The sequence below is a fragment of the Streptomyces anulatus genome (assembly GCF_014650675.1).
Classification (GTDB): domain Bacteria; phylum Actinomycetota; class Actinomycetes; order Streptomycetales; family Streptomycetaceae; genus Streptomyces; species Streptomyces anulatus.
In genome coordinates this window covers 115,344-171,882 of sequence record NZ_BMVK01000009.1, presented here as the reverse complement: position 1 = coordinate 171,882, position 56,539 = coordinate 115,344, and the positions used below count along the sequence as shown (strand labels likewise).

Here is a 56,539-nt window from a genome sequence, read left to right as displayed (position 1 = left end):
GCCGCCCGTACGACTGGGCGTACCCCAGGGCCGCCGAGGGGTCCGTCTCCGCCTCCGCGACCGCCATCGCATAGCTGGTGGCCTCGTACCGGTCCGCGGCGAGCGCACTGTACGAGAGTCCGGACGCGGTGCCGATCAGCACGGAGACGGGGAGCGGCCACCAGTGCGGCAGCCGGGCGATGGCGGTGCGCAGCCGACGGACGACGACATGTCGCTGCTGCTCGGGTGAGTCGGTCATGAATGGGCTCTCCGGTTCGGTGGGGCGGTGTCGAGGGCGTACGCGTACACGTCCATCAGGCGCTCACTGCTGCGCCTGATGTCGTAATGGCCGACGGCCCGGGGCGGCGGCCGCCGGTCCGCTCCGGCCTGTATCCGCTGCCGCAGCCGGGCCGTCAGCTCCTCGGGGCTTCCGGCGATCCGGGTGGCCGCGGGGGCGTGGGCGGCGGGCAGGTCGTCGATGGCCGGGCAGGCGTCGTGGAACACGGGCAGTCCGGCGGCGAGCGCCTCCACGGCGGCGAGACCGAAGGACTCCTCGCGGGACGTGGAGACAAAGGCGTCCACGGCGCTCAGCAGCGCCGGAACACCCGGGACCGGGCCGTCCCCGTGCTCGTCGCACTCCCCGAGGAACCGGATCCGGTCCACCGCCCCGAGGCGCAGGGCCAGCGCCCGCAGCGCCCCGGCCTCCGGGCCGTCCCCGGCCAGCAGCAGACGGGCCTCCGGAAGGGCGGCCACCGCGCGGATCAGCACGTCGAACCGCTTGCCCGGCACCAGCCGCCCGACCCCGCCGACGACGAACGCCGCGTCGGGGATGGCCAGTTCCGCCCGTACGGACGCCCGGCGCTCAGCGTCGAAGCGGAACCGGTCCGCGTCGATGCCGTTCGGCACCAGCCGGATCCGGTCGGCCGGCACCCCCCAGTCCCGCAGCCGGCCGGCCACGGTGGAGGAGACGGCGACGGTCGCCGCGCCCAGGCGTTCGGTGGTGAGGTAGAGGGCACGGATGCCCCGGGTGAGCGGGCGGCCCTCTATCTCGGCACGCCCCAGGGAGTGCTCGGTCGCGACGGTGGCCCGGGTCCCCGCGAGGCGGGCCGCGATCCTGCCGTACACACAGGCCCGGTACAGATGAGTGTGGACCACGTCGTAGCGGCCGTCCCGGATCAGCCGCGCCAGCTTTCCGACGGCCGACAGGTCACGGTTGCCGCGCATTCCGAGGTGGGTCACCCGGATCCCGTCGGACCGCAGCTCCTCGGCCACCGCCCCCGGGTTGGTGAGCGTCACGACATCGCACTCCACCGGCAGATGACGCAGCAGCAGCCGCAACTGCCGCTCGGCGCCGCCGACCCCGAGCCCGGTGATGACGTGCAGCGCCCTCACCGCGGGCCGCCCGTCCGCACCGGCCCGGCGGCCCGGGAGCCCGCACCGGGCACCGCCACCTGGCGCAGGCCGTGCCGCAGGTCCTTCGCCCACAGGCGGACCCCCCGGTCCGCCTGGCTGATGTGGGTGCGGGGCAGCGCGAACCGGCTGAGCAGCGGGCCGGGAGCCAGCGCGCACGCGTAGCCGTAGCCCGCCGAGCGAGCGGCCCGGGTGACCCGGCGGTCGAGGATGCCGTACGGGTAGCAGAAGCCCTCCGGGAGCGACCCGGTGAGGTCGCCGATCAGCTCCCGGCTGCGGGCGGTCTCCCGGCGCAGCTCCTCGTCCGGAAGAGCCGTCAGATCCCGGTGGTACAGACCGTGCGAACCGACCTCCATGCCCGCGGCGGCGACCTGCCGGACCTCGTCGTGGGTGAGCAGCGGCTTGCGCGGGCCGAGCGGATCCCACGCGTTGACGCCGCCCGGCCGGCCCGGCAGGACGAAGACCGTCGCCCGGAAGCCGTGCTTGCGCAGCACCGGCAGCGCCTCGTCGAGGAAGTCCGCGTACCCGTCGTCGAAGGTCAGCCCGACCAGCCCGCGCCGCCCCGCGTCTTCCGCGGCCAGCAGCTCGGACACTCCCACCCCGGTCAGCCGCCGGCTGCGCAGCCAGGACAGCTGCTCGTCGAGGCGCCCGGGCGAGACGGTGATGCCGTACGGATCGTCGCTCGGGTCCGTCACCGAGTGATACGTGAGGATCCACGGCTGACGGCGGGTGTGCGGGCGGAGCCGGGACGAGGGAGCGTCGGCGCAACGGGCCGAGGGATCAGCGGCCATCAAGGAACCTCCGTCGGGTGAGTGCCAGCAGGGATACGACCTCGGGCGAGCGCAGGGCGAGCCCGGTCAGGAAGAACGCGGAGGGGACGAGGAGACACCCGGCGGCCAGGCTCAGCACCGGATCGGGGACGAGGGGAGCGCACGCCCAGCCGGCCACGCCCGCCACCAGCGACGCCCCGGTGAGCCGGCCCAGCGAGAGCGCGACGGCCCGCGTCCGGATCGGCACCACCCGGGTGCCCAGGCCCATGAGGAGCAGCAACGCCGTCGTGCTGATCCCGATCGCGTTGGCGGTCGCGATGCCGTCCACGCCGAAGCGGTACGTCAGGGCGTACCCGGCCCCCATCGTGACCAGCAGCCCGGTGCCCATGGCGAACGCCGGGAACCAGGTCGGCCGCCCGGACGAGAAGAACGGCCGGCTCAGCGCGCCGACCAGACAGTGCCCGAGCAGCCCCAGCGCGTACACCCGCATGACCTGGGCGGTGGACGCGGTGTCGGCGGCGTCGAACGCGCCGCGCTGGAAGAGCACCTCGATGATCTGGGGCGCGTAGCCGAGGACGACCGCCGTACCGAGCAGCACCACCGTCCCGGCCAGCCCCAGGTCCCGTTCGACCCGCAGCCGGGCCTTCTCCCGGTCGCCCGCGGCCATGGCCTGCGCGACGACGGGGAAGGTCACCGTGCAGATCATCAGCGACAGCACCATCGGCATCTGCGCGACCTTCTGCGCGTAGTTCAGATGCGAGATCGCGCCCGCCGGCAGCGTGGAGGCCAGGAACCGCTCGACCAGCACCTGGGACTGACGGCTCACCACGAACAGGACCACCGGGGCCAGCACCGCGAAGCCCAGCGGCGGAGCGGTCCGCGCGGCCCGACGGCCCGGCCGCCCGAACCGCGGCAGCCGGGGCCGCGCGAGCGGCACCAGCCGCAGGAACACCGGCAGTTGGGTCAGGATCATCAGCACGCTGCCGACCGCGACCCCCACCGCCGCGGCCCGCACGCCCCACACCGCGTGCAGGGCCAGCGTCATCCCGATGATGCCGAGGTTGTACGCGACATAGACCCCGGCGGGCGGCAGGAAGCTGCGGTGCGCGCGCAGCGCGGCGCTGAAGTACCCGGTGATCCCGAAGGTGAGGACGGTGACCGAGGTCAGCCGGGTGCAGTCCACCGCGAGCCGCGGATCGGCGAGGCCCGGGGCCAGCACGCCCACGACCCACGGGGCCCCCGCGATCAGCAGCGCCGCGCCGCCGGCGAGCAGGAGGAACAGGCGGGGGAGCGTCGTCGCCACCAGATCCCGTACGGGGTCGGAACCGGGAGCTTCCCCGGCCGCCGCCCGTCGGGTCAGGGCGAGACTGAACGCGGGGACCAGGAGGAGCGCCATCCCGTCCTCGATCAGCAGCGTCGCCGCCATCTCGGGCACGGTCCAGGCGATCAGGAAGGCGTCGCTCGCGTCGCTCGCCCCGAAGTACCGGGCGATGGCCTGGTCCCGCACCAGACCGAGGACGGCGGCCACCACGGTCAGCACCGCCGTCCCCGCCGCCGCGCGGGCGAGGAAGGACCCGAGCCGGGGCGCCTCACCGCTCGACGTCCCCGGCGCGACACCGGGGGAGAGGAGACCTTCGGGCTCCGGCCCGGGGGCCGGGAGCAGCGGCGGGGCGGCTGCCACGCCCGCCGGGCGTGCCCCGGTCTCCGTCCCCGTACCGGTGTCGCTCATGCGGCGCTCACCCGGTCCGGCCCGGACAGCGCCCACCAGGCGGCCAGCCCCAGCACGACCCCGCTCAGCACCGTGGTGGGCCCGCCGATGTCCGCGTACAGGAAGTTGACGCTCTGCCAGGTCATCAGGGCCACCGCCGCCAGCCCGCAGTCCACGGCCACGTGTCCGCGCGAGCGGGCGACGCACAGTCGGCGGACCGCGCCCGCCAGGATCGCCGCCCAGCTGCCGAGGAGCGCGGTCAGACCGATGAGGCCCTGCTCGCTGAGGACGAGGAGATACATGTTGTGCGGGGAGAGGAGCGCCTGACGGCGGAACTCCTGGCCCGCCCCGGCCGTGTCGCTGCCGGAGGAGAGCCCGATGGAGGCGTGCCCGTCACGGTGTGCGGGGAAGCCCTTGAGGCCGACCCCGGCGGCCGGCCGCTCCCGCCACATCGCGCCCGCCGCGCTCCACATCGCGTAGCGGTCGCTGACTGACCGGTCGGGGGTGCTGGTCACCCGGGTCACGCTGGCGGCCCGGTCCGCGATCATCTCGGAGCCGATGCCGAACCCGCCGACCACAACCACCCCGGCCGCGCCCAGCACGGCCAGCGACGTCAGTGCCTGCCGCCGCCCGGTCAGCGCCAGGACGACGAGGACCGCGGCGGCCGTGGCGATCCACACGCCCCGGCTGAACGACAGCGTCAGGGGCACGATCAGCGCGACGGCCAGGACGGCGGCGCACGGCCGCAGCCAGGCCGGGGCGTTCCTCGGCGTACGCAGGGCGCAGGCCGCGGCGGCGAGCAGCCCGTAGGCGACGACGGTCGCCATCCCCATGATGTCGCTGGGCCCGAACGTGCCGACCGCCCGGATGTCCTCGCCCATGTAGGAGGCGCCGGTCCCGGTGACGTACTGGTGGACGCCCGTGACGCCCTGGACGACCGCCAGGACGACGAGCGAGCCGGCGACGATCCGGAACCCGTGGGCGTCCCGGAGCAGCAGACACACGGCGATCGGTACGAGGACGAAGACCTGGAGATAGCGGACGAGCCCCGGCAGGGCCGCCGCCGGGTCCGCCGCGGTGACCGTGGCCAGCGCGAAGCCCACGACCGGCAGGCCCAGGACCAGTGCGGCGGTGGCGCTCAGCGGACGCCGCCGCAGATACAGCAGCCGCCCCACGCACACCAGCACCGCGACGCCGGATGCCACGTCGGCCGGGCCGCCGCCCCCGCCCGAGGCCCCGTGGGGCAGGGCGGGCAGCAGAACGGTCGCGACGAGCGGCAGCAGCGGCCAACGGCTCCGCCAACCGCCCCACGGGGGACGGGAGACGGCGCGGGGCCCGGCCGACGTCGACGGCGCGGGCGGGGTCAGCACAGCGGCCATGATCAGCTGCCTCCGAGCCGGAACAGGGAACCCGCGGTCCGCGCGAGCACGCACGCGTCCTGCCACAGCGACCAGGTCTCGATGTAGCGGTTGTCGAAGCGGGCCCGCTCCTCGATCGAGGTGTCGCCGCGCAACCCGTTCACCTGGGCCAGACCCGTGATGCCCACGGGCAACCGGTGGCGGGCCTGATAGCCGGGATGGGCACGGCTGAACTGCGCCACGAAGAAGGGCCGTTCGGGGCGCGGGCCGACCATGCTCATATCGCCGCGCAGGACGTTCCACAGCTGCGGCAGCTCGTCGAGGGAGGTCCGGCGCAGCATGCGGCCGACCCGGCTCATCCGCCCGTCGGATGCGACGTTCCAGCGGGTGGCCGACTCCTGGACGTCGGCGGGCCGCAGCGTACGGAACTTCAGCAGCACGAAGGGGCGTCCGTGCCGGCCGACGCGTTCCTGGCGGAAGATCACGCCCGGCCCGTCGGAGAGCCGCACGGCCAGCGCGCAGGCCGCCATCACCGGGGCCGCCAGCAGCAGCCCGGCCGTGGCCAGGACGGCGTCCATCGCCCGCTTCACCCCCTGGCCGAAGGGACGGTTCGTCCCGTCGCGCAGCGGCTGGACGGTGAAGCCCCACAGATGATCGGGGCGGCCCTCCACCGGAAGCCCCGCGACGGCGCCGGGACCGGTGACCAGCCACACCCGGCAGCCGTGTCCGGCGAGCAGGGTGAAGAGGGCGGCGCCGTCCGGAGTGGCCTCGGGCGGGGCCGTGAACACCACGTGCCGCACGCTGTTCTGCACGACGGCCCGCCCCACCTCCTGGGGTGAGGCCAGGACCGGCAGCGGCACGCTGTCGGAACCCGTCGGCTGCTTCTCGTCCCCGGACGCCGGGGCGGCGACCAGACCGACCGGGCGCAGCCCGTAGGCGGGGTGGTCGTACAGGGCGGCCGTCACCTGGCGGGCCAGTGACCCCTGGCCCACGATCAGCGTGGACAGCGGGCGGCGGAGGGCGGCCCGCCGCCGCGCCCGGTACACGGCCGCGCGTCCCGCGCAGGTCAGCACGGTCTGCGTGGCGGCCCCGTACGCGAGCACCGACCAGCCGATCGCCTGCTGCGGGGCCCAGACGACGAGCACCTCCATGGTCACGTACCACTGGAGGAGGGTGAGGCCGAGGAGGGCGGGGAGTTCGGAGAGGACCGAGGGGGACAGGCGCATCCGGTGCAGGCCGCGCCGGGCGAAGAGCAGCACCTGAGCCACCGCCTGGACGGCCACCAGCAGCCAGGGCCACGGGACCGGGACGACCAGGGCGAACGTCACGGCCGGGGCCAGGGCGTCCACGCACAGGAGCGGCGCGAGACGGCCGTAGCGGACGGTCCGGCGCTCGCCGGGCTGCGCCCGCGCGCCGCCGCCGCTTCTTCGCGGCGGATGAACCGTGTGAGCCTGCACGGCTGTTGCCTGTCCAGCGCCGGGTACCGGTGCACTCTCCATCGTCATCGCTCGGTGCGCTTCCTCGTCGTGGGGCCGGACATGCCGACCAGTTCCTGGTAGAGACCGGCAACCGCCTCCGCGGTCCGTCGGACGTCGAAGGACGCGCGGGTGTGGCGCAGGGCCCGGAGGGACAGCGCCTCGCGCAGTTCCGGGTCGGTGAGCAGGGCGGTCAGCGCCGCGGCCAGGGCCGCCGGATCCTCCGGCGGCACCAGGCAGTGGTCCTCGTGGCCGGGCGGCAGGCTCTCCCGCGCCCCGTTCACGTCGGTCACCACGACGGGGCGCCCGCATGCCATCGCCTCCAGCGGGGCCAGCGCCATGCCCTCCCAGCGGGAGGGCAGCACGAGGACGTCCGCCGCGCGGATCCACGGCCGCACGTCCTCGCAGGATCCGGTGAACAGCACGCCCGGCGGGGCCGCTTCCTCCAGCCCGTCCCGGTCGGGCCCGTCGCCCACCAGGACCAGCCGGGCCCCGGCGTCCGGCATCCGGCGCCAGGCCCGCAGCAGTACGTCCTGTCCCTTCTGCCGGGTCAGCCGGCCGACGCAGACGACCAGCGGAGCATCCCGGCCGACGCCCTCCAGTAAGGGCAGCGAGGCGCGGGCCTCCGCCCGGTCCCCGCTGCCGCCGGGGCGGAAACGGTCGAGGTCGATGCCGTTGTGGATGACCGACCAGCGGGCGGCGATGCCCGCCTCCTGCCCGGTGCGGCGTTCGGACTCGCTGACGCACAGGATGTGATCGGCCCAGCGCGCGCCGAACCGCTCCCAACCGAGCGCGAGTTCCGCGGTGCGTCCGCCGACGGCCTCGAACGACCAGGCGTGCGGCTGGAACACGGTGGGCACCCGGCCGCGTACCGCGATCCGGCCGGCGAGCCCCGCCTTGGCGCTGTGGGCGTGCACCACGTGCGGGCGGCTCGCGCGGACGATCCGGCGCGCGGCGGCCACCTCACCGGCCAGCCGGGGCCCGGGGGCACGGGTGACGGACCAGTCGTGGACCTCCGCGCCCGCGGCCGCCGCCCCGAGGGCGAGCGGGCTGCCGGGCGGGCAGGCCACCACGGGCCGCAGCCCGGACCCGGCCTGGGCCCTGACGAGATCGGTGACGACCCGGGCCACTCCGCCGTCCACGGGCTGAACCAAATGAAGGACCGTCAATTGGCTTTCTTCAGTACGACGCATGTGCAGCACGCACGGCTCTCTTCGCTCAATCCGGTGAGTAAAGCCGAAGTGCACTTTGGCAGAGTTGTGGCGAAATCGTGCGCGTGACTCGCTCATACGACCACAGGGGGATGACGCGTGACGGAGGGCCGTTCGAGTGGCCGCGCGGCATATCGCCGCATGACCCGTCGGCCCTTGACGAGCAGCAGGTGAAAGGGCTTGCCGAGCGCCCCTGTACGGAAAGGCCGAGGTGTTCCGTGCCTGTCCCGGCCAATCCGGCCGCTTATATCGTCAGCCGTTTTCCGGCCTGACGTACTCGGCCGATCGCCGCACCGGATGGCGGCACCATCTATCGGCCGACTACGCCGTTCTCGTGGTGGCGGACGGAGTGGCGAAAGAGACGTTCCCGGCGCGCGCCACGATTTCCACCTCGTCTCCCAGAGCCCATTCCGCGACCCGTGACGCCATCGCCGCCGGCACCACGTCACTGATGTCCGGCGCGGCCGGAATGTCGTACGTGGCGTGGGCGTCGTGGGGCAGGACGACCCGGTAGTCCAGCTCCAGGGCCCGGCGGGCGGTGGCGAGCACGCACATCTCCGACATCACCCCGCACACGGCGAGCGCCCGGACGCCCGCCGCCGTCAGCTCGGCCTCCAGCGACGTCCCCTCGAAACCGTCGTCCTCGCTCTTGCGGATCACCGTCTCGGCCGGCCCGGTGCGCACGGGCAGGTGCAGCTCCCACCCGGGCGTCCCCGGCTCGTCGGGCTCGCCGGCCGGGCCGTCGTTCTGCAGGTGGACGACGAGCGCTCCGGCCTCCCTGGCCCGCCCGATCAGCTTCGTCACCCGGTCCAGCAGCCGCGTCGCGTCGGGAACGGCGGCCTCACCCGCGACGAAGGCTGACTGGACGTCGACGACGAGCAGTGCCGTGACCGGGGCGGGGAGGGTGGTCATGCCGGGGGAGTCCTCACGTCGTGGCGGCGGGTGCACGGCCGAACGCCCGGCCGGAGCCCATCGTGCCGTACCGAGGACCGTGGCCGCCCGCCGGTTTCCGGCGGGCGGCCACGGGTCAGCCGGTGCGGTCCACGAGGTACGGGATCAGCGTGAGCAGATCCCCGCGTGCGCCCTCCGCCAGCGGCACCCGGTCCAGGCAGTCGCGGGCCGCGTCCAGGTGTTCGTGCGCCTCGGCGACCGCGGCCCGCCGGCCGCCGGCCTCGTCGATCAGCTCGGCCGCGCGGCGCGCCGTCAGGTCGTCGAGCGGTCCGGCGGAGGTGAGCAGCGCTTCGAGGCGCCGGGCCGCCGGATGATCGGCGGACAGGGCCGCGAGCACCGGGTACGTCTTCTTGAGCCGCCGCAGATCGCTGTGCACCGGCTTGCCGGTCACCTGCGGATCACCCCAGATCCCGAGCAGGTCGTCCACCGCCTGGAACGCCACCCCCACATGCCGCCCCGCCAGGTCCAGCGCCTCGACGGTGCTCGCCGGGGCACCCGCCAGCACCGCGCCCAGGGCGGCGGCGCAACCGAGCAGGGAGCCCGTCTTGTGGGTGGCCATCGACCGGTACTCGTGCGGCAGGACCGCCCCGGGCCCGGTCCACGGCCGGGACTCGAAGAGCAGGTCCTGCGCCTGACCGTTCACCAGATCGCCCAGCGCGCCAGCCAGTTGCCGGACCGCCGCCGCGCCGCCCGGCCCCGGAGCCTCCGCCAGCGTGGAGACGGCCAGTGCGAACAGCGCGTCCCCCGCGAGGACCGCCGGGCCCGTGCCGTACGCCTTCCACAGCGTCGGCCGGCGACGACGGGTCTCGTCGCCGTCCATGATGTCGTCGTGGATGAGGGAGAAGGTGTGGATCAGCTCGACGGCCACCGCGCCGAGCACCGCGTCCGCCCCGCTGCCGCCCGCCGCCTCCGCGCCGAGCACCGCGAGCGCCTGGCGGACCCCCTTGCCCTGCGATCCGGGCGCCGGCTCGCCGCCGGTCCCGCTCCAGCCCAGCGAGAAGGCCGCCGTCTCCGCGTGCCAGGGATGCAGCCGTCCCACCGACTCCACCAGGGCCGGGCGCACGAGCTCGCGGCACCGGTCCAGTATCTGCGGCGCGCTCGCCCGGCTGGTCGTGGAAAGCGTCATCGGCGGCCGTCCCTCTCGCCCTGGGCGGCCGGTTCCACGCCGAGTTCGGCGTACGCCTTCTCGACCATCTCCTGGGCGTTGAGCAGCCCGATCCGGCTCAGCCTGCCGCGCAGTTCGTCCAGGTCGGATGCGCTGGCGTCACGGTCCCGGCCGAGCCGGGCCCGCGCCTTGACCAGGCCGAGCGAGGCCAGCGCCTCGCCCCTCGGCTCGTCCATCGCGCGGAACTCGCCGAGCGCCTGCTCGTAGACCTCGCGCGCCTCCTCGTACCGCCCGGCGCGGAAGAGCACGTTGGCCCGCATCTTGTGGTTGTACGCCAGGGCGCTGGAAAGGTTCATCTCGCGGCAGGTGACCTCCGCCTCGGAGAGCAGGTCCAGTGCGCGAGCGGTCGCCCCGTCCCGGAGGGAGACGATGTCGGCGATGCCGCGCAGTGCCCAGGCCCGGCCCCGCCGGTCGTCCGCGTCGCCCGCCAGGACCGCCGCCTCCTCGAACATCTCCAACGCGGTGTCCAGCGAACCGGTGTTGCGGTGGATCTGCGCGATGCCCTCCAGCGCCCAGACGGTATGCCGGGCCTCGCCCCGCGCACGGGCCTCGGCCAGCAGCTGTTCGTGCAGCGTCGCGACGGTCGCGTAGTCGCCCTGGATCCGTCCGGTCTCGGCGAGGCCGGCCAGCGAATAACCGCGGGCGACCACGTCGCCGCCCCGCTTCCCCAGCTCCGCGGCGAGGCCGAGCAGCCTGAACGCGAGGCGCAGCGAACCGCGTTGGCGCGCCAGCGTGCCTCCGCTCCACAGCGCCCATGCCATCGCCCCGGTGTTCCCGGCCGTCCGGGCGGCCCGATAGCTGGCCTTCCAGGCCCGGTCGGCCTCCGCGACCTGCCCGAGCCTGCGGTGTGCCTCGGCCACGGCGAGGCCCGAACGCGCCACCTCCTCCTGCGATCCGGAGAGCTCGGCCTGCCTCAGGTGGCGTACTCCCTCGGCCAGTACGTCGGTGAGCGAGGCGTTCACCGACATCTTGGTGAGCGCTCCCTGGTACTCGGGCGCCAGTGCCTTGGTCTGCATGGGGGCCTTCCGCGCGGTGCCGGGCCCGGACCGGCGTGACTATACCCTTCGTGTATACGCGAAGGGTATAGTCCGGCGGTCGTGCAGGCCCGGATCTTGTGGGGGTTGGACGCCGCACGTCACACGCGGCGAACCGTCCTGTCATCGATCAAGACGGCAGCCGGGCGAAGAGGGTTGCTCGGGAAACCCAGGTCGTTCCGCATTCCCGCAGCCGGACGCCTCCTACGCCCTCCCCGTGCGCCGCAGCCGATGGCGCACCGCACGCCGGGCCACCGGGCCGAGCTCGTCCAGCACCCCGGCCAGCCCGGCGAGCTGCTCCAGCGCGTCGAAGGCGCGACCGGCCCCCGCGGGGTCGACGCCCTCGTACAGCTCCAGGCCCACGAACGCCCCGGTCACGGCGCGCGCCAGTCCCACCGGGTCGGTGAACTCGCCCAGCGGCGAGTCCGCCAGGACCCGCACCAGGACCTTCTCGATCTCGGCGGTCCACAGGTCGAGCCCGGCCGCGGTCGCGGGCGCCAGCCGGGGCTGGGTCTGTGCTCCCGCGAGCACCTGCGCGAGAAAGGCGACATGGCCGCCCGCCCGCTCCTCCTCGTGCAGCTCACGCCCACACTTCAGCAGCTCGGCGAGGGTCGTCACGGCGGCGAGCCGGTCGCGGTGCCGGGCCACCCGTTGCTCCGCGCCGTGCCGGCAGGCCGCCGCCAGCAGCTCGTCGACCGAGCCGAAGTGATAGAAGACCAGCGCCTGGTTGACCCCGGCCGAGGCCGCCACCGAGCGGGCCGACGTCTTGGCGATCCCCTGTTCGGCGAGGGTGCGCAGCGCGCCCTCCAGCAGCTTCGTCCGGGTGTCCGCCCCCGCCGCGCTCCCCGTCACGCCCGCGCCTCTTCGCGGACCGGGCGCAGGCCCGCCCGTACGCCGTGGCGCAGGGCGTCGACATAGCGGGCGCGGAACGTTCCCTCGTACCCGAACAGCGGGCCGAAGCGGCGGTTGGTCACCGCGACCCGGATGCGGAAGCGGCCCGTGGCGTCATCGAAGGACTCGCGGACCTCGGCGTCGCCCCCGATCAGCCGGGGGACCCGCAGGTCGACGGGCCCCTCGCGGAAGCGGTGCTCTCCGGAGCGGATGAGCAGGGAACCGTCGGGCTCCGCGGTGAGCCGCAGGTCGGTGGCCAGGTGCTGGTGGGTGCCCAGGTAGTCCAGTACGCAGGACCGCTCGGGGCTGTGCACCATCGTGGCGTCGAAGCGGCGCGGACCGCCCGGCAGGGCGAACGTCCGGACGAACGTCACGGTCTCCCGGCCGTGGCCGTCGGTGTACGGCACGTTCTCGATGGTGAACGGGACGTCGCGGCCGGTCCTGGGCACCAGGATGTTGCGCGTCGCGCCGAGCGCGAGGAACGGTTTCACGAACGCCCGGCCGTGCCAGATCCGGTCCATGGAGCCGCGCCCGACGCACGCCTCCCCGCTCTCCAGGCCGACCGAGAAGCGTCGGCGCAGCTGGGGGTGGAGCCGCTCGAAGTCGTCTCCCATCGCACGGGCGAAGATCGAGGTCACGGGCGCTCCAGCCGGGCGAGGAGGGACGGGGCGGCGGCCGACCGGCCGGGCGGTGTGCGCAGGCAGCGCCGGGCGGCGGGCGTGAACGGGGACGGGGGTACCAACAGTGCGGCCAGGGCAGCGGGCAGTACGGCCGCCGGGCCGAAGGGGAGGGCCACCGCCACGACCAGGATCCGTGCCAGGACCTCCGCCAGAGCGTGCGTCAGCGACCGGGCCGGGCTGATGTCACGCTCGCACCACAGCCGCAGCCGGTCGAAGGACCAGGCGGTCGCCCAGCCCATCAGCGGCCGGAAGACAAACCGGTCCGCGACCGCGCCGAAACGGCCCCACCGGGTCCGGTAGTCGTAACCGGTCAGGAAGCGGATGCCGTCGGCGGTGGGAACGTAGCGCCAGTAGCCGCTGCCCTCGGACAGCGGCGACAGCTTCTCCGAGGAGGCGAAGCGCAGCGCGGAGACCCGCTCGCCGTCCTCCCGGTGCCGTTCGCCCGCGCTCGTCCCGGTCCCGGCGACCGTCAGGAAGGGCAGCACCCGGGTCGCGTACCGGAACCGCTGGGCGGAACCCGCCGGACCGGGCAGGTGACTGATCTCGGTGAAGCGCAGATCCCATCGCTGATGCTGGGCGGGCTCCTGCGTCCGCTGCCACAGGCGCTCCGGATCCGTGCGGATCAACGCCTCTATGTACAGGCCCATGTGTGCCCCCGGGTCGGCCACGAGGGGTTTGAGCGACTGCTCAACCCTCTCCGTTCGCCAGGACGCTACCAGAGAGGGTTGAGCAGTCGCTCAAACCCCCCGAACGGCGGACCCCGACGCGCGACGGGTTCCCCGCCGCGCTCGAATGGACGGGTGACGGCGCCCCCGGACGACTGCCTCGCCCGTAACGAGTGGATCTGCGGGGCCTACCTCTCCAGCCGCCGCGAGATCCTGGTGGACGCGGTGCTGCAACACCTCCAGCTGACCGCCGCCTCGGTGGCCGTCGCCCTCCTGCTCGCGGTTCCCCTGGCGCTCGCCGCCCGCCGGTGGCGCTGGGCGGCCGGCCCGGTGCTCGGTCTGACGACGATCCTGTACACGATCCCGTCGCTGGCGATGTTCTCGCTGCTGCTGCCGCTGTACGGACTCTCCGCCGCGCTGGTGGTCGCGGGGCTCGTCCTCTACTCCCTGACGCTGCTCGTCCGCAACATCCTGGCCGGGCTCCGGGCCGTCCCCGAGGAGACCCGGCAGGCCGCACGCGGCATGGGATACGGGCCACTGCGCCTGCTGCTCGCCGTGGAGCTCCCGCTCGCGCTGCCCGCCGCGATGGCCGGGCTGCGCATCGCCACCGTCTCCGCGGTCTCCCTGGTCACCGTCGGGGCGATCGTCGGCCACGGCGGACTCGGCAACCTCATCTACTCCGGCATGAACACCTACTTCAAGGCCCAGGTGCTCACCGCCTCCGTGCTGTGCGTCGTCATCGCCGTCGCCGCCGACCTGCTGCTCCTGGGCGCGGGACGGCTGCTGACCCCCTGGACCCGGAGGCAGGCGTGAACACCGGGCAGGGTGGGGCAGGCGTGAACGCCCTCAGCAAGCGGAGGCAGGTGTGAACACCCTCGCCGACACCTGGACCTGGCTCACCACCGCCGCCCACTGGTCCGGCCCCGACGGGGTCTGGAACCGGCTCGGCGAACACCTCTTCCTCACCGCTGTCTGTCTGCTCATCAGCTGTCTGATCGCGCTGCCCGTCGCCCTCGTCCTCGGCCACCTCGGCAAGGGCGGCGCACTCGCCGTCAACCTCTCCAACATCGGCCGGGCCGTGCCCACCTTCGCCGTGCTGGTCCTGCTGCTGCTCACCCCCATCGGCACCTACGGCCAGTGGTCGACGATCATCGCGCTCGTCCTGTTCGCCGTGCCGCCGCTCCTCACCAACGCCTACGTCGGGATGCGCGAGGTCGACCGGGACGTCGTCCGGGCCGCCCGGGGGATGGGCATGACCGGCCGCCAGCTGCTGCTGGGCGTGGAGCTTCCGCTCGCCCTGCCGCTGATCCTCACCGGTGTGCGGATCGCCGCCGTCCAGCTGGTGGCCACCGCCACCCTCGCGGCGCTGGCCGGCGGCGGGGGCCTGGGCCGGATCATCACCGCGGGCTTCAACCTCGCCTCCACCCCGCAGGTGGTGGCCGGTGCGATCCTGGTGGCCGCCTTCGCCCTCCTCGTCGAGAGCCTCTTCGAGGCCGGGCAGCGTCTCGCCCCCCGGCGTGGACGGGAGGCCGCATGAGCCGCGCCCGCCGGGCCCTGGCCGCGCTGGCCCTCCTCGCCGCCACCGCCTGCACCACCGGCCCGACGCTGGAGAACCGGGGCGAGGTCACCGCACCGCCCGGCGACAGCAGGGAACTCACCGTCGGATCCGCCGGATTCACCGAGAGCGACCTGCTGGCCCAGATGTACGCCCTGCTCCTGGAGCACGCCGGGTACTCCGCCGACATCATCTCCGTGACCAACCGGGAGATCTACGAACCCGCCCTGGAGAACGGCCAGATCGATGTCGTGGCGGAGTACGCGGCGACCTTCGCCGACTGGCTGAACGCCAAGGCCAACGGAGCTGATGCGCCCCCCGTCGGGTCGCCCGACCGGACCGCCACCATGGAGGCGCTCCGCGCGCTCGCCGCCCCACGCGGCCTGACCGTGCTCGACCCCGGCCGGGCCGTCGACCAGAACGCCTTCGCCGTCACCGCCGCCTACGCGAAGAAGCACGGGCTCAGGACCCTCAGCGACGTCGGCGCGGCGAAGCTGCCCGTACGGCTGGCGGCGGGCGACGAATGCGTACAACGGCCCTACTGCGCCCCCGGGCTGCGCGAGACGTACGGCATCGACGTCGTCGCCGTCGACCCGAAGGGCGTCGGCACCACCCCGGCGAAGCAGGCGGTGCAGAGCGGTCAGGACCAGATGGTCCTGACCACCACGACCGACGCCACCCTGGACCAGTTCGGTCTTGTCCTGCTGGAGGACGACAAGAAGCTCCAGAACGCGGACTACGTCGTCCCCGTCGTCAACCGCGCCCGTGCCGGGAGCGCCGGGGTGCGCGACGCCCTCGGCCGGCTCAACACCGTGCTGACCACCGCCGACCTGGCGTCGATGAACGAACAGGTCGACAGCTGGCGCAGACTGCCCGAGGACGTCGCGCGCACCTACCTGGAGTCGAAGAAGCTCCTCCCGGAGAGCTGAGCCACCCCGGCCTCAGGAGGCGGGCGGCGCCGGGGGCCAGGGCACATCGGCCAGCAGGGGCAGGATGTGCTCCTCCTCGTAGTCGAGGTGGGCGGTCAGCTCCTCGGTCATCCGGGCCAGTTCGGCGCGGAAGCGGTCCGGCTCCGCGATGGTGACATCGGCCAGCAGGGCGGCGAGCGCCGCCTGTACGGCCCCGATGCCGAGGTGCTCCTCCCGCAAGCGGTCGAAGACGTCCGTCAGATGCGGGTGGTAGCCCTCCATCGTGGGGAACATATGGCCGTCCTCGGCCGTGTGGTGGAACTCCAGCGCCTGGCAGAACGCCAGGCAGCGCTGCCGGATCTGGAGCCCGAGGCCGGGTGCGGGCGGTTCGCCCCCGCCCGGGTGGGAAGCCCGCGCGGCGAAGTACGCCTCCGTCTCGGCGCCCACGTGGAGCAACTGGCCGCGCAGCCAGGTGTGCACCTCCACCAGCTTGTCGGCGAGCGAGGCGATCGCGGGAACCGTCGCGTCGGGGTCGGGGAGTTCCAGGACCACGACCGGCAGCAGCCGGTCGGTGGCGTCCTGGTACTCCGCGTACCCGGGCGCTTCGGCGACGACGCGGGCGAAGAGTTCGTCGCGCCGGGCCCCTTCGGCCGGTACGGCGAGGGAATCGAACTCCTCGTCCCCGAGCTCCACCCGCACGGTGGGACGGGCGAGGAGATTGCGGTACCAGTCGGGGTGGTGCGGTGCGCCCAGGTTGGAGGCGACGACGAGGAGCCGGCGGCCGTCGCGTACGTATCCGAGGGGTGTGGTGTGCGGCTTCTCGGAGCGGGCGCCGGTGGTGGTGAGCAGGAGGAGGTCGGCGCCCTCGAAGGGGCCGCCGACCTTCCCCGCGTTGGCGCGGAACTCGGTGATGACGGACTGCTGGAAGGCATGGGGCATGGAGGTTCTGGGTCTCCCGGAAGAATGCGGGCAGGCGAAGCCCGGCGTCGCGGGGTGTCCGCGGCGAAGCGTTCGGAGGCTGAGGTGCTCAGAGGCAGGGGGCGATGAGTGGACTCATGGCGTCATCCCTGGGAAGAGGGTGCTGGCTTGACCGCCGGCCGGCCCAGATCTCTTTGGCCGACGTCACGCTGCACGTGCACCATCACAACCCGGGCGGTACGCGTCTGTCAACGCGAGGACGGGCAGCGCCGAAAAGGCGTTGCCCGTCCTCCGGATGCCTGCGACGCTTCCGGCCATGCCCGCTGAACAAGAGACCCTTGCGTCGCCGCCGCAGACCCCTCGCACCCACCGGGTCGAGGCGCTCTTCTCGCACGGCCGCCTGGTCGCGATCCCACGCAAGGAGGCCCGGCGGGAGCAGTTGCTGGTGCACCTCGCCGACACGCTGTTCGAGCGGGAGCGCTCGTACTCCGAGCGCGAGGTGAACGAGGCGCTGCTCACCGTCCACGAGGACTGCTCCGCACTGCGCCGCTACCTCGTCGTGGCGGGGCTGCTGGTCCGGCCCCGGGACGGCAGCAGCTACCGCCGCGGACGCTGACCGGTGAACCGGATCAGTTGAGGGTGTCGGGGTCCGGGCCGGTGCGCATGCCCCGGTCCAGAGCGGCGACGGCGTCCATGTCCGCGGCCGACAGCGCGAAGTCGAAGACGTCGATGTTCTGCCGGATCCGCTCGGGCGTGACCGACTTGGGGATGACGACGTTGCCGAGCTGGAGGTGCCAGCGCAGCACCACCTGGGCCGGGGACTTGCCGTGCCGCTCGGCGATGGAGACCAGCGCCTCCTCCTTGAGCAGCGCGCCCTGGGCCAGCGGGCTCCAGGCCTCGGTGGCGATGCCGTGCTCGGCGTGGAAGGCGCGCAGCTCGGCCTGCTGAAGGCCCGGGTGCAGTTCGACCTGGTTGACGGCGGGGACCAGCGTGCCCGTCTCCAGCAGCCGGCTCAGATGCGCGGGCTGGAAGTTGGAGACCCCGGCCGCGCGGATCCGGCCGTCGGCGGCCAGCTTCTCCAGGGCGCGCCAGGACTCCGGGTACAGGTCGTGGGCGGGCGTCGGCCAGTGGATCAGGTAGAGGTCGACGTGGTCGAGGCCGAGCTTGGCCAGGCTCGCGTCGAAGGCGGCGAGCGTGGCGTCGTAGCCCTGGTCGGCGTTCCACAGCTTCGTGGTGACGAACAGCTCCTCGCGGGGGATCCCGGAGGCGGCCAGCGCCCGGCCCACGCCGATCTCGTTGCCGTAGATCGCCGCGGTGTCGATGGACCGGTAGCCGGCCTCCAGCGCGGCGGAGACGGCCGCGGTGGTCTCGTCGTCGGGCACCTGGAAGACGCCGAAGCCGAGCTGGGGAATGGTCACGCCGTTGTTGAGCGTGACGGTGGGAACGGTGGACATGTGACGGCCTTCCGGTAGAGCGGTGCAGCGGTGTGCCTCGTGCGCGTCGCTCGCCGGAATCTCTGGCGTACGACGTTTACTGGCGTCAACAATAATTGCACGCGCGGGTTATCTGCAAACGCGGGCAAGGTGTGCCGGGTCACCCCCGCCCCTACGCGTCCGCCACGGAGTCGAAATCCACCTCCTCGCGCCCCACCCCCTGCGCGTCGGCGTCCACCGACCGGCGCAGCGCCTCATGCAGCTTCGCCGGGGTGAGGACCCCGAGGAACCGGGCTCCGTCCAGCACCGCCACCCATCCCGCGTCGTGCTGGAGCATCTCGCTGAACGCCTGCTTCAGCGGGGCGCCCACCGGCACCCACGCGTCCATCCGGCGGGCCAGATCACCTACCGTCTGCCCCTCCTCGGCCGGCCGCAGCGCGTCCGCCGACACCCAGCCGTGCAGCTCGCCCCCGCCGTTCAGCACCACCGCCCACCGGGCCCCCGCCGCCCCCAGCCGGGCGGCCGCCTCCCGGGCGGGCTCCTCCAGCCGGGCCACCGGAGGCTCCTCCAGGTCCTCCGGCTCGATCGCCGTGACCGACAGCCGCTTCAGCCCCCGGTCGGCACCCACGAACCGGGCCACGTACGGGGTCGCCGGGGTGCCGAGCACGGCGGCCGGGGTGTCGAACTGCTCGATACGGCCCTCCCCGTACACCGCGATCCGGTCGCCCATCCGCACCGCTTCCTCGATGTCGTGCGTCACCAGGAGCACCGTCTTGCGGACCCGCTGCTGGAGCGCCAGGAACTCGTTCTGCAGCCGCTCCCGCACCACCGGGTCCACCGCGCCGAACGGCTCGTCCATCAGCAGCACCGGCGGATCCGCCGCGAGCGCCCGCGCCACCCCCACCCGCTGGCGCTGCCCGCCGGAGAGCTGCGCGGGATAGCGCGAGCCGTACGTCCCCGGGTCCAGGCCCACCAGGTCCAGCAGCTCCGCCGCCCGCTCCCGGGCCCGTGCGCGCTTCCAGCCGACCAGCGCCGGAACGGTCGCGGTGTTGTCCAGGACGGTCCGGTGCGGGAAGAGGCCCACCTGCTGGATCACATAGCCGATCCGCCGGCGCAGTTTCACCGGGTCGATCCCGGCGATGTCCTCGCCGTCCACCAGGATCCGGCCCGAGGTCGGCTCGATCAGCCGGTTCACCATCATCATCGTGGTCGTCTTGCCGCAGCCGGACGGCCCCACCAGGGTCACCAGCTCGCCCTCCGCCACCTCGAAGGACAGCCCGTCGACCGCCGTCGTCCCGTCCGGATAGACCTTGCCGACCTGCTCGAACCGGATCATGCCTGCACGCTAGGAGCCCCCGGGCCACCGCGCACACGGGCCGGGACCGTCCGGGGCACCCGGCACGACCCCTTCGCCGGACCGGTGCGGCCATGTGCTGAACTGGCCCTTTCGCCCGGATCAGCCCGCACCCCCGGATTCAGGAGTTCCCGTGATCAGTTACCGGCAGCCCGGCGTCGTCCTCACCGACCGGCGTTTCACCGTGCCCCTGGACCACAGCGACCCCGGCGGCGAGCAGATCGAGGTCTACGGCCGGGAAGCGGTCGCCACCTCCCGGGCCGGCGAGGAACTGCCCTGGCTGGTCTATCTGGAGGGCGGCCCCGGCTTCGGCGCGCGCCGGTTCGTCGGCACGGAGGCGTGGCTCGGCCGCGCCCTGCGCGACTACCGCGTACTCCTCCTCGACCAGCGCGGCACCGGACGGTCCACCCCGGCCAACCGGCAGACCCTCCCGCTGCGCGGCGGCCCGCGCGAACAGGCCGACTACCTCGCCCACTTCCGCTCCGACTCCATCGTCCGCGACTGCGAGCTGATCCGGCCCCAGCTCACCGGCGGAGCACCCTGGACGGTCCTCGGCCAGTCCTTCGGCGGCTTCTGCGCCGTCCGCTATCTTTCCTCGGCGCCCGAGGGCCTCGCAGCGGTCATGATCACCGGCGGACTGCCCTCGCTGGACGCGCACGCGGACGACGTCTACCGGGCCGCGTACCCCCGTATCGAACGCAAGGTGGCCGCCCACTACGCCCGCTACCCCCAGGACGTCGAGCGCGCCCGCGCGATCGCCGCACACCTCGCCGAGCACCGGCCCGAGAGCGCCGGACACCGGCTGACGCCCGAGGGCTTCCAGTCGCTCGGCATCATGCTCGGCAGCGGTAGCGGCAGCCACCAGCTCCACTACCTGCTGGAGAACGCGTTCGTCCGCACCCCGGGCGGCACCGAACTCTCCGACGCCTTCCAGGAGGCCATCCGCACGGCCGCCTCCTTCGCCGGGCACCCGCTGTACGCCGTGCTCCACGAGGCCATCTACGGTCAGGGCGAGCGCCCCACCGCCTGGGCCGCCGAGCGCGTCCGGGCGGAGTTCCCGCAGTTCGACGCGGCGACGGCGCTGGCGGGCGACGGCCCGGTCCTCTTCACCGGCGAGACCATCCACCCCTGGCACTTCGACGTCGACCCGGCCCTGCGCCCGCTGCGCGAGACCGCCGAACTGCTCGCGCAGCGCACCGACTGGCCCGCGCTCTACGACCCCGAGCGGCTCGCCGCCAACGAGGTCCCGGTCGCGGCGGCCGTCTACCACGACGACATGTACGTCGACACCGAGGAATCGCTGCGCACGGCGGCGGCGATCCGGGGGCTGCGGACCTGGGTGACGAACGAGTACGAGCACGACGGCGTGCGCGCGGGCGGACCCCGCGTACTGGACCGGCTGCTGGCACTGGTGCGCGACGAGGCCTGACCGGCCGGGCCCCGCACCCGCCCCGGGGCCGGTCGTGGACCGGCCGGCCCCGGCGGATCAGCGCTGGAGCTCCTCCAGCGTGGCGTCCAGGTCGCCGGCGGCACGCGGGGCCCGGTTGTGCGGCAGCTTCGAGAGGACCGCGGCCATCCCGCAGGTGTTGCTGAGCGCCGAGTACACCAGGCCCGAGCCGACGCCCGCGGACAGCCAGCGCGCGGCGGGGAAGCGGATGCCCGCCACCAGCCCCGCCACCACCAGCGAGCCCGCCGCGAGCCGCACCTGACGCTCCATGGGCCAAGTGGTGCGCGCGCCCTCGGGGCGGTCCAGGCCGCGACCGTCGCCCTCCCAGGCCGACGTGCCGCCGGTCAGCGTCACGGCCTCGATGTCCGCTCCCGCGAGGATCTCGCAGGCCCGCGTCGACCGGACCCCGGAAGCGCACACCACCAGCAGCGAACCGCGCGCGGAGGCGGACTTGAGCGCGGGCAGCGCGTCCGGCAGCTTGTCGAGCGGGATGTTCAGGGCGCCGGGAACATGTCCGGCGGCGTATTCGCCCGGAGCCCGCACATCGATGACGGTGAACTCCTCCAGACGGGCTGCGGCCTGGGCGGGGGAGAGGGAGGCGGGGCTGGGCACGAGCGGGTTCCTTTCGTTCGCCGGAGCGGTGGGTGAGGGGGACGCCCCCACCCGGCCCGGAAGACCGGGCCGGCCGTGTTCGCGGTGACCGTCACCGGACTCCAGCGTCGCACGCCCGGAGCCGGAGCCGGTCGGCCTGCCGTCACGACGGTACGTGGGTAGCCTGCCGGTATGACGTCGCAGCGACTCGACCCCATGCCCGTCGACTGGCAGCGCGCCCTGGCCGTGGTCGCCCACCCCGACGACCTGGAGTACGGAGCGGCCGCCGCCGTGGCGGAGTGGACCGACGGCGGGCGGGAGGTCGTCTACCTCCTCGCCAGCCGCGGCGAGGCCGGGATCGACACGCTGCCGCCCGAGGAGTGCGCGCCGGTGCGCGAGCGCGAGCAGCGGGCCAGTGCCGCCGTCGTCGGCGTGCGGACCGTGGAGTTCCTGGACCACCGCGACGGTGTGATCGAGTACGGCATCGGGCTGCGCCGCGACATCGCCGCGGCCATCCGCCGTCACCGCCCCGAGCTGGTGATCACCCTCAACCACCGGGACACCTGGGGCGGGGTCGCCTGGAACACTCCGGACCACCGTGCGGTCGGGCGCGCCGCACTGGACGCCGTCGCCGACGCGGGCAACCGCTGGATCTTCCCGGAACTCGGCGAGCGGGGACTCCAGCCGTGGGACGGGGTGCGCTGGACCGCCGTGGCCGGCAGCGACCGGCCCACCCACGCCGTCGACGCGACGGCCGGTCTCGAACGCTCGGTCCGGTCGCTGCTGGAGCACCGCACGTACATCGAGGCGCTGACCCAGGAGGACCCGGAGCGGTACTGCCGGACCTTCCTGACGGGCATGGTCGAGGCGGCTGCCGAGCAGTTCGGCGGACGGCCGGCGGTCACCTTCGAGGTCTTCGCCCACTAGGGAGTGACCGGCGGCTCCTGACCGGGTCCCCGGCCTGTCCGGCCCTCACCCCCCCCCGGGCCGCCGTCGACGGAGTTGGCGGGGTTGACAAACCGGCTTGCCGATTCTGCAATGGCCGCATGAAGGAACACGACCGGGACGACCCGGAACTCGAGGCCGTTCTCACCGGCGTCGGCCCCCGCCTGCGCCGGCTGCGCAAGGATCGCGGGGTCACCCTCGCCGACCTCTCGGCGGCCACCGGCATCTCCGTCTCCACGCTCTCGCGGCTGGAGTCCGGCGGCCGTCGCCCCAGCCTCGAACTGATGCTGCCGATCGCCCGCGCCCACGAGGTGCCGCTCGACGACCTCGTGGGCGCCGCACCGGTCGGCGATCCCCGGGTGCGGGCCAAGCCGATCGTGCAGCACGGCCGGACGATGCTGCCGTTGACCGCCCGGCCGGGCGGCCTCCAGGCGTACAAGCTGATCCAGGAGCCCGGCAGCGGCGGCCCGCCGGAGCAGCGCACGCACGAGGGGTACGAGTGGCTGTTCGTGCTCTCCGGAAAGCTGCGGCTGCTGCTGGCCGAACACGATCTCGTGCTGGAGCCGGGCGAGGCCGCCGAGTTCGACACCCGGCTGCCGCACTGGTTCGGCCCGGCCGAGGACGAGACGGTGGAGTTCCTCAGCCTGTTCGGCCCGCAGGGCGAGCGCATGCACGTACGGGCGAAGCCCAAGCGCGCCTGAGGCCAGGAGCCTCCGGAGCCCGGGGCCGGGGTGTTCCCAGATCGGCAAGCGACCGCTTAGTATGCGGCGCAGCAGTGGTAATGCCGACCGCGGCAGCGGTTGATGCCGACAGTGTTGTGGAGGCCCCTCATGCAGGCATGGCGAGTGCACCGGAACGGCGAGCCGGGCGAGGTGATGAGGCTGGAGGAGACGGACCGGCCCACGCCCGGCGACGGGCAGGTGCTCGTCGAGGTCCGCGCGGCGAACGTCAACTTCCCCGACGCCCTGCTCTGCCGGGGCCAGTACCAGGTGCGGCCGCCGCTGCCGTTCACCCCGGGCGTCGAGGTGTGCGGCACCACCGAGGACGGGCGGCGGGTCCTCGCCACCCCCGCCCTGCCGCACGGCGGCTTCGCCGACTACGTGGTCGCGGACGAGGCGGCCCTGCTGCCCGCCCCCGACGCGCTGGACGACGCCGAAGCGGCCGCCCTGCACATCGGCTACCAGACCGGCTGGTTCGGCCTGCACCGCCGCGCCCGCCTCCAGCCCGGGGAGACCCTCCTCGTCCACGCGGCGGCCGGAGGCGTCGGCAGCGCCGCCGTCCAGCTCGGCAGGGCGGCGGGCGCGAAGGTCATCGGCGTCGTCGGCGGCCCGGAGAAGGCGGCGGTCGCCCGCGAGCTCGGCTGCGACCTGGTCATCGACCGGCGGAGCGAGGACATCGTCGCCGCCGTGAAGGACGCCACCGGCGGTCGCGGCGCGGACGTCGTCTACGACCCGGTCGGCGGCGACGCGTACGCCAAGTCCGCCAAGTGCGTCGCCTTCGAGGGGCGCATCCTCGTCGTCGGCTTCGCCAGCGGCGTCATCCCCACCCCGGGCCTCAACCACGCCCTGGTGAAGAACTACTCCGTCGTCGGGCTGCACTGGGGCCTGTACAACACCAAGGACCCGGCCGCCGTCCGCGCCTGCCACGACGAGCTGACCAAGCTGGCCGCCCAGGGGATCGTCAAACCCCTGGTCAGTGAGCGTGTCGGGATGGCCGGAGCCGCCGAGGCCGTCCAGCGCGTCGCCGACGGCACCAGCACCGGCCGCATCGTTGTCCTGCCCGGAGGCGCCCGATGAGCCCCGCAGTCGACGCCGCCGAGGTCCGCCGCCGCACCCGCGAGCTGCTCGCCGCGCACCCGCCCGCCACCACCGACCGCACCGACTTCCTGAAGGCCCGCTTCGACGCGGGCCTCGCCTGGGTCCACTACCCGGTGGGCCTCGGCGGACTCGACGCGCCCCGCTCCCTCCAGCAGGCCGTCGACGCCGAACTCGCCGCCGCCGACGCGCCCGACAACGACCCGCGCCGCATCGGCATCGGCCTCGGCATGGCCGCCCCCACCATCCTCGGCTTCGGCACCGACGAGCAGAAGCGCCGGTTCCTGCGCCCGCTGTGGGTGGGGGAGGAGGTCTGGTGCCAGCTGTTCAGCGAACCCGGCGCCGGATCCGACCTCGCGGCCCTGGCCACCCGGGCCGTCCAGGACGAGACCGGTGACTGGATCGTCGACGGCCAGAAGGTCTGGACGTCCAGCGCCCACCTGGCCCGCTGGGCGATCCTCATCGCCCGCACCGACCCGGACCTGCCCAAGCACCGCGGCATCAGCTACTTCATCTGCGACATGACCGACCCCGGCGTCGAGGTCCGGCCGCTGCGCCAGATCACCGGCGAGGCCGAGTTCAACGAGGTCTTCCTCACCGGCGTACGCATCCCCGACGGGCACCGCCTCGGCCCCGTCGGCGAGGGCTGGAAGGTCGCCCAGACGACCCTGATGAACGAGCGCGTCTCCATCGGCGGCTCCCGCATCCCCCGCGAGGGCGGCATGATCGGCCCGGTCGCGAAGACCTGGCGCGAGCGCCCCGAGCTGCGCACCCCCGACACCCACCAGCGCCTGCTGACCCTCTGGGTGGAGGCCGAGGTCGCCCGGCTCACCGGCGAGCGGCTGCGTCAGCAGCTCGTCGCCGGACAGCCGGGACCCGAGGGCTCGGGCATGAAGCTCGCCTTCGCCCGGCTCAACCAGGAGATCAGCGGCCTGGAAGTGGAACTCCTCGGCGACGAAGGCCTGTTGTACGGCGACTGGACCATGAGCCGCCCGGAGCTGGTCGACTTCACCGGACGGGACGCCGGCTACCGCTATCTGCGCTCCAAGGGCAACTCCATCGAGGGCGGCACCAGCGAGGTCCTGCTGAACATCGTGGCCGAGCGCGTCCTCGGCCTGCCCTCCGAACCCCGCAACGACAAGGACGTCGCCTGGAAGGACCTGAGCCGATGACCGCGCCCGCCCAGCCCCCCGCCACCCCCGACCTGCTCTACTCGCAGGACGAGGAGGACCTGCGCGCCGCCGTGCGCGCCCTCCTCGCCGACCGGGCCGACGCGCCGACGGTGATCGCGGCGACCGAGTCCGACACGCCGTACGACCAGCGGCTCTGGTCCTCGCTGGCCACCGGCATCGGCGCGGCAGGACTCCTCGTCCCGGAGAAGCTCGGCGGCCAGGGCGCGTCCCACCGCGAGGCCGCCGTGGTCCTGGAGGAGCTCGGCCGGTCCGTGGCGCCCGCCCCGTATCTGACCAGCTCCGTCGTGGCCACCGAGACGCTGCTCGCGCTGGGAGGGGAGGACGGTCCGGCCGCCGCGCTCCTGGGCGAGCTGGCATCCGGCGCCCGTACGGCCGTGCTCGCCGTGCCCTTCGCGACCCCGCCCGCCGGGGCGGCCGCGGCACTCACCTCACGGGACGGGACCGTACGCGGCGTCGCCGACGCGGCGGTGGCCGATGTGCTGCTGGTGCCGACCGCCGAGGGCCTGTACGCCGTCGAGGCCGCGGACCCCGGCGTCGCCGTGCAGCCGCTCGTCCCGCTCGACCTGACCCGGCCCCTGGCCGCCGTCACCCTGACCGGAGCGGCCGGGACCCTGCTGGCCGACGTGGACGCGAGCGCCGCCGCCGTACGGCGCGGGCTGCTCGCCGGAGCCGGACTGCTCGCCTCCGAACAGCTCGGCCTCGCGGAGTGGTGTCTGACCGAGACGGTCCGGTACACCCGGGAGCGCCACCAGTTCAACCGGCCCGTGGGCTCCTTCCAGTCGCTCAAGCACCGGATGGCCCAGCTCTGGCTGGAGGTCGTCTCGGCCCGCGCGGCTGCCCGCAACGCCGCCGACGCCCTCGCCACCCGGAGCCCCGACGCCCCGCTCGCGGTCGCGGTGGCCCAGGCGTACTGCTCCGGAGTCGCGGTCCACGCCGCCGAGGAGTGCGTGCAACTGCACGGCGGGATCGGCATGACCTGGGAGCACCCGGCGCATCTGTATCTGAAGCGCGCCAAGGCCGACTCGATCGCGTACGGCACGGCGGGCCGTCATCGTCAGGCCGTCGCGGAGTCCGCGGAACTCCCGGCTCCTTAGGGGCGTCCCCGGACGCAGCGACCCTGGTGCACCCGTCTCGTCTGTCGAGGCGGGCTGTACCAGGGTCTTTTACGTGCTGTTTAATTGCACACTGTTCGCAATTACAGCCGATCTTGAACAGGGATGTGCAGACTATGACGGCCCGATCGATACGGGTGGCGGTCGCCGCCACGCTGGTGACCGCCCTGTCCCTGACCGCCGCCTGCTCGAACCCGGACAGCGCCAAGAGCGGATCCGGGGCGGGGTCCACCTCGGCCGTCGTCGGCATCGCCTACGAGCCCGACAGCCTGAGCCCGCTGCTCGGCTACGGCAAGGACGGCAACTCCAAGATCTTCGACGGACTGCTCGCCCTGGACGCGGACATGAAGCTCCGTCCCGCCCTCGCCGCCGAGCTCCCCGAGGTCAGCGCCGACGGTCTGACGTACACGTACAAGCTGCGCCAGGGCGTGAAGTTCAGCGACGGGAAGCCGTTCGGCGCCAAGGACGTTGTCTTCACCTACCGCACCATCCTCGACGAGAAGACCAACAACGCCTCCCGCACCGAGCTGGACGCCGTCAAGGACGTCACGGCGAAGGGCGAAGACACCGTCGTCTTCACGCTCAAGTACCCCTACGCGCCGTTCGCCCAGCGCACCGTCCTGCCCATCGCCCCCCAGCACATCGCGGGCGAGCAGGACGTCAACACCGGGGCCTTCACCACCCGCCCCGTCGGCACCGGGCCCTACGTCCTCACCAAGTGGTCCAAGGGCGAGAAGCTCAGCTTCACCGCCAACCCCCACTACTGGGGCGGCGAACCCGAGGTGAAGAAGTTCACCATGGCGATCATCAAGGACGACGACGTGCGCGCCACCCGGCTGCGCTCCGGCGACCTCGACGGCGCGATCCTGCCGCCCAACCTCGCCAAGGGCTTCGCGGCCGACAAGAGCAAGAAGACGGTCGCCGCGACCACCTACGACTACCGCACCGTGACCCTCCCGACCCACAACAAGGTCACGGGCGACACCGCCGTCCGCCGCGCCCTCGACATCGCCGTCGACCGCGAGACCATGGTCGACGCCATCCTCAACGGCGACGGCAAGCCCGCCTACGGGCCCGTCCCCACGGACAGCGAGTGGTTCACGAAGGGCACCGAGCGCCCCCACGACCTCGACGCCGCGAAGAAGATCCTGGACGAGGCCGGCTGGAAGCCCGGCAAGGACGGCGTCCGGGTCAAGGACGGCGTCCGCGCCGCCTTCCCGCTCTGGTACCTCACGGGCGACAAGCTCCGCCAGGAGCACGCCCTCGCCTACGCCTCCGACGCCAAGAAGGCCGGCATCGCCATCACCGCCGAGGCCGGCACCTGGGAGGTCATCGAGCCCCGGATGAAGCACGACGCCGTGCTCGCGGGCGGCGGCTCGCCCGCCGACCCCGACTTCGACCAGTACACCCTGCTGAAGTCCTCCCTCGCGGGCGACGGCTTCAACAACATGGCCTGGTACGACAACAAGGCCGTCGACGCCGCGATCGAGGCGGGCCGCCGGAGCGGTGACAAGGCCGAGCGCAAGAAGGCGTACGACACCGTCCAGCGCGAACTGGTGAAGAACCCGGGCTACACCTTCCTCACCCACATCGACCACCTCTACGTCGTCGACGACCGCTTCGGCCCCCTCACCACCCAGGTCGAGCCGCACGACCACGGGCTGGCCTCCGGCCCCTGGTGGAACGTGGAGAAGTGGTCCACCGAGGCTTCCGGAGGCTCGAAGAAGTGAGCCGACGCCTCCCCTGGGGGCCGATGGCGCGGATGGCGGGACGGCGGGTCCTGTTCGCCGTCCCCGTCCTCGGCGTCGTCACCTTCGGCGTCTTCGCCGTCGCCGCCGCGTCCCCCTTCGACCCGGTCAAGGCCTACGCGGGCACCGCCGGACTCACCGCCTCGCAGGAGAACCTCGACCAGCTGCGGGCCAACCTCGGCGTCGACCAGCCGCTCGTCGCCCGCTGGTGGGACTGGCTGACCTCGGCGCTCCAGGGCGACTTCGGGGACTCCAGCGTGATGCGCCAGCCGGTCGCCGACGTCATCGCGGAGCGCATGGGCTGGTCCGTCCTGCTCGCCGCCACCGCCTTCCTCGTCGCGATCCTGCTCGGCACCGGCCTCGGCGTCCTCGCCGCCCGCAGACCCGGCGGCTGGCTCGACCGGTGCGTCAGCTCCGCCGCGTACACCCTGGAGGCCGCCCCCGCCTTCTGGCTCGGGCTGCTCGCCATCTGGTTCTTCGCCCTCAAGCTGGACGTCCTCCCGGCCGGCGGACTCACCGACGCCGCCAGCGACGTCGTCACCTTCGGCCAGGTCGCCTCCCACCTGGTGCTGCCCGCCGCCGTGCTCGGCATCTCCCAGCTGCCGTGGTTCTTCCTCTACGTACGCCAGGGCGTCGCCGACGCCCTCGCCGAGGATCCGGTGCGCGGCGCCCGCGCCCGGGGACTGAGCGAGCGCACCGTGCTCCTCGGCCACGCCCTGCGCTCCGGAATGCTGCCGATGCTCACCCTGATCGGCTCCCGCGTCCCCGAACTCATCACCGGCGCACTGCTCGTGGAGACGGTGTTCAGCTGGCCCGGCATCGCCGCCGCCACGGTGGAGGCCGCCACCTCGGTGGACTTCTCCCTGCTCGCCGCGCTCACGGTGCTCGCCACCGCCGCCGTCCTGCTCGGCAACCTGCTCTCCGACCTCCTCTACGGACTCGCCGACCCCCGGGTGGCCTTCGATGGCTGAGACCGCGCTCGCCCTCCCCGGCCGCACCACCCGCCGCGTCCGGATCGTCACCTCGGCCACGATCGTCATCGCCGTCGCGCTCGCCGTCCTCGTCGTGCCGCCGCTGGCCCAGCTCGACCAGCAGGCCGTCGACCTGGCCAACAAGCTCGACCCGCCGTCCTGGGCCCACCCGTTCGGCACCGACGACGTCGGCCGCGACCTCCTGCTGCGCTGCGTCTACGGCCTGCGCGTATCGCTGCTCGTCGGCCTGGTCGCGGCCCTCACCGCCACCGTCATCGGCACCGCGATCGGCGCCCTCGCCGGGGCGTTCGGCGGCTGGACGGACCGGGTCGTCATGCGGGTCGTCGACGCCCTGTCCTCCGTGCCGCACCTGCTGCTCGGCATCTTCATCGTCGCGATGTTCCGGCCCGGCGTCTGGCCGGTGATCATCTCGGTCGCCCTGACGCACTGGCTGTCCACCGCCCGGATCGTCCGATCGGAGGTGCTCTCGCTGCGCTCGCGCCCCTTCATCGACGCGGCCGTCTCCGGCGGCGCCTCCCGCACCCGCGTCATCGTGCGGCACCTGCTGCCGGGCGTGCTCCCGCAGGCCGGTCTGGCGGCGGTGCTGATGGTGCCGCACGCGATGTGGCACGAGTCCGCGCTGTCCTTCCTCGGGCTGGGGCTCCCGGCCCATCAGGCGAGCCTCGGCAATCTCGTCCAGTCCGCGCGCGGTTCGCTGCTCGCGGGGGACTGGTGGCCCACCCTCTTCCCCGGCCTCTTCCTGATCATCCCGACTCTCGCGCTCGCGGGACTCGCCGGAGCCTGGCGCGACCGGATCAACCCGCGCCGGAAATCGGAGCTGATGCTGTGACCAGCGACCACGATCCCGCCGCCGAGGGAGCCGAGGTGCCCGTCCTCGCCGTCGAGAACCTCTCCGTCCGCTTCCGGATGCGCGGCGGGCGGGACATCGCGGCCGTCACCGACGCCCGGTTCTCCGTCGCGCCGGGGGAGTGCCTGGCGCTGGTCGGCGAGAGCGGCTGCGGCAAGTCGGTCCTGGCCTCGGCCCTGCTCGGACTGCTGCCCGGCAACGCGGAGACCACCGGCAGCGCGGTGCTCGGCGGGGACACGGACCTGCTGACCGCCGACGAGCGCACCCTCGCCCGCACCGTACGGGGACGGCGCATCGGACTCGTACCGCAGAGTCCCGCCGCCCACCTCACGCCCGTGCGCACCGTCCGGGCCCAGGTGGAGGAGAGCCTGCGCGAGCTGACCGGGGTGCGGGGGAGCGCTCTGGGCAAGGCCGCCCTGGTCGCGGCCGCCCGCGCCGCGTTCCCCGAGGGCCACCTCGACCGCTACCCGCACGAGCTCTCCGGCGGCCTCGCCCAGCGCGCCGCGACCGCCCTCGCCCTCATCGGCGACGCCCCGTTGCTGCTCGCCGACGAACCGACCACCGGGCTCGACCGGGACCTCGTCGAGCGGACCGTCGACGAACTGCGCCGGCACACCGACGAGGGCCGGGCGCTGCTGATCATCACCCACGACCTGGCCGCCGCCGAACGGATCGCGGACCGGGTCGCCGTGATGTACGCGGGCCGGATCGTCGAGATCGCCGACGCGGCCCCCTTCTTCGGCGCGCCCGGCCCCCGCCACCCGTACGCCAGGGGCCTGCTGGACGCCCTGCCGGAGAGGGACTTCGCCCCGATCCCCGGTATGCCGCCGGAGCTGGGGGCGCTGCCCGACGGCTGTGCCTTCGCCGCCCGCTGCGCGTACGCCGACGCCCGCTGCACCGACGAACGCCCGGCCTTCGCGTCGGACCTGGCCTGCCACCACGCGCCGACCGGCCGGACGCACCCTCTCAAGGAGGCCGCCGATGCTTGAGCTGACCCGGATCACCGCCGGATACGACCGCCGCGACCCCGTCGTCCGCGAGGTGTCCCTGCACGTCGCGGCGGGCGAGGCGGTCGGGCTGCTGGGTCCCAGCGGCTGCGGCAAGTCCACCCTGGCCAAGGTCGCCGCCCTCCTGCACCGCCCGGACGCCGGAACCGTGACCCTCGACGGCACGGTCGTACGCGGCTGGCGGCACCGGGCCCCGCGCGAGCAGCGCACGGCCGTCGGCGTCGTCTTCCAGCAGCCCCGGCTCTCCGCCGACCCCCGGCTCAGCCTGCGCGAACTGATCGCCCAGCCGCTGCGGTCCACCGGGCGCCGCCGGGACGTCCCCGAGCGGGTGGCGGAACTGGCCCCGCTCGTCGGTCTCTCCGAGGAACTGCTGGAGCGCCGCCCGCACGCGGTGAGCGACGGCCAGCTCCAGCGGGCCTGTCTGGCACGGGCCCTGGTGCTGGAGCCCCGGCTGCTGATCTGCGACGAGATGACCGCGATGCTCGACGCGTCCACGACGGCCGCCCTGGTCGCCGTGGTCGAGCGCTACCGCTCCGAGTCCGGGGCGGCCCTGCTCGCGGTCGGCCACGACCGGGTGCTGCTGGAGCGCTGGTGCGACCGTACGGTCCGCTGGGGCGAGCGGACCGCCGGAAGCGAGCGCGTGGCGGTCGGCTGACCGACGGCTGTCGCCCGAGCGCCCCCACGTGAACGGCGCACGGCGAACAGCGCACGGCGCACGGCGCAGGGCGCGCGAGGAGCGGTGCACGTCGAACGGCCCACGGCCCGTTGCGTCCGGCGAACAACCGATGCGGCCCGGCCGACCGGCGGGCGACGGTCCAGCCAACTCTTGGCAGGTACCTGCCCAATGGTGGGGGTGCGACTCCATACTCGACGCGACCGTCCACCCCGCCCGTCCGCCGCTCAGGGAGTCTCCATGGCCCACCCCACCCGCCGCCGCGCGCTCACGGTCGCCCTCGCCACCGCCGCCGCGTCCGCCGCCGCGCCCGCCGCGACGGCGCTCGCCGCACCGGCCCGCCCCGGCGGTCCGCGCCCGTTACGCCACGCCCACGCGCACAACGACTACCTGCACCCCCGGCCGCTGCACGACGCGCTCGCCCACGGGTTCACCAGCGTCGAGGCGGACGTCTTCCTCGTCGACGGGGACCTGCTCGTGGCCCACGAGCCCGCCACGCTCGACCCCACCCGCACCCTCTCCTCGCTCTACCTGGAACCGCTCGCCGCCCTGGTCCGCGCGGGGCGCGGCAGCGTCCACCCGCACCACCGCGCCCCGCTGCAGCTCCTCATCGACATCAAGGCCGACGGTGTCGCCGCCTACCGCGAGCTGGACCGGCAGCTGCGCCGGCACCACCGGATGCTCACCCGCTACAGCCACGGCCGCGTCCACCCCGGCGCGGTCACCCCGGTGATCTCCGGCGACCGCGCCGCCCGCGTCCCCATGGAGGCGCAGCGCACCCGTTACGCGTTCTACGACGGCCGCCTCGACGACCTCGGCACCGCGGCCCCCGCCTCGTTCGCCCCGCTCGTCAGCGCCAACTGGACCCAGAGCTTCGGCTGGCTCGGCGCCGGCCCCTTCCCCCGGGCCGAGCGCGACCGGCTCCGCACCCTCGTCGCCACCGCCCACCGGGAAGGCCGCCGCATCCGCTTCTGGGCCACACCCGACCTGCCCGGAGCCGAACGCGAGGCCGTCTGGTCCGAACTGCTCGCCGCCGGGGTCGACCACCTCAACACCGACGACCTGGCCGGACTCGAACGATTCCTCCGCGCCCGCGGAAACGGCGCCCCGACCCCGTAACGCCTCATGGACCGGAAGTACCCGTTCGGCGGACACGCCAGTGCGCCGAACAGCCCCTCCGCTGCGCCACACTGGCGGCCGAATGCCGCAAATCCGGCGCGGCGGAGGAGGTTGGCCATGGCCGTTTCGATCTCGGTGGTCCTGCTCATGCTGATCCTGGCAGTGATCTTCCTGCGCAACGGCGGACTGAAGGTCTCCCATGCACTGGTCTGTGTCCTCCTGGGGTTCTTCCTGGCCGGTACGAGCATGGCGCCGACCATCCACGACGGTGTCGGGGCCACCGCCGACCTGGTCAGCGGCCTCCACCCCTGACCCCGGCCCGACTCCCACCCCCGGTCCCGACGCCGAACCCGGCGTCGGCCCGGCCCGTGCCGGCGGCCGGTCCACGCAGCGCCCGGACATCCCGCACAATGGGCAGATGTCTTTTCCGCCTCCCGGCCGGCACTCGGGCGCCGCCCACCACGAGTACTGCAACACCGGCCTGTGCTGCCGGTGCCAGATGCGGACCTGGACGACGAAGGCGGGCAACGAGCGGCTCTGCGGGCCGTGCGCGGCCTGCTGCCACGAGTGCGGCCGGGCGCCCGCGCCCTATCTCGACGGGCTCGACGGCGGGCTGTGCGCCGAATGCCGCGGCCTGTGCGGCCGGTGCCACGCCCCCAAGCGACCCGACGGGTCCTGCGCCTGCGACCGCTGGCGGGAGAACGCCCGGAGCAACCCGCCCGGCTACGTCCTCCAGGCCCTGCCGCCCCAGCTCCTCCAGGCGCTCGGCGGCCGGCTGCCCAGCACCGTGCACGACCTCATCCACCAGGAACTCGCCGTCCGCAGCTCCGGCCTCCTGCGCGAGCGCATCGAACGCCGCTGGAACCTGCGCTGGGCGCACGCACTGGGCGAGAAGGACGAGGACGGCCGCCGCCGGTGGAGCGCCCAGGACATCGCCGAACAGCTCCTGCGGCCCGGTTCGTGCACCGACCCGCAGTGCGAGGACGGCTACCTCCTCACCACCGACACCCCGTGCACCCGCTGCCGGCAGCCGCTGCACCGCTTCGTCACCTCGGTCGCCGACCACACCGCGACCCCGGAGCACGCACGTTCCACGGCGGCCGGAATCCGCCGGGCGATGCTGGAGAACCGCTCGCGCCCGAAGCGTCCGCCGCACTGAGCGATCCTCCTCACGGCTCACGGCTCACGGCTCACGGCTCACGGCTCACGCGTACGGCGAAGGCGCACAGGGTGTTGCGGCGCGTGGCCGTGTGCGGCGCGGTGTTGCGACAGCATGTCGGGCACGCGAAACCCTTCTCGTTTCCATGGACACTTCAAGGCGTGCCTCCTAACGTCGGGCGGCGGCGCGACCCCCGTCCGTAACCGAGGAGCCCGATGCCCCCGCCGTACCGCAGAGCGCTCACCCGTGCCCTGGCCCTGACGCTCGCCGTCGCCACGCTCACCCTGGCCGGGCCCACGTCCCCCGCACGGGCCGACGACATCCCCAAGGCCCCCGGCCACCGCCTGGTCGAGGGATACGAGGGCGCCCCCGCCACCGCGTCGCCAGTCCCCGGCCAGGCGCCACCGCAGCACCCCTTCCTCGCGCCCAACGGGCGCAGCGGCATGCACGCGGACGCGGCGGGCAGCGGCACCCACCCCTACGCCGGACCGCTCGGCCGGAACCCCGAGGTGACGAGCGAGAAGATCGCCCCGGTCGGCGGCGAGTGCGCCACCGCGACGTTCGACGCGGCCGGCCGGCTGATCACGGTCTGCGGGACGTTCACCGGCTTCCTCCTCAAGCTGCTCGACCCGCGCACCCTCGACACGCTCGCCGAGTACAAGCTGCCGCAGCGGTCCTCCACGGTCGAGGCGATCACCCGTCTCGACTTCTCGAAGATCTTCAAGGACACCTCGGGCGGCGCCTACTTCTACCTGGACGACCAGGACCGGGTCGTCCTCGCCGACTCGCGCCAGCACGTCCTGCGCATCGCCCACCGGCAGGGCGCCGACGGCCGCTGGGAGTTCGTCGTCGAGGACGACTGGGACCTCACCGGACATGTCCCGCACGACTGCGTGTCCTGGACCAATCTCTTCCCCAGCGGCACCTGCGACCCGGTGACGTCCGTGATGCCCGACTGGCAGGGCCGGATCTGGTGGGTCACCCGGCTCGGCCGGGTCGGCACGGTCGACCCGGACACCTCGGCCGTACGGTCCGTCCGGCTCGACGGAGAGGAGATCCAGAACTCCTTCTCCGTGGACCGGGACGCGGTCTCCATCGTCTCCGACCACGCCCTCTACAGCTTCACGGCCGGCCCGGACGGCACCCCGCGGATCGGGTGGCGGCAGACGTACGACCGGGGCACCGGCACCAAGCCCGGTTCGGTGAACCAGGGCTCGGGCACCACCCCCGACCTGTTCGGCACGGACGACGCGTACGTCGCGATCACCGACAACGCGGACGACCGGATGAACGTCCTCGTCTTCCGCCGGGGCGTGGACGTCCCCGACGACCGCCGCCTCGTCTGCTCGGTCCCGGTCTTCGCCCACGGCCGCTCCACCACGGACAACTCGCTGATCAGCTGGGGCGACAGCCTGGTCGTCGAGAACAACTACGGCTACGAGAACCCCACCTCCCTGCTGCTCGGCCGCAGCGTCGTCGGCGGTGTCACCCGCATCGACGTACGGGCCGACGGCAGCGGCTGCGACACCGTGTGGGAGAGCGCCGTCCGCTCGCCCTCCACCGTGCCCAAGCTGTCCACCGCCAACGGGCTGCTCTACTTCTACGAGAAGGAGCCCAACGCGCTGGGCATCGACGCCTGGTACCTGACCGCCGTCGACTTCCGTACCGGCGAACGCCGCTGGCGCACGCTCACCGGCACCGGACCCGCGTACGACAACAACTGGGCGCCCATCACCATCGGCCCCGACGGCACCGCGTACGCGGGCGTGTTCAACGGCATCGTCGCGGTGCGCGACACCGCCTGACGGGCGGTGCGCTTCCTCAGCCGTTCACCAGACGGGAGCGGATGAGGAAGCGCACCCCTTCCGGGGCCTCCAGCGAGAACCCGCTGCCGCGGCCCTCCACCACGTCCACGATCAGCCGGGTGTGGGCCCACACCGCGTACTGGCTCCGCGACATCCAGAACGGCACGCTCTCGGGCATCCCCTCGACGGCGAGATCCGCCAGCAGCACATCGGCGTTCCCGGTGCGGAACTCACCGGCCGGGTAGCACATCGGCGCGCTGCCGTCGCAGCAGCCGCCCGACTGATGGAACATCAACGGGCCGTGGTCCGCCCGCAGCCGCCGCAGCAGAACGGCCGCGGCCGGTGTCAGCTCGACAGCCGGTGATTTCGGGTCACACTCCATGGACCTGCCCCTTCCCGGCTGCGGCGAGGCCGCGACGACCGGACACAAGTCAACTCGACCGGACGTTGCGACCGGGTTGCACGCCCTATGCTCGCGCCCATGGAGCAACGGGAAGTCGTGAAGCGCGTGATCGGCATCCTCACAGAGGCGCGCGAAATGCAGCGTCTGCTGGAGGCGGACCTCGAACGGGAAGATCTGGACGCGGGAGCGGGCGCCGTCACCGCCCTGCTGAACGAGACGATGCCCCACATCGCCATCCCCGACGACTTCTCCGTCGAGGAGGTGGTCACCGTCGTCGGGCGCGAGGTCGGCGGTGCGGTCGAACAGCTCGTGAGCGCCTTCACCCTCGCGTTCACGATGCTGGCCCAGGTCCACGACTCCGGGCAGACGGACGTGTCGTCGGCGGACGTCCTCCAGGACCTCGCGCTGCGGGTCGAGGGCGGCGGACCGGACGAGGACGAGAATCCACTGCTGTAGCGGCCTGCGTTCTGCCGCGTGGGTATGCATAGTGGAGGGAGAAGCGTGAATCTCCCTCGCGGCATGGAGGCAGCTGTGGGAAAGAGCACCGACATAGCCCGCGCCAAGGCGCGGAGGCTCAAAGGCATGATGAAGGAATCGGACGGCATCGCCCTCGAGAACGAGCGGCTGAAGGCCGAAGGCAGGAAGGAACAGGCCGAGGCCCGCCGCGAGGAGGCCCTGGCACGCACAGCGCGGGCGGCCTCCGACCGCTGAGAGATCCGAAGGCGCCCGTGCCGTCGTGAACGGCACGGGCGCCTCCGCGAGTCCGCCCGGGCCTGCCCGGCGCCCGCGGCCGTACGGCGCTCACTTCCGCGGGTCGCGTCGGCCGTACGGCGCGCTCCCTTCCACCGGTCGCGTCGGCGCGTACGCCTCGCGGATCAGCCGTATCCGAAGATCCGGGCGAGGAAGAATCCGGCGACCACCAGCGCGCCGATCACGATCAGGGCGGCCCAGAGTCCGGGGTGCTCCCACAGCCCTCCGTCCGCGCGTTCCTCGTGGGCCTCCCCGATGGAGCCCTCGGCCGGTGGTGTCTCTCCTGGGGGATTCAGTAGAACAGCCATACCTCAAGGGTCTCTCCGTCCGGCCCGGCGCGCACGCCGTCCGGGTTCCGTGCCCAGCTGCGGGGCCGTACGGCGGAGCCCTGACGGGGGAAGCGCTGCGGCGGGGGGAAAACGGGGCACCGTCATGGAATGCCCCGAGTCGCCGCCCCCGTCGTCAAGCTCGTGCAGCGCACCACCGAACCCGCCGGGGTGCAGACGCTGCGCTCGACGGCGGCCGCCGTCATCGCCTACTCCGTGGCGGTCTGGGCGTTGCCCGAACCGGCGCCGCTGACCGCGCCCCTCACCGCGCTCCTGGTTGTCCAGGTGACCCTCTACGCGACCCTCACCACCGGCGTTCGCAGGGTGAACTCGGTCGTCGTCGGTGTCCTCATCGCCATCGCCTTCAGCTCCCTGGTGGGGCTGAGCTGGTGGAGCCTCGGCCTCACGATCTTCACCTCGCTGCTGATCGGGCGGCTGGTCCGGGTCAATGAGTTCGTGCCCGAGGTGGCGATCAGCGCGATGCTGGTCCTCGGCGTCTCCCAGGTCGCCGACACCGCGTGGGACCGGGTGTGGGAGACCCTGATCGGCGCCGTCGTGGGACTCCTGTTCAACCTGCTCCTCGCCCCGCCCGTCTGGGTCGGCTCGGCCGGCTCCTCCATCGAGTCGCTGGCCGCCCGGATGGGGACGATGCTGCGCAGCATGGGCGAGGACGTCGTGGGGAACAACCCCGTGTCCCGGGCCGCCGCCCGCCTCCACGAGGCCCGCAGGCTCGACCACGACATCGTGGAGGTCGACGCCTCCCTGCGGCAGGCGGAGGAAAGTCTCACCCTCAACCCCAGGGTGAGACAGGGGCTGCTCCACCGGGTCGTCCTGCGCACCGGGCTCGACACGCTGGAGATCTGCGCGGTCGTCCTGCGCGTCCTGTCCCGCACGCTCACCGACCTGGCGAAGGCCCGCACCGAGGAGTCGCTGTTCCCGGCCGATGTGACGGAACTGCTCCAGGAACTCTTCGGCCACCTCGCCGACGCGGTCGAGAGCTTCGCCGTACTGGTCACGACCCAGCTCGCCGCCGACGCGGAGGCGGCGGAGGACAGGCTCGCCGACGCGCTCGTCCGCAGCCGCGCCACCCGCGACCGGGTGGCCGACCTGCTGCTGGAGGACGTCCAGGAGCACCCGCGTCAGTGGCAGCTGCACGGTGCTCTGCTCGCGGAGATCGACCGGGTGCTGGCCGAGCTCGACATCGAGGAGCGCACCGAACGCCTCGGCGAGGAGCTGAACCGTCGTTCGGCGGAGGCACACGCGCGTCACCCCAGGCTGCGCGCACTCCTGCGGAGGCTGGGCCGGCAGCCCTCCTGACCGCCCGAGCCGGAACGACACCCCGATTCCGGCACGAGGGCCCCGGCCGCGCGGGATGCGGAGACGGCCGGTCGCTGGTTCGCTGGGGGCTGGGGCGTGTCCGGCGGATCAGGGCCGGACAGGCCCCGGAGGTCCCCAGCGTCCAAGGAGTGGTGATGAGCGGTTCGGACGAACCCGCCGACCTGGCTCGGCAGATGCGTGAGAAGGCCCAGCAGCTCGCGGAGGCCGCGGAGCGCACGAGCGACCCGCACGAGCGCGAGCGGCTGCAGAAGAAGTCCCGGACGATCCGGGACCGGAGCGAGCAGCAGAGCGCCATGGAGGCCGGGGACATCTACCCCGAGAAGTAGCCCGGCCGACACCCGTCCGCCCCCGGAGACCCACGGAACCTCCGGGGGCGGGCGGCCGTGCACGGGGCCGTCGGTGGGCCAGCCGGCCCGTTCCGGTCAGCGGGCCCATTCCAGGAGCCGGTCCGCGCTCCAGGTCGTCACCACCCGGTCTGCCGGCACTCCGCACTCCTCGGCGCGAGCGCACCCCGACCGCTGCCAGCCGAGCTGCCCCGGGGCGTGCGCGTCCGTGTCGATCGCGAACAGCACCCCCGCCGCGACGGCCGCACGCAGCAGCCGCCGGGGCGGATCCCGACGCTCCGGACGGCAGTTGATCTCCACCGCCGTCCCCGCCCCGGCGCACGCCGCGAAGACCCGGTCCGCGTCGAACCGCGACTCCGGCCGGCCGCGCCCGGCCAGCAGGCGTCCCGTGCAGTGGCCGAGCACGTTCGCCCGCGGGTGGCGTACCGCCGCCTCCAGGCGCCGCGTCATCGGCTCCGGGTCCATCCGCAGCTTGGAGTGAACGGAGACCACGACCACGTCGAGCCGCTCCAGCAGCTCGGGCTCCTGGTCGAGCGAGCCGTCCGGGAGGATGTCGCACTCGATCCCCGTCAGCAGCCGGAACGGGGCCCACTCCTCGTTGAGCCGCGCCACCACCGCGAGCTGCTCCCGCAGCCGCTCCGGCGACAGACCGCGCGCCACCGTCAGCCGGGGCGAGTGGTCGGTGAGGACGGCCCACGCGTGCCCCAGCTCCGCGGCGGTCCGGCCCATCTCCTCGATCGGGCTGCCCCCGTCCGACCAGTCCGAGTGCAGATGGCAGTCGCCCGTAAGCCGCGCGAAGAGCTCCTCGCCCCCCTCGACGGGCGGCTCGGCGGCGGCCTCCGTCTCCAGCCGGTCCAGATACCCGGGCGTCTCCCCGGCCAGGGCCTCACGGATCACCTCGGCGGTGCGGGGCCCAATCCCGGCGACCCGCTCCAGGGAGTTCGCGGCCACCCGCTCGGCCGCCTCCCCGGCGGCCATCGCGTCCACGGCGGCCGCCGCCGTACGGAAGGCCTTCACCCGATAGGTGGCGGCCTGCGAGCGTTCCAGCAGGAAGGCGATCCGCCGCAGGGCGGTGACGGGATCCATCGGCACCTCCACCAGGAGCGCGGTCCGCCCGGGCAGGCCGCCCGCCCCACCAGGATGGGCGCATCCGGCCACGGGCGCCTCCGCGCCGCCGCTTCAGGACGCGGCCTCCCCGGCGTCCGCCACGGACACCCAGCGGCCCGAGCCCGTGTCGTAGTCGAGCACGGGGTGCCCCCGCACCCCGCTCGTACGGAACGGCCGCCCGCCGTCGTCGACGCGCACCGTGCCGGACCGGCCGCCGCTGCTCCAGGTCAGCTCCGCGAACCAGTCGCAGTCGCAGCCGACCGTGCGCCCCGTGATCAGGAGGACCTCGGGATCGGTGACGGAGACGCTGTACGGGAAGGCGACCGCCTCGATGGGCTCGCCCGAGTCGTTGCCCGCCACCGAGCGGGCGACGGGCCGGGGCACGTCGAGATCCACGTCGAACATCCTCGGGGTGAGGGATCCGCCGCAGCCGGAGCTCATCCGGTAGACCCGGCCCTGCGCAGGCGAACGGCGCTCGACGACCCGGATCCGCAGTGATTCGAGCACCACGGCCCGCTCGTCCCGGCCCTGCAACGTGACCCGGACACCGGTCTCGCCCGCGTGCACCGCGCCGAGCGCTCCGGCCCAGGACTCCGCGTCCGCCTCCACCGGGGGCGGCGGTACGGCGGCGGGCGCCCGGTCGATGACGTAGGAGTGGTCGCAGCCGTTCTTCCAGACATGGTCGTCAGCGGTCCAGGTGAACGGCGCACGCCCGGCCGCCGGACCCGGTGAGCCCCCGGACGGCCGGGGGAGCGTCTCCTTGCGCGGCCCGACGCCGGAAGGCGCGGTCGGCCGGTGGCCGTCGGACGGTGTACCGCGCGGGGCCCCGCTCGGCGTGCCCTGCGGCTTTCCGGGCGTGGGGGAGCCGGAAGGCGAGGGCTCCGGGCTGCCCGCCGGATCCTCACCCGGCCGCTGAGCCACCGACGGGCGCCGGTCCGGGCCCGGGAGCGCCGTCCCTCCGAAAGCCGCGACCAGGGCGAGAACGAGGACCGCGGCGGCGAGGACACCGAGCCCCTGCCCGTACCGGCGTGCCCGACGCGACCGGAACAGCGGCCTCCGGGGAGACCCGCTCCCGACCGCGGCCACCACCTCGGAGACGCGATCCCGCACCGGGCGAGGCCCTTTCTCGTCGGACGCCCCGAGGGCCGGGGACGGCGGCCCGGACACGGTCGCGCCGGGCGGCCCGGCCTCGGCGGCGTGGGGCAGCGCCCGCCGCCCGAGCGACCCCGTCTCCCCGAGCGACCCCGTCTCCCCGGCCGAGGCGTCCACCGGCACGATCTCCACCGGCACGACTTCCACCGGCTCCGGCTTCGCTCCTGCCTCCGCCGCCCCCTGCCGGTCGACGCGTTCGCGGTCCGCCAGGATCCACAGCCGGTGCAGCGCCTCCCGCTCCCCGGCCGGCGCGCCGCACAGCCGGGCCAGCCGCTCCACGGGGGCGAACTCCGCGGGCACCGTCCGTCCCGTGCAGTACCGGTGCAGCGTCGAGCCGCTGACCCCGATGCGACGGGCCAGCGACGCGTACGTCCGGCCCGACCGTTCCCGCAGCGCGCTCAGCCGCTCCGCCAGCACCGCCCGTGCGGCCCCCTCGGCGTCACCCGACACGCTCGACCTCCCCGCAGCCGTTCCAGGGCGTTCCAGCCCCCCGAGAACACCCACGTCACCAGGGGTGGGACGGTTCCAGCCCGGCGGGAAGCCGTGTCGCGCTTGTCCGCGTCCGGGGCGGCGGCCCAATCTGGTGCCCGTTCCCGCTCCGCCGCCGTACGGCTCCTCAGACGGGCTCCGTACGCCTCGGCGCGCTGCCGGACGACCACCTGACCGACCGCACCCATCCGGACCAGCCGGTCCATCCGAACCATCCGAAACGGGGAAACCTCACCATGCGCACCCTCCGCACCACTCTTCTGACCGCCGCGGCCGCGGGCCTGGCCGTCACCGCCCTGGCCCAGGTGCCCGCCGCCGCGGCCCCGGCCCCCGCTCCCGCTCCGCCCAAGTTCCTGAGCGCGGGCCAACTGCCCGCCTCCCTCACCCCCTGGACGGCCGGTCCGGTACGCCAGGGAGTGCCCTCGGAGGGGTCCGTGTGCACCGAGGGCATCGCCCCGGCGGCCGGCACCCGCCACCGGGACTTCCGCACCGAACTGGACACCGGCGCCCGCCAGACCATCACGGTCGCCGCCACCACCGACCGGGCCAAGGCGCTCGCAGCCGAACTGCGCAGCGCCCTGGAGACCTGCCTCGACCGGCTGAAGGAGCAGGACCCCGGCCTGGAGGGGGAGGCGTTCTACCAGGGCCGTGTGGACATCGAGGAGGGCGCGCACGTCTACAGCATCGACACGTCGTACCCGGAGGTCGGCTCCACCGACATCGGGCTCTACTCCGTGGGCCGCGACGGCAGGGCGGTGACCGTCGTCGAGTGGGGGCAGCTGGGCGAACTCGACGGCGCACCGCTGGAGGGCTTCAAGAAGACGACGCGTACCGCCGTCGCCAAGCTCTACTGAGGCCGCCTCCGCGACCGGCCGCCGGGGGGCGGCCGGTCGCGGAGGTGCGGGATACCCCGCACCGGGAGCATGCTGGCTGTGTGACCCGGCACGAAACGCCCCGGCATCCCCCGCCCGCCGGAAACGGGGCCGCGGCCGGGGGACACGAGGGTGGCCGAGTGCCCGACGAGCTGTCCCTCGTTCTCGCGCAGGCCCTCGTCAGCGCCGTCGAGTCGAGCGACGGCTACGCGGGCGGCGTCTACCTCCGCAGCCGGACGCCCGGACTTCTGCGGCTCGCGGTGCTCGCCGGACTGCCGGCCCCGCTGTTCCGCCCCTGGTGGCGGATGCATGTGAACCGGCCCTTCCCGGTGTCCGAGGCCTACCGCTCGGGGCGGCCCGTACTGCTCTCCGACGCGGAGGAGGCGATGCGCCGGTTCCCGCAACTGATGGCCGGGCTGCCGTTCCCGTTCGGTTCGCTGTGGGTGCCGATCACCGGGCCCCGGGGGAGCATGGGCGTACTGGTGGTTCTGCGGCCCTCCACACCGGGACTGCCCGTCGACCCCGCCCACGGCGACCGGCTGCAGCGCCTGGGCCACCGGCTCGGCGACGCGCTCAACGACCTGGACCAGCGCGGCGTCGACTGCGTGTGGGAGACCGAGCCGGTCCCCGTGCAACTGCCCGCCGCCACCGCGCCCCCGGTGCGGGTCGGCCGCTTCGACTGGGACCTGCACTCCGGGCAGGTCGCCGCCGACGACGAACTCTGCGCGATTCTCGGCTTCGGGCCCGGCGCCTTCCCGGGCACCGTCGACGCGCTCGCCGAGCAGCTGGTCCCGGAGGACGTGTACGGGCTGTGGGCGCTGGCCCGCCAGACGGTGGAATCGGCGGAACCGGTCGTCCGCCGGATGCGGCTGCGCGGCCCCGACGGCCGATCCCATCTGCTGGAACTGTCCGGACGCTGGACGCACCCGGGCGGCGACGCGTCCGCCAGCCATCTGAGCGGCTTTCTGGTCGACCTCGGTGAGGGACCCGTCGTGCCGGAGGCCGCCGACCGGCTGCCCCGCGGTGTCCTCTCCCTCGACCGGCTGGGCCGGATCACCTACGCGAACGGCCTTGCCGAGGAGCTGCTGGGCCACTCCAGGGCGGAGCTCGTGGGCCATGTCGTGTGGCAGGCCCTGCCGTGGTTCGGGCACGAGGCCTACGAGGATCACTACCGGGCCGCCCTGATGGCCGACGAGCCCGTCCACTTCCTCGCCCGCCGTCCGCCCTCACGTTGGCTGTCGGTGTCCCTGTACCCGGGCCACGACGGGGTGAGCGTCGTCCTCCAGGCGACCGACCAGCCGGACTACGCCCCGGGCTCCGTCACCACGCCCGGCCTGGGCATCGGCTCGACCGCCGACCGCTCCGCGGCGCTGTACCGGCCGGTCGCCCTCGCCATCGCGCTGACCGAGGCGGTCACGGCACGTCAGGTCTCCGCAGTGGTCACGGACGAGCTGCTGCCCGCGTTCGGCGCCCGTCAGCTCGCCATCTATCTGCTGGACGAAGGCCATCTCCATCTGGCCTGGGAGACGGGGTTCCCGAAGGGGTTCCTCGACCGCTTCGAAGGGGTCGAACTCGACGTCAGCATTCCCGGGGTGGAGACCCTGACCTCGGGCCGCCCGATGTTCTTCGAGTCCATGCAGCGCCTGGCCGAGGCCTATCCGGGCATCCCGATCGACACGGACGTCGGGGCGCGCGCCTTCCTGCCGCTGATCGCCTCGGGGCGGCCCGTCGGCTCCTGCATCCTCGGCTTCGACCGCCCTCGCGGCTTCAGCCCGGAGGAGCGTACGGTCCTGACGGCACTGGCCGGACTCATCGCCCAGGCCCTGAAGCGCGCCCAGCGTTACGACAGCGAGGCGGCCCTCGCCCGCGGACTCCAGGACGCCCTGCTGCCGCACCGGCTGCCTGAGGTGGACGGAGTGGACACCCTGGGGCGCTACCTCTCCGGCACCCAGGGCATGGACATCGGCGGCGACTGGTACGACGTCATCGAGACCGGTCACGAACTCGCCCTGATCATCGGCGACGTACAGGGGCATGGTGTCTCCGCCGCCGCGACCATGGGCCAACTACGCAGTGCTGTAAGGGCGTTCGCGCTCAGCAACCATGATCCGCAGGAGGTGATGAGCGGGACGAACCGGCTGCTCATCGATCTCGACCCGGGACAGTTCGCGAGCTGCTGCTACATCGCCCTGGACCCGATTACAGGAGTGGCCCACGCCGTGCGGGCGGGACATCCGCAGCCCGTGCTGCGGCGGCCGGACGGCCGGACGGAAGTGCTGGACCTGCCCGGCGGCATCGTGCTCGGGATCGATGAGCAGGCGTCCTACCCGGTCACGGAGATGCGGCTCGAACCGGGGGCGATGCTCGCCCTGTTCACGGACGGGTTGATCGAGCGCCCCGGGACGGACATCGACGAGGGGATCGAGCGGCTGCGCGCCACCGTCGAACGCATCGGCGCGGTTCCCCTGGCCGAGACGGCCGACCAGGTGATCGGAGAGGCCCGGGCGGCCATCGACCGCCCCGACGACATCGCGATCCTGCTCGCCGCCCGGTGGGCCGGGACCCAGGAGGTCCGCCGGCTCCGGGAGGACCGGGCGCCCGGACCCGACCTGTGGCGCACGTTCAGGAGGCCGGACCCGGGGCGCGCGGCGGGCGCACCGGATCCGGCCTCCTAGAAGGCGTTCTGTCGATCAGGCGTCAGTCAGGCGCCGGCGGGGCGCTCGGCCGGCCCGAAGGCGCCGGAGGCCTCCAGCATGCCCTCGCGCTCCACGACCTTGATCCGCTCACGGCCCTGGGCCGCACCCAGCGCCTGCTCGTGGGCGTCCAGCTTGTGCCAGCCCTCCCAGGTCGTGTAGCGGACGCCACGGTCTTCCAGGAAGGCGTCCACGGCCTGCGGAGCGGGCGTGGCCGGCTCGGGCAGCCGGCCGGCGGCACGGTCCTCCAGGACGCAGGCGACCGTCTCGTTGGCGTCGCCCTTGGTGTGCCCGATCAGACCGATCGGGCCGCGCTTGATCCAGCCGGTGACGTAGACCGAGCTCATGTGCTCGTCACCGGCGATGACGCGACCCGCCTCGTGCGGCACGGTGCCGGATGCCACGTCGAAGGGCAGCTTGGGCAGCTCCTCCGAGTAGTAGCCGACGGCACGGTAGACGCTCTGCATGTCCCAGTCGGTGAACCGGCCGGTGCCCCGGACGTTTCCGGTTCCGTCCAGCTCGGTGCGCTCGGTGCGCAGCGCCACGACCTTGCCGTCCTCGCCGAGGATCTCGACCGGGGACTCGAAGAAGTGCAGGAACAGCTTGTGCGGGCGGTCGCCGACGTCGCGGATCGCCCAGTTCTCCAGGGTCTGCGCGACCATGTTGGCCTGCTTGTTCTCCCGGCGGGTCGCGATGGAGCCCTCGTCGTACTCGATGTCCTCGGGGTTGACGATGACCTCGATGTTGGGGGAGTGGTCCAGCTCCCGCAGCTCCATCGGGCTGAACTTGGCCTGCGCGGGGCCACGCCGCCCGAACACATGCACCTCCAGCGCCTTGTTCTCCTTGAGGCCCTGGTACACGTTGTCCGGGATCTCGGTGGGCAGCAGCTCGTCCGCCGTCTTGGCCAGGACACGGGCCACGTCCAGGGCCACGTTCCCGACGCCGAGCACGGCGACCTTCTCCGCGGTGAGCGGCCAGGTGCGCGGGACCTCGGGGTGCCCGTCGTACCAGGAGACGAACTCGGCCGCGCCGTAGGAGCCGTCCAGCTGGATGCCGGGAACGTCGAGCGCCCGGTCGGCCTCGGCGCCGGTGGAGAAGATCACCGCGTCGTAGAACGACCGCAGGTCGTCCAGGCCGATGTCGTGCGGGTAGCTGACGTTTCCGAAGAGCCGGATCTGGGGCTTGTCCAGCACCTGGTGCAGGGCCTTGACGATGCCCTTGATCCGCGGGTGGTCGGGGGCCACGCCGTAGCGGATCAGACCGAAGGGCGCGGGCATGCGCTCGAAGAGGTCGATGGAGACCCCCGGGTCCTGGCAGACCTCGGATTTGAGCAGCGCGTCCGCAGCGTAGATACCGGCGGGGCCGGCTCCGACAATGGCGACGCGGACGGGGCGTGTCATGGCGTGGTGATCCTTCGGGGCGGGCGAACGCGGGCAGGTACAGCGTACGTCGGAGGTAAGGGTTGGCTTACTAGTCTCCACCGCACACCGTAAGCGATGGCCCCGCGGGCCCTTCGACCGGCCCTGCCTAGAGTGCCCGATTAGCCCGTTTTGTTATGCCGATATGGTCGATTTGGTTCTTTTGGCCCTCCTGTTTCGTAAAGGGCATATTGGGGCTGCTGGGGCATTTGTTTGAGCTCGTTTCCGCCATCGCCGCGAGGGAGTGGTGAGCGTCACGTCCGCGAGGGCGGACGCAGAAGCGGAGGCATCGGTTCCCTTCTGTGCGGGGAAAGTTGACGCGGTGACGGAGTGGCCCGATCCGGGAATTCCGGCATTCGATCTTGCGCGGAAAAGGGAATCCGGAATGCGGGGCTTGTTCTGTTCGACGTTTTTCGCCTACGGTCACCGTCAATCCGGATGGAACGCCGAATCCTGCCGCCGTCCGGGAATCCGAAACCCACTCACGTACGGCAGGAGCGGGGGACCCAGGTAAGCCGCCGATCCGTAACCGGAACGGCTTGGGGTGAAGTCGCACGACCGTGCGGCCAGACATCTCCCGTCTGAACCCGACAGCTCACCTCGTAGGCGCCGGAGAGGAAATCCCCCATGCCCGCACAGGGTAAGCACCGTCGTTCCCAGTCCACCTCGCTGCGCCGCGGCCTTGTCGCCGTGACCGCCGGCGGAGCCGTACTCGCCCTCCCCGTGATCGGCGCCACCAGCGCCTTCGCGGCCCCCGCGCCGCAGCAGGCCGTGGCGCCCGCCTCGGTGTCCGCACAGGTGAATTCCGCCGTGCAGGCCGCGCCCGCCCAGCATTCCGTGGCGGCCGGCGAAACGCTTTCCAAGATCGCCCGCGAATACTCTGTCAGCGGTGGCTGGGAGAAGCTGTACGAAGGCAACCGGAAGATCGTCGGAGAGAATCCCGATCTTATTCGCCCGGGTATCAAGCTGACCCTCGGAACCAAGGCCGCCAAGGCTTCCCCGTCCGCCGCGCGCGGTGCCGAGGCGGACCGCGCCGACCGTTCGGAGCGCATCAACGCCGCTCCCGTGGCAAAGGCCGCTCCGGCCGCCGAGAAGGCCGTCACGTACACGAACGACCTCGACGGCTGGATCAAGGAGTCGCTGGCGGTCATGGCCGAACAGGGCATCCCCGGCACCTACGAGGGCATCCACCGCAACATCATGCGCGAGTCCTCGGGCAACCCGGCCGCGATCAACAACTGGGACTCCAACGCGGTCAAGGGCACCCCGTCCAAGGGGCTGCTCCAGGTCATCGACCCGACCTTCCAGGCGTACCACGTGCCCGGCACCTCGACCGACAGCTACGACCCGGTCGCCAACATCACGGCCGCGTGCAACTACGCCGCGGACCGGTACGGCTCGATCGACAACGTCTTCGGCGCCTACTGATCCTCCACGACCATGCCCGAGGGGCCCCGGACCAGACGGTCCGGGGCCCCTCGGGCATGCCGGGAAGTTACCCCCAAGTTTCTAGTGACTTACCACGCGATCGACAGTAGAACCTGTTGCACTCTGTCGAGAGTGAGGGATGTCACATGAGTGACACTACCAAGCAGGATGGCGGGACAAAGGGCGTCTCGCGTCGAAGATTCATCACTGGAACAGGTTCTCTTCTGGGTGCTGCGGCGATCGCCGGGCACACCGCACCGGCGTGGGCGGGAGTCCGTGCGGCAGCAGCGCCGATCGGCTCCGGGGCCCGTGTGCCGGTCCTGGTCGTCGGCACCGGATACGGCGGCTCCGTGGCCGCTCTCCGGCTCGCCCAGGCCGGAGTCGACGTCCATATGGTCGAGATGGGCATGGCCTGGGACACGCCGGGCGCGGACGGCAAGATCTTCGCCAACACCACCAGGCCCGACGACCGCTCCTTCTGGCTGCGGACCCGGACCAAGCAGCCGCTGAGCAACTTCCTCGGCTTCCCCATCGACAAGAACGTCAACCGCTACACCGGCATCCTGGACGCCGAGGAGTTCTCCGGCATCACCGTCTACCAGGGCCGCGGCGTCGGCGGCGGGTCCCTGGTCAACGGCGGCATGGCCGTCACCCCGCGCCGGGAGAACTTCGGCGCGATCCTCCCGACGGTCAACGCCGAGGAGATGTACAGCACCTACTACCCGCGCGCCAACAGCGGACTGGGCGTCACCACCATCGATCCCGCCTGGTTCGACAGCGTCGACTGCTACCAGTACGCCCGGGTCGGCCGGAAACACGCCCAGCGCTCCGGCTTCCCGTTCCTCTTCGTGCCCGCCGTCTACGACTGGGACTACATGAAGCAGGAGGCGGCCGGGACCGTACCCAAGTCGGCTCTGGACGCCGAGATCCTCTACGGCAACAACTACGGCAAGAAATCGCTCCAGAAGACCTACATCGACCGGATCAGAGCCACCGGCCGGGTCACCATCTCCCCGCTCCACAAGGTCACCACGGTCACCCCGGCCCCGGGCGGCGGCTACACGGTGCTCATCGACCAGCTGAACACCGTCGGCCAGACCACCGCCACCAAGACCGTCACGGCGGACAAGGTGTTCTTCGCCGCGGGCAGCGTGGGCACCAGCAAGCTGCTCGTCGGCCTCAAGGCCACCGGCGCGCTGCCCCTCCTCAACAACGAGGTCGGCAAGGGCTGGGGCGACAACGGCAACGTCATGTGCGGCCGGGCCAACCACCTCTGGGACCCGACGGGGCAGGTGCAGTCGTCCATCCCCACCGGCGGCATCGACAACTGGGAAGCCGGCGGAGCCTTCGCCGAAGTCGCGCCGCTGCCCACCGGGATCGAGACGTGGGCCTCGTTCTACCTCTCCATCACCAAGAACCCCAACCGGGCCCAGTTCACCTGGAACGCGGTGGCGGGGAAGGCCGAGCTCACCTGGCAGACGGCGTGGAAGCAGCCGTCCATCGACGCCGCGAAGACCATCTTCGACAAGATCAACCGGAAGGAGGGGACGATCTACCGCACGGACCTCTTCGGCGTCCACAAGATCTGGGGCGACCACCTCACCTACCACCCGCTGGGCGGCGCGGTCCTGGACAGGGCCACCGACAACTACGGCCGACTGCACGGCTACACGGGCCTGTACGTCATCGACGGCGCACTGATCCCCGGCAACACCAGCGTGAACCCGTTCGTCACCATCACCGCGCTCGCCGAGCGTAACATCGAACGGATCATCGCGACCGATCTGTAGGCGACCCGGAAGTCACGGGGACCCACGGAGAGCCCGGGGCCGGGAGTGCCAACCCGGCGGCCCCGGACTCCGTCAGTAGGAGCCCGCCTCTCACCCGTGACCGGGCAGAACGCACACCGCGTCGATCCCCAGCACATGGTTGAGCCGCCCGAACGCCAGCCACGAGCCGATGCTCATCGTCAGCTCCACGATCTCCGCCTGGCTGTAGTGCGCGGTCATCCGCTTCCAGAAGGCGTCGTCCAGACCGTGGTGGTCGAGCGTGTACCGCTCGGCGTACTCCGCCGCGAGCCGGGTGCGCTCGTCGAAGGCGTCGGTCGTACGCCACTCGGTCACCGCCCCGGCGAACTCCTCCTCGACCTTCGCCCCGTCCCGCTCGGTCCGCCAGTCCAGGCAGAACAGGCACCCGTTGATCTGTGCGACCCGCAGCCTGGCCGCCTCGAACTCCCGCAGCCCCAGTGTCGTGTGCTCGTACACGGACATCGAGAAGGTGGCGGCGGCCATGCCGATACCGGGGACCATCTCCCCCCACACGTAACCGATGGGCTCCTGACCCTCCGGAACATCGATGATCATGCCGGTCTCCTTCCCAGCCTGCCGACCGCAGGCCGCAGCGGAACGTCCAGTGCGTCGTACAGGCCCGGCTTCGCGTCCGCCAGCCAGTCGATGGCGGAGACGAGCCGCCCGACCGCGGTGGCGTTCCCGCCCGCCGAACGGTTCGCGTCCTCGTCGGAGGCCTCGACCGTCACCTCGATACGGGGACGGCCCTCGATCACCACCCGATGCGCGCCCACCCCGTCGGGCGGGGACGGCCAGTCCGGGGCGCACGAGGGATGGATCCGGGTGATGTGCTCGATGACGATGCGCGGCTCGCCGTCCACGATGCCCTGCACCTCGAAGCGCACCGCGCCCTGCGTGCCCGCCGCGAACTCGCCCATCGTGCGGGTGCGTACCGTTTTCTCCAGCGCCCGGCGGTCCATGGTCTCGCGGATCTCGTCCAGCTCGACGTCCAGCGCCCGCGCCATGAGCCGTATCTGACCGCCCCACACCATCGTCGGGACGCTCTCCGCCAGCATCAGCGGCTCGTAGTCCATCGGGTGCCCCATGCCGATCAGATGGCGCACCGACTCCTCCTGCTCGTACGTGGAGTAGTCGAAGATCTCCTGGCAGCGGATGACGTCCACCTCGGTGCCGAGGCCGCTGACCAGCAGGGGCAGGACGTCATTGCCCCAGCCGGGGTCGACCCCGGAGACGAAGAGGGAGCCGCCGCCCTCGGCGACGGCGGCCAGGACCGGGTCCCGCAGCTCCGGCGGGGCGTTGCGCTGATCGTAGAGCGGATAGAGGGAGGGCGTGACGACCACCGCGCCGGCCCGGATCGCCCGGCCGATGTCGGCGAGGGCGTCGTCGGGGCGGATGTCGCCGGACGCCGCGTAGACCACCGCCCGGGGGCGGGCGGCCAGGACGGCGGCGATGTCGTCGGTGGCCGCGACCCCGAGCGTGCGCCCGACCCCGCCGAGCTCGCCCGCGTCGCGGCCGACCTTGGCGGGATCGTGCACGAGGACGGCGGCGAGCGTCAGCGCCGGATGGGCCTCGACGGCGCGGATCGCCGCGCGGCCGACGTTGCCGGTACCCCAGACAACCGTGGGAATCATGCGCGGAGGGTAGCCCCGGGACCTTGCACTTCCCAGAGCCGTGCGGGACCCAATTCGCGGGGTGGAAAGGGCCGTTCCCGAGAACGGGTGTTCCGGGGAACGGGTGCTCCCGGGCCGGAGGTGATCCCCCGGCCCGGGAGCGTACAGGCGGCTACCGCTTGGCCCGTGCGCCGTTCGGGCTGCCGGAGACCGTGAACTGCGAACCGGGCTCGATGAGTACGTGGCCGTCGCGCGAGTCGGTGATCGTCACGTTGGTGAGCGTCGCGTTGCCGCGCGCGCCGCCCATCGCGAGGATGCCGGATCCGTTGGTGGACTTGTCGATCCGGACGTTCTCGATCTTGACGTCCTGCATCAGGCCGCCGCCCGTCTTGAACTGGATGCCGTCATAGGTGGAGTCGATGATGTCCGTGTCGCGGATCGTGACTCCGGGGATCGGCAGGTTCTGCGGGAAGAGGGTGATCGCGCCGAACTCCTGGTCCTCGTTCCAGAAGGCTCCGCCGGTGCGGTACAGGCCGTTGTTGGCGATCAAGGTCTGCCCGGAGAAGGGCAGCGGGTCGTGGTCGGTCGCCAGCATGATGGCCGGGTAGTTCATCGTGTCGGAGATCAGGTTGTTCTCGATCTTGTTGCCGTAACCCCCGTAGACCGCGATGCCGTTGGCGCGCCACGGGAGCTGGATGGTGTTGTTGCGGAAGCTGTTGTCGTGGCCGATGTCGACGGACTGGTCCTTGACGTACTTGCTGGACCAGACCGCGAGGGCGTCGTCGCCGGTGTTGCGGAACGACGAGTTGTAGACCGTGGAGTTGCGGGTGCCGTTGGCGAAGTTGATGCCGTCGGCGTACGTGTTGCGGATCCGCATCCCGGTGAACTCGACGCCGTCGCCCGGGTTCCACAGCTCGGGGATGTTGGTGAAGTCGCGACCGGCCCAGACGCCCACGTTGGCGTGCTCGATCCAGACGTTGCTGATCTTCGTGTCCTTGCCGAACCGGCCGTTCAGCGCGACGCCGCCCTCGTGGTTGCCGTCACCGCCGCGAATGGTGCCGGAGCCGAAGATGGCGATGTCGGAGATTTGCGTGTTCTCGTCGATGTCGAAACCGAAGTTGCCCTCGTGCGGGTGGTTGATGCCGCCCGCCTCGTGCGGCGGGGTGAGGGTGTAGAGCTGGGAGTGCCACATGCCGGCGCCCCGGATCGTCACATCACGGATGCCGACCTGGTTGAACTGGCCCCGGTCGAGCGGGTCGTCGGTGAGGATCTTCTGTTCCTGGCGCCACTGGCCGGCCGGGATCCACACGCAGTCGATCCGGCCGGTCTGGTTCGCCGTCACCGCGCGCTGGATCGCGGCCGTGTCGTCGATCCCGTCGTTCGCCACCGCGCCGTACGTCGTGATGGACACACAGCCCGACGGCTGGGCCGAGGGCGCCGCCACCTGCTCCAGGTCGATCAGGTCGATGATGTAGAAGGAGGCGTTGTCGCTCGCGTCGCGCTGGAGCCGGAACTTCGTGCCCGCCGGATAGGTCTGCGTGAGCAGGGCGTGCGACTCGTCGAACAGCCGCCGTGCGTCGCCGCCGGGGGTGTTGGTGAGTCCTTCGGGGCTGTCGGTGTTCCCGTACAGCCAGCTGTGCTTCGAGGAGAGGTCGAGCTTGCGGACGAACTCGCCGTCGGCGTACAGGCTGATGGTCGCCTCGCGGCCGCCACCGCCCGGCGCGTCCGGGACGGAGTTGCGCACGACGACGGAGTTCGACGGGGCGGTCGAGGTGAACTCCACGAACTCACCCGTCGCGTTGAGCCGTACCGACTCGCGGCCGGAGGACTCGGTGGCGAAGTTGGTGTGTCCGAAGGTGCGCTCGGCGTCCGACTTCAGCAGCGTGCCCCGGTAGGCGGCGTTCTCGGCCTCCAGCTCGGTGTACGGAACGGCCGCGCCGCGCCCGACGACGATGGAGCGGGCGAAGGTGTTGTTGGTCTCGCTGGTCTCCGTGACCTGGTTCGTCGCATCGGCGGTGGCGGTCAGGGTGGCTCCGCCGCTCGCGGCCGTCCAGCTGCCGCCGATGGTGACGTTCGCGGTCGCGCCCGCCGCGATGGCCGGTGTGGTGCCGTTGAGCGTGGTGGAGCCGACGGCCAGACGGGTGACGGTGCCCGCGCCCACCGCGCTGGTGCCCCGGTTGTGCACCGCCACGGTGAAGGTGACCGCCGCGCCGACGGCCGGGTTGGCCGGGCTGGAGGAGATGGAGCGGACCTCCAGGTCGGGGCCGGGGCTCTGCCCGACCACCAGCGGGGTGGCGGTGGTCCGGCTGTTGTTGGCGTTGTCCGACTCGACGACCGTGTCGGTCGGGTCCACCAGCGCCGATACGGCGTACGAGCCCTGCGGCCGCTTGCCGACCTCGACCGAGACCGGGGCCGAGGCTCCCGCGGCGAGCGGGCCGACCGGCGCGCTGCCCACGACCACGCCGCCCAGGCTCACATTGACGGTCGTCGCGGGGGAGGCGGCCGAACCGGCGTTGCGGACGGTCCCCTCGACGGTGATGTCGTCCGTCTCGGACGGGGACGAGGGGCTCCAGGACAGCGCGCTCACGGTCAGGTCCGGGTTGGGCGCGGCCGTCCCCAGGACCTGGATCTCCGCGATCTGCGCGCCGGGCGCCCCGGTGTTGGCGAAGAACTTGAGCTGGAGGTCGGCGACCCGGCCGTCCACCGGGATCGTCACCGTGTTCTGGTTGCCCGACGGGTTGAACGCGTAGCCGGCGCGGGCCCGGAGCGAGGTGAACGCGGTGCCGTCCTGGGTCCGGCCGAGCACCTGGATGTCCTGGGTCCGGCTGCCCCAGATCGGGTCGGGGTTGAGCTTGACCACCACGGACTCCAGATCCGCGTCGGCGCCGAGCTTCACCGTGAGGTCGGCCGGCAGCCCGTTCGACTCCCAGTAACTGTTGACGTTTCCGTCGTTGGCGCCGGCGGCCGGGAACCCGCCGTGCGATCCGCTGGCGACGACGGGCTTGCCCCGGGCCAGATCGGTGGCCTCAGCCGCGCTCGCGGCGACGGGCAGGAGCCCGAAGGAGATCATTCCGGCTATCAGCAGCCCGGTGATCGACCGTCCGGTGAGTCGTTTCCATCTCATGGTGTCCTCTGCTTCCACAATATTTGAGCCCACAAGTCAATCTTTTGCGGTGAGAGGTTCATAGATTTCTGCTCGGTTTCTGATTTGTCAACGGTCTTCGCATGGTCATGTCATTCGGGTGTCTTGAGTGACGGTCTGTCAGGCACGTTCCCGGTCGGGCCTGTTCAGGCCCCGGCGACACCCCGGGCCAGCAGCAGCGCCAGATCCACCGCCGCCACGGCCACCGCTCCGGCCAGGGCGGCCTTGCGCCACCGGCCGCCCAGAGCCGGGCCCGCGAGCGCCGCCGCACCGGCCAGGACGAGCGCCGCCGCACCCACGGCGTCCACCGGTCCCGGCGGCCCGAACGCCAGCACGGCCGTGGCGCCGAGGAGCGGCGCCGGCAGGAGCAGCCGGGTTCCCCTCGCGCCCAGCCGGTGCGGGAGGCCCCGAATCCCGGCCGCCCGGTCCGCCGCGATGTCCGGGAGCGTGTCGGCCAGATGGGCCGCGAACCCGAGCAGCGCCCCGGCCGTCACCGTCCACCACCGGGGCCACGGTCCGCCGGGCAGGGAGAGGGCGACGGCGGCGGGCAGGGCGCCGAATCCGGCCACGTACGGCAGCCAGGACAGGGCGGTCGCCTTGAGTCGCAGGTTGTAGAGCCAGGCGGCGGTGACCGCGGCGAGGTGCACCACGCCCGCGAGGGCCCCGCAGGCCAGCGAGAGCGGTACGCACAGGGCGAGCGCGACCGCCGCCGCCGCCCACACCGCACGCGCCTCGACCGTGCCGTCGGCCGCGGGCTTCCCCCGGCGGCCGGCATCGGCGTCACGCCGTGCGTCGTACGCGTCGTTGCACCAGCCCACCGAGAGCTGGCCGGTCAGCACCGCCGCCGTGACCAGCGCGGAACGGGGGCCGCCCAGGCCGGAGCCGAGCGCGAGGGCACAGCCGAGCGCGGTCACCGCGAGCGCCGGTCCCGGGTGGCACGCGAGCGCGAGCCCCACGACCCGGCCCCGTCGCCCGGACCCGGCCGGGTCCGCGTCGGCCGGAACCGCTCCGTCCGGAACCGCTCCGATCGGCTGAGCCCCCGCGGTCCCCGCAGCCCCCGCTCCGGCCGGGCTCACGCTGTCCGTGGCGTCCATCGGGCGATCGTAGGGGCCTGGCGTCCCGTCAATGCGGCGACCGGGCGGGTCTTTTACGCCGATTCATCACTCTTTGTGGGCAGGATGGGGCCATGACGCCACCGAAGCAGGAGGCAGGATGACCCGCATCGCCGCGGTGCACGGGGTCCTGCCGCCCCACCGCCACACCCAGCGCGAGGTCACCGACATGGTGGCCCGCACCTGCCTGCCGCCCGGCGCCGACCGCCGAGTCCTGGACCGGCTCCACGAGAACGCCCGGGTCCGCACCCGGCACACCGTGCTGCCCCTGGACGGCTACCGCGACCTCGACGGCTTCGGCACGTCCAACGACGTGTTCATCCGGTCCGCCGTGGACCTCGGCGCCCAGGCCGTACGCGGTGCGCTGCGGGCGGCGGGGCTGCGGCCCACCGACGTCGACCTGCTGATGTTCACCTCGGTCACCGGCATCGCCGCCCCCTCCGTCGACGCCCGGCTCGTGACCCGCCTGGGGATGCGGTCGGACGTCAAGCGGCTGCCCGTCTTCGGCCTCGGCTGCGTCGCCGGAGCGGCCGGGACGGCCCGGCTGCACGACTACCTCCTCGGTCGCCCCGACGACGTGGCCGTGCTTCTGTCGGTCGAGTTCTGCTCCCTCACCTTCCAGCGCCACGA

At 72.9% G+C, this 56,539-nt stretch carries 54 protein-coding genes and 1 riboswitch (2 of these 55 only partly in view); of the genes, 28 read left to right on the top strand and 26 right to left on the bottom strand.

The genetic code is table 11. From position 1 onward, the window contains the following. The 13 genes from IE272_RS22930 to IE272_RS22870 form a co-directional block, all read right to left on the bottom strand. Positions 1–238: the 5' end (the start) of a YveK family protein gene (locus tag IE272_RS22930; protein ID WP_050362789.1), read on the bottom strand. It extends 437 nt beyond the left edge of the window; 238 of the gene's 675 nt are visible here — the first part of the coding sequence; its start codon is at positions 236–238; the stop codon falls past the left edge of the window. Next, complete coding sequence (locus IE272_RS22925) at positions 235–1,371, bottom strand: glycosyltransferase (RefSeq protein ID WP_057667533.1); 1,137 nt, start codon at positions 1,369–1,371, stop codon at positions 235–237. Before IE272_RS22925 ends, IE272_RS22930 begins: the two co-directional genes overlap by 4 nt. After that, on the bottom strand, positions 1,368–2,180 hold the full coding sequence (locus tag IE272_RS22920; RefSeq protein WP_050362791.1) for a polysaccharide deacetylase family protein: 813 nt from the start codon (positions 2,178–2,180) through the stop codon (positions 1,368–1,370). Before IE272_RS22920 ends, IE272_RS22925 begins: the two co-directional genes overlap by 4 nt. Continuing rightward, on the bottom strand, positions 2,170–3,888 hold the full coding sequence (gene murJ / locus IE272_RS22915) for a murein biosynthesis integral membrane protein MurJ (protein WP_050363199.1): 1,719 nt from the start codon (positions 3,886–3,888) through the stop codon (positions 2,170–2,172). Before murJ ends, IE272_RS22920 begins: the two co-directional genes overlap by 11 nt. Next, positions 3,885–5,246 carry an O-antigen ligase family protein gene (locus IE272_RS22910; protein WP_190007745.1) on the bottom strand — a complete coding sequence of 454 codons (1,362 nt, stop codon included), beginning with the start codon at positions 5,244–5,246 and terminating at the stop codon, positions 3,885–3,887. The genes murJ and IE272_RS22910 overlap by 4 nt, the downstream gene beginning before the upstream one ends. A gap of 2 nt (positions 5,247–5,248) precedes the next feature. Then, the gene (locus IE272_RS22905) at positions 5,249–6,574 is read right to left on the bottom strand and encodes an exopolysaccharide biosynthesis polyprenyl glycosylphosphotransferase (RefSeq protein ID WP_079045466.1); all 1,326 of its coding nucleotides are present in this window, start codon (positions 6,572–6,574) and stop codon (positions 5,249–5,251) included. A gap of 152 nt (positions 6,575–6,726) precedes the next feature. Further along, the gene (locus IE272_RS22900) at positions 6,727–7,902 is read right to left on the bottom strand and encodes a glycosyltransferase (RefSeq protein WP_078961504.1); all 1,176 of its coding nucleotides are present in this window, start codon (positions 7,900–7,902) and stop codon (positions 6,727–6,729) included. 330 nt (positions 7,903–8,232) lie between these two features. After that, on the bottom strand, positions 8,233–8,823 hold the full coding sequence (locus IE272_RS22895) for a cysteine hydrolase family protein (RefSeq protein ID WP_056704730.1): 591 nt from the start codon (positions 8,821–8,823) through the stop codon (positions 8,233–8,235). Between the two features lie 115 nt (positions 8,824–8,938). Next, positions 8,939–9,988, bottom strand: a complete 1,050-nt coding sequence (locus tag IE272_RS22890; RefSeq protein ID WP_098892977.1) for a polyprenyl synthetase family protein — start codon at positions 9,986–9,988, stop codon at positions 8,939–8,941. After that, positions 9,985–11,043: a tetratricopeptide repeat protein gene (locus IE272_RS22885; protein ID WP_190007743.1), complete on the bottom strand. Its 1,059-nt coding sequence runs from the start codon at positions 11,041–11,043 to the stop codon at positions 9,985–9,987. The genes IE272_RS22890 and IE272_RS22885 overlap by 4 nt, the downstream gene beginning before the upstream one ends. A 222-nt stretch (positions 11,044–11,265) precedes the next feature. Next, complete coding sequence (locus tag IE272_RS22880) at positions 11,266–11,913, bottom strand: TetR/AcrR family transcriptional regulator (protein WP_050362797.1); 648 nt, start codon at positions 11,911–11,913, stop codon at positions 11,266–11,268. Beyond that, entirely contained in the window at positions 11,910–12,590 is a 681-nt protein-coding gene (locus IE272_RS22875; RefSeq protein ID WP_073742305.1) for a DUF4166 domain-containing protein, read from the bottom strand. Before IE272_RS22875 ends, IE272_RS22880 begins: the two co-directional genes overlap by 4 nt. After that, positions 12,587–13,279, bottom strand: a complete 693-nt coding sequence (locus tag IE272_RS22870; protein WP_190007741.1) for a hypothetical protein — start codon at positions 13,277–13,279, stop codon at positions 12,587–12,589. The genes IE272_RS22875 and IE272_RS22870 overlap by 4 nt, the downstream gene beginning before the upstream one ends. 153 nt (positions 13,280–13,432) lie before the next feature. Between IE272_RS22870 and IE272_RS22865 the strand changes: the two genes are divergently transcribed. Genes IE272_RS22865 through IE272_RS22855 form a run of 3 tightly spaced genes read left to right on the top strand, consistent with a single transcriptional unit; the run spans position 13,433 to position 15,781 of the window. Then, a complete protein-coding gene (locus IE272_RS22865; RefSeq protein ID WP_050362799.1) occupies positions 13,433–14,110 on the top strand; it encodes an ABC transporter permease in 678 nt (225 codons plus the stop codon). Between the two features lie 52 nt (positions 14,111–14,162). Further along, positions 14,163–14,834, top strand: coding sequence for an ABC transporter permease (locus tag IE272_RS22860; RefSeq protein WP_056704723.1), 672 nt, complete (start codon positions 14,163–14,165; stop codon positions 14,832–14,834). Continuing rightward, positions 14,831–15,781 (top strand): ABC transporter substrate-binding protein, encoded by a 951-nt coding sequence (locus IE272_RS22855; protein ID WP_057667548.1) that lies wholly within the window; start codon positions 14,831–14,833, stop codon positions 15,779–15,781. Before IE272_RS22860 ends, IE272_RS22855 begins: the two co-directional genes overlap by 4 nt. 12 nt (positions 15,782–15,793) lie before the next feature. Here the strand turns inward: IE272_RS22855 and IE272_RS22850 are convergent, their stop codons facing one another. Next, a complete protein-coding gene (locus IE272_RS22850) occupies positions 15,794–16,699 on the bottom strand; it encodes a nitroreductase/quinone reductase family protein (protein WP_190007739.1) in 906 nt (301 codons plus the stop codon). Positions 16,700–16,994: 295 nt separating this feature from the next. Between IE272_RS22850 and IE272_RS22845 the strand changes: the two genes are divergently transcribed. Continuing rightward, positions 16,995–17,294, top strand: a complete 300-nt coding sequence (locus IE272_RS22845) for a DUF2087 domain-containing protein (RefSeq protein ID WP_050362803.1) — start codon at positions 16,995–16,997, stop codon at positions 17,292–17,294. 13 nt (positions 17,295–17,307) lie between these two features. Here IE272_RS22845 and IE272_RS22840 read toward each other — a convergent pair whose 3' ends face one another. Further along, entirely contained in the window at positions 17,308–18,132 is an 825-nt protein-coding gene (locus IE272_RS22840; protein WP_190007737.1) for an aldo/keto reductase, read from the bottom strand. A 151-nt stretch (positions 18,133–18,283) separates the two neighbouring features. Continuing rightward, positions 18,284–19,447 carry an ABC transporter ATP-binding protein gene (locus IE272_RS22835; protein ID WP_190007735.1) on the bottom strand — a complete coding sequence of 388 codons (1,164 nt, stop codon included), beginning with the start codon at positions 19,445–19,447 and terminating at the stop codon, positions 18,284–18,286. 151 nt (positions 19,448–19,598) lie between these two features. Between IE272_RS22835 and IE272_RS22830 the strand changes: the two genes are divergently transcribed. Further along, positions 19,599–20,894 (top strand): alpha/beta fold hydrolase, encoded by a 1,296-nt coding sequence (locus tag IE272_RS22830; protein ID WP_050362806.1) that lies wholly within the window; start codon positions 19,599–19,601, stop codon positions 20,892–20,894. A 57-nt stretch (positions 20,895–20,951) separates the two neighbouring features. Here the strand turns inward: IE272_RS22830 and IE272_RS22825 are convergent, their stop codons facing one another. After that, complete coding sequence (locus tag IE272_RS22825) at positions 20,952–21,524, bottom strand: rhodanese-like domain-containing protein (RefSeq protein WP_050362807.1); 573 nt, start codon at positions 21,522–21,524, stop codon at positions 20,952–20,954. 171 nt (positions 21,525–21,695) lie between these two features. On the opposite strand from IE272_RS22825, the gene IE272_RS22820 reads away from it, so the two are divergent. The 14 genes from IE272_RS22820 (at position 21,696) to IE272_RS22755 (ending at position 35,917) form a co-directional block, all read left to right on the top strand. Further along, positions 21,696–22,430, top strand: coding sequence for a PIG-L deacetylase family protein (locus IE272_RS22820; protein WP_056704710.1), 735 nt, complete (start codon positions 21,696–21,698; stop codon positions 22,428–22,430). Positions 22,431–22,549: 119 nt separating this feature from the next. After that, positions 22,550–23,149, top strand: a complete 600-nt coding sequence (locus tag IE272_RS22815; RefSeq protein ID WP_047180196.1) for a helix-turn-helix domain-containing protein — start codon at positions 22,550–22,552, stop codon at positions 23,147–23,149. A gap of 129 nt (positions 23,150–23,278) precedes the next feature. Then, the gene (locus tag IE272_RS22810) at positions 23,279–24,244 is read left to right on the top strand and encodes an NADPH:quinone oxidoreductase family protein (RefSeq protein WP_050362809.1); all 966 of its coding nucleotides are present in this window, start codon (positions 23,279–23,281) and stop codon (positions 24,242–24,244) included. After that, entirely contained in the window at positions 24,241–25,434 is a 1,194-nt protein-coding gene (locus IE272_RS22805; RefSeq protein ID WP_057667555.1) for an acyl-CoA dehydrogenase family protein, read from the top strand. The genes IE272_RS22810 and IE272_RS22805 overlap by 4 nt, the downstream gene beginning before the upstream one ends. After that, on the top strand, positions 25,431–26,549 hold the full coding sequence (locus IE272_RS22800; protein ID WP_056704701.1) for an acyl-CoA dehydrogenase family protein: 1,119 nt from the start codon (positions 25,431–25,433) through the stop codon (positions 26,547–26,549). The genes IE272_RS22805 and IE272_RS22800 overlap by 4 nt, the downstream gene beginning before the upstream one ends. 134 nt (positions 26,550–26,683) lie before the next feature. Continuing rightward, the gene (locus IE272_RS22795; protein ID WP_050362812.1) at positions 26,684–28,297 is read left to right on the top strand and encodes an ABC transporter substrate-binding protein; all 1,614 of its coding nucleotides are present in this window, start codon (positions 26,684–26,686) and stop codon (positions 28,295–28,297) included. A gap of 23 nt (positions 28,298–28,320) precedes the next feature. After that, on the top strand, positions 28,321–29,286 hold the full coding sequence (locus IE272_RS22790) for an ABC transporter permease (protein ID WP_056704697.1): 966 nt from the start codon (positions 28,321–28,323) through the stop codon (positions 29,284–29,286). Then, the gene (locus IE272_RS22785) at positions 29,279–30,136 is read left to right on the top strand and encodes an ABC transporter permease (RefSeq protein ID WP_050362814.1); all 858 of its coding nucleotides are present in this window, start codon (positions 29,279–29,281) and stop codon (positions 30,134–30,136) included. The genes IE272_RS22790 and IE272_RS22785 overlap by 8 nt, the downstream gene beginning before the upstream one ends. Beyond that, complete coding sequence (locus tag IE272_RS22780) at positions 30,133–31,143, top strand: ABC transporter ATP-binding protein (RefSeq protein ID WP_190007733.1); 1,011 nt, start codon at positions 30,133–30,135, stop codon at positions 31,141–31,143. The genes IE272_RS22785 and IE272_RS22780 overlap by 4 nt, the downstream gene beginning before the upstream one ends. Continuing rightward, complete coding sequence (locus IE272_RS22775) at positions 31,136–31,816, top strand: ABC transporter ATP-binding protein (RefSeq protein WP_190007731.1); 681 nt, start codon at positions 31,136–31,138, stop codon at positions 31,814–31,816. Before IE272_RS22780 ends, IE272_RS22775 begins: the two co-directional genes overlap by 8 nt. Positions 31,817–32,074: 258 nt before the next feature. After that, positions 32,075–32,953 (top strand): phosphatidylinositol-specific phospholipase C/glycerophosphodiester phosphodiesterase family protein, encoded by an 879-nt coding sequence (locus IE272_RS22770; protein ID WP_190007729.1) that lies wholly within the window; start codon positions 32,075–32,077, stop codon positions 32,951–32,953. A gap of 117 nt (positions 32,954–33,070) precedes the next feature. Beyond that, on the top strand, positions 33,071–33,265 hold the full coding sequence (locus IE272_RS22765; protein WP_018955839.1) for a hypothetical protein: 195 nt from the start codon (positions 33,071–33,073) through the stop codon (positions 33,263–33,265). 106 nt (positions 33,266–33,371) lie between these two features. Next, positions 33,372–34,112 carry a hypothetical protein gene (locus tag IE272_RS22760; protein WP_056704687.1) on the top strand — a complete coding sequence of 247 codons (741 nt, stop codon included), beginning with the start codon at positions 33,372–33,374 and terminating at the stop codon, positions 34,110–34,112. A 215-nt stretch (positions 34,113–34,327) separates the two neighbouring features. After that, positions 34,328–35,917 carry a hypothetical protein gene (locus IE272_RS22755; protein WP_032792425.1) on the top strand — a complete coding sequence of 530 codons (1,590 nt, stop codon included), beginning with the start codon at positions 34,328–34,330 and terminating at the stop codon, positions 35,915–35,917. Between the two features lie 16 nt (positions 35,918–35,933). On the opposite strand, the gene IE272_RS22750 is transcribed toward IE272_RS22755, so the two are convergent. Then, positions 35,934–36,299, bottom strand: coding sequence for a DUF779 domain-containing protein (locus tag IE272_RS22750; protein ID WP_007452669.1), 366 nt, complete (start codon positions 36,297–36,299; stop codon positions 35,934–35,936). An 87-nt stretch (positions 36,300–36,386) separates the two neighbouring features. On the opposite strand from IE272_RS22750, the gene IE272_RS22745 reads away from it, so the two are divergent. Further along, positions 36,387–36,776 carry a hypothetical protein gene (locus IE272_RS22745; protein WP_032792423.1) on the top strand — a complete coding sequence of 130 codons (390 nt, stop codon included), beginning with the start codon at positions 36,387–36,389 and terminating at the stop codon, positions 36,774–36,776. Positions 36,777–36,851: 75 nt separating this feature from the next. Continuing rightward, positions 36,852–37,031, top strand: coding sequence for a CsbD family protein (locus IE272_RS22740; RefSeq protein WP_032792421.1), 180 nt, complete (start codon positions 36,852–36,854; stop codon positions 37,029–37,031). A 164-nt stretch (positions 37,032–37,195) separates the two neighbouring features. Here the strand turns inward: IE272_RS22740 and IE272_RS22735 are convergent, their stop codons facing one another. Beyond that, positions 37,196–37,378 (bottom strand): DUF6480 family protein, encoded by a 183-nt coding sequence (locus tag IE272_RS22735; protein ID WP_007452666.1) that lies wholly within the window; start codon positions 37,376–37,378, stop codon positions 37,196–37,198. A 129-nt stretch (positions 37,379–37,507) separates the two neighbouring features. Between IE272_RS22735 and IE272_RS22730 the strand changes: the two genes are divergently transcribed. Both IE272_RS22730 and IE272_RS22725 read left to right on the top strand, forming a co-directional pair. Continuing rightward, positions 37,508–38,713, top strand: coding sequence for an FUSC family protein (locus IE272_RS22730; RefSeq protein ID WP_050362820.1), 1,206 nt, complete (start codon positions 37,508–37,510; stop codon positions 38,711–38,713). A gap of 155 nt (positions 38,714–38,868) precedes the next feature. Beyond that, a complete protein-coding gene (locus IE272_RS22725) occupies positions 38,869–39,060 on the top strand; it encodes a DUF6381 family protein (protein WP_050362821.1) in 192 nt (63 codons plus the stop codon). Between the two features lie 96 nt (positions 39,061–39,156). On the opposite strand, the gene IE272_RS22720 is transcribed toward IE272_RS22725, so the two are convergent. Together IE272_RS22720 and IE272_RS22715 are read right to left on the bottom strand one after the other, a co-directional pair. After that, the gene (locus IE272_RS22720; protein WP_050362822.1) at positions 39,157–40,164 is read right to left on the bottom strand and encodes a PHP domain-containing protein; all 1,008 of its coding nucleotides are present in this window, start codon (positions 40,162–40,164) and stop codon (positions 39,157–39,159) included. Between the two features lie 93 nt (positions 40,165–40,257). Continuing rightward, entirely contained in the window at positions 40,258–41,787 is a 1,530-nt protein-coding gene (locus tag IE272_RS22715) for a helix-turn-helix domain-containing protein (protein WP_050362823.1), read from the bottom strand. A 275-nt stretch (positions 41,788–42,062) separates the two neighbouring features. On the opposite strand from IE272_RS22715, the gene IE272_RS22710 reads away from it, so the two are divergent. After that, entirely contained in the window at positions 42,063–42,680 is a 618-nt protein-coding gene (locus IE272_RS22710) for a hypothetical protein (protein ID WP_050362824.1), read from the top strand. A 158-nt stretch (positions 42,681–42,838) separates the two neighbouring features. Further along, complete coding sequence (locus IE272_RS22705) at positions 42,839–45,373, top strand: SpoIIE family protein phosphatase (protein WP_098892837.1); 2,535 nt, start codon at positions 42,839–42,841, stop codon at positions 45,371–45,373. A 26-nt stretch (positions 45,374–45,399) separates the two neighbouring features. On the opposite strand, the gene IE272_RS22700 is transcribed toward IE272_RS22705, so the two are convergent. Beyond that, positions 45,400–46,791, bottom strand: a complete 1,392-nt coding sequence (locus tag IE272_RS22700; RefSeq protein WP_056704679.1) for an FAD-dependent oxidoreductase — start codon at positions 46,789–46,791, stop codon at positions 45,400–45,402. Between the two features lie 483 nt (positions 46,792–47,274). Next, positions 47,275–47,433, top strand: a riboswitch (cyclic di-AMP (ydaO/yuaA leader). Between the two features lie 3 nt (positions 47,434–47,436). Here IE272_RS22700 and IE272_RS22695 point away from each other — a divergent pair. After that, a complete protein-coding gene (locus tag IE272_RS22695) occupies positions 47,437–48,237 on the top strand; it encodes a transglycosylase SLT domain-containing protein (protein ID WP_050362827.1) in 801 nt (266 codons plus the stop codon). Between the two features lie 146 nt (positions 48,238–48,383). Beyond that, entirely contained in the window at positions 48,384–50,027 is a 1,644-nt protein-coding gene (locus IE272_RS22690) for a GMC oxidoreductase (RefSeq protein WP_179890815.1), read from the top strand. Positions 50,028–50,117: 90 nt separating this feature from the next. Here the strand turns inward: IE272_RS22690 and IE272_RS22685 are convergent, their stop codons facing one another. The 4 genes from IE272_RS22685 to IE272_RS22670 form a co-directional block, all read right to left on the bottom strand. After that, a complete protein-coding gene (locus tag IE272_RS22685) occupies positions 50,118–50,600 on the bottom strand; it encodes a carboxymuconolactone decarboxylase family protein (RefSeq protein ID WP_050362829.1) in 483 nt (160 codons plus the stop codon). Beyond that, on the bottom strand, positions 50,597–51,676 hold the full coding sequence (locus IE272_RS22680) for an NAD(P)H-dependent amine dehydrogenase family protein (protein ID WP_050362830.1): 1,080 nt from the start codon (positions 51,674–51,676) through the stop codon (positions 50,597–50,599). The genes IE272_RS22685 and IE272_RS22680 overlap by 4 nt, the downstream gene beginning before the upstream one ends. 151 nt (positions 51,677–51,827) lie before the next feature. Continuing rightward, positions 51,828–54,779 (bottom strand): CARDB domain-containing protein, encoded by a 2,952-nt coding sequence (locus IE272_RS22675; RefSeq protein WP_190007728.1) that lies wholly within the window; start codon positions 54,777–54,779, stop codon positions 51,828–51,830. Between the two features lie 164 nt (positions 54,780–54,943). Next, positions 54,944–55,891, bottom strand: coding sequence for a UbiA family prenyltransferase (locus IE272_RS22670; RefSeq protein WP_190007726.1), 948 nt, complete (start codon positions 55,889–55,891; stop codon positions 54,944–54,946). A 118-nt stretch (positions 55,892–56,009) separates the two neighbouring features. Here IE272_RS22670 and IE272_RS22665 point away from each other — a divergent pair, with 118 nt between their 5' ends. Beyond that, positions 56,010–56,539, top strand: partial view of a type III polyketide synthase gene (locus IE272_RS22665; RefSeq protein WP_190007723.1) — the 5' portion only. Its footprint extends 523 nt past the window's final position; only the first 530 of its 1,053 coding nucleotides appear in the window; it begins with the start codon at positions 56,010–56,012; its stop codon lies beyond the right edge, outside the window.

Bases quoted from the DNA above. Each gene is read 5' to 3' on its own strand.
- IE272_RS22920 (WP_050362791.1), bottom strand. From the start codon at position 2,180: ATGGCCGCTGATCCCTCGGCCCGTTGCGCCGACGCTCCCTCGTCCCGG.
- murJ (WP_050363199.1), bottom strand. From the start codon at position 3,888: ATGAGCGACACCGGTACGGGGACGGAGACCGGGGCACGCCCGGCGGGC.
- IE272_RS22910 (WP_190007745.1), bottom strand. From the start codon at position 5,246: ATGGCCGCTGTGCTGACCCCGCCCGCGCCGTCGACGTCGGCCGGGCCC.
- IE272_RS22895 (WP_056704730.1), bottom strand. From the start codon at position 8,823: ATGACCACCCTCCCCGCCCCGGTCACGGCACTGCTCGTCGTCGACGTC.
- IE272_RS22890 (WP_098892977.1), bottom strand. From the start codon at position 9,988: ATGACGCTTTCCACGACCAGCCGGGCGAGCGCGCCGCAGATACTGGAC.
- IE272_RS22885 (WP_190007743.1), bottom strand. From the start codon at position 11,043: ATGCAGACCAAGGCACTGGCGCCCGAGTACCAGGGAGCGCTCACCAAG.
- IE272_RS22870 (WP_190007741.1), bottom strand. From the start codon at position 13,279: ATGGGCCTGTACATAGAGGCGTTGATCCGCACGGATCCGGAGCGCCTG.
- IE272_RS22855 (WP_057667548.1), top strand. From the start codon at position 14,831: ATGAGCCGCGCCCGCCGGGCCCTGGCCGCGCTGGCCCTCCTCGCCGCC.
- IE272_RS22850 (WP_190007739.1), bottom strand. From the start codon at position 16,699: ATGCCCCATGCCTTCCAGCAGTCCGTCATCACCGAGTTCCGCGCCAAC.
- IE272_RS22845 (WP_050362803.1), top strand. From the start codon at position 16,995: ATGCCCGCTGAACAAGAGACCCTTGCGTCGCCGCCGCAGACCCCTCGC.
- IE272_RS22840 (WP_190007737.1), bottom strand. From the start codon at position 18,132: ATGTCCACCGTTCCCACCGTCACGCTCAACAACGGCGTGACCATTCCC.
- IE272_RS22835 (WP_190007735.1), bottom strand. From the start codon at position 19,447: ATGATCCGGTTCGAGCAGGTCGGCAAGGTCTATCCGGACGGGACGACG.
- IE272_RS22820 (WP_056704710.1), top strand. From the start codon at position 21,696: ATGACGTCGCAGCGACTCGACCCCATGCCCGTCGACTGGCAGCGCGCC.
- IE272_RS22815 (WP_047180196.1), top strand. From the start codon at position 22,550: ATGAAGGAACACGACCGGGACGACCCGGAACTCGAGGCCGTTCTCACC.
- IE272_RS22810 (WP_050362809.1), top strand. From the start codon at position 23,279: ATGCAGGCATGGCGAGTGCACCGGAACGGCGAGCCGGGCGAGGTGATG.
- IE272_RS22805 (WP_057667555.1), top strand. From the start codon at position 24,241: ATGAGCCCCGCAGTCGACGCCGCCGAGGTCCGCCGCCGCACCCGCGAG.
- IE272_RS22800 (WP_056704701.1), top strand. From the start codon at position 25,431: ATGACCGCGCCCGCCCAGCCCCCCGCCACCCCCGACCTGCTCTACTCG.
- IE272_RS22795 (WP_050362812.1), top strand. From the start codon at position 26,684: ATGACGGCCCGATCGATACGGGTGGCGGTCGCCGCCACGCTGGTGACC.
- IE272_RS22790 (WP_056704697.1), top strand. From the start codon at position 28,321: ATGGCGCGGATGGCGGGACGGCGGGTCCTGTTCGCCGTCCCCGTCCTC.
- IE272_RS22785 (WP_050362814.1), top strand. From the start codon at position 29,279: ATGGCTGAGACCGCGCTCGCCCTCCCCGGCCGCACCACCCGCCGCGTC.
- IE272_RS22775 (WP_190007731.1), top strand. From the start codon at position 31,136: ATGCTTGAGCTGACCCGGATCACCGCCGGATACGACCGCCGCGACCCC.
- IE272_RS22770 (WP_190007729.1), top strand. From the start codon at position 32,075: ATGGCCCACCCCACCCGCCGCCGCGCGCTCACGGTCGCCCTCGCCACC.
- IE272_RS22765 (WP_018955839.1), top strand. From the start codon at position 33,071: ATGGCCGTTTCGATCTCGGTGGTCCTGCTCATGCTGATCCTGGCAGTG.
- IE272_RS22760 (WP_056704687.1), top strand. From the start codon at position 33,372: ATGTCTTTTCCGCCTCCCGGCCGGCACTCGGGCGCCGCCCACCACGAG.
- IE272_RS22755 (WP_032792425.1), top strand. From the start codon at position 34,328: ATGCCCCCGCCGTACCGCAGAGCGCTCACCCGTGCCCTGGCCCTGACG.
- IE272_RS22750 (WP_007452669.1), bottom strand. From the start codon at position 36,299: ATGGAGTGTGACCCGAAATCACCGGCTGTCGAGCTGACACCGGCCGCG.
- IE272_RS22745 (WP_032792423.1), top strand. From the start codon at position 36,387: ATGCTCGCGCCCATGGAGCAACGGGAAGTCGTGAAGCGCGTGATCGGC.
- IE272_RS22735 (WP_007452666.1), bottom strand. From the start codon at position 37,378: ATGGCTGTTCTACTGAATCCCCCAGGAGAGACACCACCGGCCGAGGGC.
- IE272_RS22730 (WP_050362820.1), top strand. From the start codon at position 37,508: ATGCCCCGAGTCGCCGCCCCCGTCGTCAAGCTCGTGCAGCGCACCACC.
- IE272_RS22725 (WP_050362821.1), top strand. From the start codon at position 38,869: ATGAGCGGTTCGGACGAACCCGCCGACCTGGCTCGGCAGATGCGTGAG.
- IE272_RS22720 (WP_050362822.1), bottom strand. From the start codon at position 40,164: ATGGATCCCGTCACCGCCCTGCGGCGGATCGCCTTCCTGCTGGAACGC.
- IE272_RS22710 (WP_050362824.1), top strand. From the start codon at position 42,063: ATGCGCACCCTCCGCACCACTCTTCTGACCGCCGCGGCCGCGGGCCTG.
- IE272_RS22700 (WP_056704679.1), bottom strand. From the start codon at position 46,791: ATGACACGCCCCGTCCGCGTCGCCATTGTCGGAGCCGGCCCCGCCGGT.
- IE272_RS22695 (WP_050362827.1), top strand. From the start codon at position 47,437: ATGCCCGCACAGGGTAAGCACCGTCGTTCCCAGTCCACCTCGCTGCGC.
- IE272_RS22690 (WP_179890815.1), top strand. From the start codon at position 48,384: ATGAGTGACACTACCAAGCAGGATGGCGGGACAAAGGGCGTCTCGCGT.
- IE272_RS22685 (WP_050362829.1), bottom strand. From the start codon at position 50,600: ATGATCATCGATGTTCCGGAGGGTCAGGAGCCCATCGGTTACGTGTGG.
- IE272_RS22680 (WP_050362830.1), bottom strand. From the start codon at position 51,676: ATGATTCCCACGGTTGTCTGGGGTACCGGCAACGTCGGCCGCGCGGCG.
- IE272_RS22675 (WP_190007728.1), bottom strand. From the start codon at position 54,779: ATGAGATGGAAACGACTCACCGGACGGTCGATCACCGGGCTGCTGATA.
- IE272_RS22670 (WP_190007726.1), bottom strand. From the start codon at position 55,891: ATGGACGCCACGGACAGCGTGAGCCCGGCCGGAGCGGGGGCTGCGGGG.